At 71.6% G+C, this 57,671-nt stretch carries 50 protein-coding genes, 1 tRNA gene and 1 pseudogene (1 of these 52 only partly in view); 22 read left to right on the top strand and 30 right to left on the bottom strand.

The genetic code is table 11. The features are described from left to right. Together AB0B57_RS16280 and AB0B57_RS16275 are read left to right on the top strand one after the other, a co-directional pair. Positions 1-613: the 3' portion of a serine hydrolase gene (locus AB0B57_RS16280; RefSeq protein WP_357069756.1), read on the top strand. Its footprint begins 248 nt before the window's first position; only the last 613 of its 861 coding nucleotides appear in the window; the start codon falls outside the window, past its left edge; the stop codon is at positions 611-613. Positions 614-662: 49 nt separating this feature from the next. Next, positions 663-1,352 (top strand): lysoplasmalogenase, encoded by a 690-nt coding sequence (locus AB0B57_RS16275; protein ID WP_357069754.1) that lies wholly within the window; start codon positions 663-665, stop codon positions 1,350-1,352. Here AB0B57_RS16275 and AB0B57_RS16270 read toward each other — a convergent pair. Further along, on the bottom strand, positions 1,321-2,118 hold the full coding sequence (locus tag AB0B57_RS16270; RefSeq protein ID WP_357069752.1) for a tyrosine-protein phosphatase: 798 nt from the start codon (positions 2,116-2,118) through the stop codon (positions 1,321-1,323). The two genes, AB0B57_RS16275 and AB0B57_RS16270, sit on opposite strands and share 32 nt — an antisense overlap. 44 nt (positions 2,119-2,162) lie before the next feature. Between AB0B57_RS16270 and AB0B57_RS16265 the strand changes: the two genes are divergently transcribed. After that, entirely contained in the window at positions 2,163-3,260 is a 1,098-nt protein-coding gene (locus tag AB0B57_RS16265; protein ID WP_357069750.1) for a dipeptide epimerase, read from the top strand. Beyond that, positions 3,260-4,240, top strand: coding sequence for an NlpC/P60 family protein (locus AB0B57_RS16260; protein ID WP_357069748.1), 981 nt, complete (start codon positions 3,260-3,262; stop codon positions 4,238-4,240). The genes AB0B57_RS16265 and AB0B57_RS16260 overlap by 1 nt, the downstream gene beginning before the upstream one ends. Before the next feature lie 110 nt (positions 4,241-4,350). Here AB0B57_RS16260 and AB0B57_RS16255 read toward each other — a convergent pair whose 3' ends face one another. The 3 genes from AB0B57_RS16255 to pnuC all read right to left on the bottom strand — a co-directional run bounded on the left by AB0B57_RS16255 (position 4,351) and on the right by pnuC (position 7,567). After that, complete coding sequence (locus AB0B57_RS16255) at positions 4,351-5,349, bottom strand: TerC family protein (protein ID WP_357069746.1); 999 nt, start codon at positions 5,347-5,349, stop codon at positions 4,351-4,353. Positions 5,350-5,732: 383 nt separating this feature from the next. Continuing rightward, positions 5,733-6,806: an AAA family ATPase gene (locus AB0B57_RS16250; RefSeq protein WP_357069744.1), complete on the bottom strand. Its 1,074-nt coding sequence runs from the start codon at positions 6,804-6,806 to the stop codon at positions 5,733-5,735. A 104-nt stretch (positions 6,807-6,910) separates the two neighbouring features. Continuing rightward, positions 6,911-7,567 carry a nicotinamide riboside transporter PnuC gene (gene pnuC / locus AB0B57_RS16245; protein ID WP_357069742.1) on the bottom strand — a complete coding sequence of 219 codons (657 nt, stop codon included), beginning with the start codon at positions 7,565-7,567 and terminating at the stop codon, positions 6,911-6,913. 83 nt (positions 7,568-7,650) lie between these two features. On the opposite strand from pnuC, the gene AB0B57_RS16240 reads away from it, so the two are divergent. Then, entirely contained in the window at positions 7,651-7,944 is a 294-nt protein-coding gene (locus AB0B57_RS16240) for an antibiotic biosynthesis monooxygenase family protein (RefSeq protein ID WP_357069740.1), read from the top strand. A gap of 173 nt (positions 7,945-8,117) precedes the next feature. Here AB0B57_RS16240 and AB0B57_RS16235 read toward each other — a convergent pair whose 3' ends face one another. From AB0B57_RS16235 to uvrB, 4 genes are all read right to left on the bottom strand, one after another. Beyond that, complete coding sequence (locus AB0B57_RS16235) at positions 8,118-8,975, bottom strand: helix-turn-helix transcriptional regulator (RefSeq protein WP_357069738.1); 858 nt, start codon at positions 8,973-8,975, stop codon at positions 8,118-8,120. 106 nt (positions 8,976-9,081) lie between these two features. Then, positions 9,082-9,450: a VOC family protein gene (locus tag AB0B57_RS16230; protein ID WP_357069736.1), complete on the bottom strand. Its 369-nt coding sequence runs from the start codon at positions 9,448-9,450 to the stop codon at positions 9,082-9,084. A gap of 77 nt (positions 9,451-9,527) precedes the next feature. Continuing rightward, complete coding sequence (locus AB0B57_RS16225; RefSeq protein WP_357069734.1) at positions 9,528-10,544, bottom strand: helix-turn-helix domain-containing protein; 1,017 nt, start codon at positions 10,542-10,544, stop codon at positions 9,528-9,530. A gap of 66 nt (positions 10,545-10,610) precedes the next feature. After that, complete coding sequence (gene uvrB, locus AB0B57_RS16220) at positions 10,611-12,719, bottom strand: excinuclease ABC subunit UvrB (RefSeq protein WP_357069732.1); 2,109 nt, start codon at positions 12,717-12,719, stop codon at positions 10,611-10,613. 299 nt (positions 12,720-13,018) lie between these two features. Here uvrB and AB0B57_RS16215 point away from each other — a divergent pair, with 299 nt between their 5' ends. Continuing rightward, entirely contained in the window at positions 13,019-15,217 is a 2,199-nt protein-coding gene (locus tag AB0B57_RS16215) for a hypothetical protein (RefSeq protein WP_357069730.1), read from the top strand. Positions 15,218-15,228: 11 nt separating this feature from the next. Here AB0B57_RS16215 and coaE read toward each other — a convergent pair whose 3' ends face one another. Both coaE and rpsA read right to left on the bottom strand, forming a co-directional pair. Then, the gene (gene coaE / locus AB0B57_RS16210; protein ID WP_357069932.1) at positions 15,229-16,410 is read right to left on the bottom strand and encodes a dephospho-CoA kinase; all 1,182 of its coding nucleotides are present in this window, start codon (positions 16,408-16,410) and stop codon (positions 15,229-15,231) included. A 310-nt stretch (positions 16,411-16,720) separates the two neighbouring features. Next, complete coding sequence (rpsA, locus tag AB0B57_RS16205; protein ID WP_357069728.1) at positions 16,721-18,232, bottom strand: 30S ribosomal protein S1; 1,512 nt, start codon at positions 18,230-18,232, stop codon at positions 16,721-16,723. 479 nt (positions 18,233-18,711) lie between these two features. On the opposite strand from rpsA, the gene AB0B57_RS16200 reads away from it, so the two are divergent. The 4 genes and pseudogenes from AB0B57_RS16200 to AB0B57_RS16185 all read left to right on the top strand — a co-directional run. Then, the gene (locus tag AB0B57_RS16200) at positions 18,712-19,518 is read left to right on the top strand and encodes a class I SAM-dependent methyltransferase (protein WP_357069726.1); all 807 of its coding nucleotides are present in this window, start codon (positions 18,712-18,714) and stop codon (positions 19,516-19,518) included. 56 nt (positions 19,519-19,574) lie between these two features. Then, the gene (locus tag AB0B57_RS16195) at positions 19,575-20,177 is read left to right on the top strand and encodes a Uma2 family endonuclease (RefSeq protein ID WP_357069724.1); all 603 of its coding nucleotides are present in this window, start codon (positions 19,575-19,577) and stop codon (positions 20,175-20,177) included. A 52-nt stretch (positions 20,178-20,229) separates the two neighbouring features. Next, on the top strand, positions 20,230-20,448 hold the full coding sequence (locus AB0B57_RS16190; protein ID WP_357069722.1) for a DUF2945 domain-containing protein: 219 nt from the start codon (positions 20,230-20,232) through the stop codon (positions 20,446-20,448). Continuing rightward, a pseudogene (locus AB0B57_RS16185) lies at positions 20,435-20,776 on the top strand (DUF3140 domain-containing protein); the annotation flags it as partial. The gene AB0B57_RS16190 and the pseudogene AB0B57_RS16185, both read left to right, overlap by 14 nt. A gap of 370 nt (positions 20,777-21,146) precedes the next feature. On the opposite strand, the gene polA reads toward AB0B57_RS16185, so the two are convergent. The 8 genes from polA to AB0B57_RS16145 form a co-directional block, all read right to left on the bottom strand. After that, positions 21,147-23,849 carry a DNA polymerase I gene (polA, locus tag AB0B57_RS16180; protein ID WP_357069720.1) on the bottom strand — a complete coding sequence of 901 codons (2,703 nt, stop codon included), beginning with the start codon at positions 23,847-23,849 and terminating at the stop codon, positions 21,147-21,149. 135 nt (positions 23,850-23,984) lie between these two features. Continuing rightward, on the bottom strand, positions 23,985-24,698 hold the full coding sequence (locus AB0B57_RS16175; RefSeq protein ID WP_357069718.1) for an ABC transporter ATP-binding protein: 714 nt from the start codon (positions 24,696-24,698) through the stop codon (positions 23,985-23,987). After that, on the bottom strand, positions 24,685-25,626 hold the full coding sequence (locus AB0B57_RS16170; protein ID WP_357069716.1) for an ABC transporter ATP-binding protein: 942 nt from the start codon (positions 25,624-25,626) through the stop codon (positions 24,685-24,687). The genes AB0B57_RS16175 and AB0B57_RS16170 overlap by 14 nt, the downstream gene beginning before the upstream one ends. Beyond that, on the bottom strand, positions 25,619-26,776 hold the full coding sequence (locus AB0B57_RS16165; RefSeq protein ID WP_357069713.1) for a branched-chain amino acid ABC transporter permease: 1,158 nt from the start codon (positions 26,774-26,776) through the stop codon (positions 25,619-25,621). The genes AB0B57_RS16170 and AB0B57_RS16165 overlap by 8 nt, the downstream gene beginning before the upstream one ends. Further along, a complete protein-coding gene (locus AB0B57_RS16160; protein ID WP_357069711.1) occupies positions 26,773-27,756 on the bottom strand; it encodes a branched-chain amino acid ABC transporter permease in 984 nt (327 codons plus the stop codon). Before AB0B57_RS16160 ends, AB0B57_RS16165 begins: the two co-directional genes overlap by 4 nt. Before the next feature lie 66 nt (positions 27,757-27,822). After that, complete coding sequence (locus AB0B57_RS16155; protein ID WP_357069709.1) at positions 27,823-28,974, bottom strand: branched-chain amino acid ABC transporter substrate-binding protein; 1,152 nt, start codon at positions 28,972-28,974, stop codon at positions 27,823-27,825. 352 nt (positions 28,975-29,326) lie between these two features. Next, positions 29,327-30,514 (bottom strand): hypothetical protein, encoded by a 1,188-nt coding sequence (locus AB0B57_RS16150; RefSeq protein WP_357069707.1) that lies wholly within the window; start codon positions 30,512-30,514, stop codon positions 29,327-29,329. Between the two features lie 71 nt (positions 30,515-30,585). Next, positions 30,586-31,209 (bottom strand): response regulator, encoded by a 624-nt coding sequence (locus AB0B57_RS16145; RefSeq protein WP_357069930.1) that lies wholly within the window; start codon positions 31,207-31,209, stop codon positions 30,586-30,588. A 97-nt stretch (positions 31,210-31,306) separates the two neighbouring features. Here AB0B57_RS16145 and AB0B57_RS16140 point away from each other — a divergent pair. The 3 genes from AB0B57_RS16140 (at position 31,307) to AB0B57_RS16130 (ending at position 32,910) form a co-directional block, all read left to right on the top strand. Beyond that, positions 31,307-31,384, top strand: a tRNA-Leu gene (locus AB0B57_RS16140). A gap of 279 nt (positions 31,385-31,663) precedes the next feature. Continuing rightward, the gene (locus AB0B57_RS16135) at positions 31,664-32,167 is read left to right on the top strand and encodes a hypothetical protein (protein WP_357069705.1); all 504 of its coding nucleotides are present in this window, start codon (positions 31,664-31,666) and stop codon (positions 32,165-32,167) included. A gap of 92 nt (positions 32,168-32,259) precedes the next feature. Continuing rightward, on the top strand, positions 32,260-32,910 hold the full coding sequence (locus AB0B57_RS16130) for an NAD-dependent epimerase/dehydratase family protein (RefSeq protein ID WP_357069703.1): 651 nt from the start codon (positions 32,260-32,262) through the stop codon (positions 32,908-32,910). Here the strand turns inward: AB0B57_RS16130 and AB0B57_RS16125 are convergent, their stop codons facing one another. Next, the gene (locus AB0B57_RS16125) at positions 32,911-34,062 is read right to left on the bottom strand and encodes a PLP-dependent aspartate aminotransferase family protein (RefSeq protein WP_357069928.1); all 1,152 of its coding nucleotides are present in this window, start codon (positions 34,060-34,062) and stop codon (positions 32,911-32,913) included. Between the two features lie 111 nt (positions 34,063-34,173). On the opposite strand from AB0B57_RS16125, the gene AB0B57_RS16120 reads away from it, so the two are divergent. Together AB0B57_RS16120 and AB0B57_RS16115 are read left to right on the top strand one after the other, a co-directional pair. Beyond that, positions 34,174-34,653 carry an Lrp/AsnC family transcriptional regulator gene (locus AB0B57_RS16120; protein ID WP_357069701.1) on the top strand — a complete coding sequence of 160 codons (480 nt, stop codon included), beginning with the start codon at positions 34,174-34,176 and terminating at the stop codon, positions 34,651-34,653. 59 nt (positions 34,654-34,712) lie between these two features. After that, positions 34,713-35,708 (top strand): LLM class flavin-dependent oxidoreductase, encoded by a 996-nt coding sequence (locus AB0B57_RS16115; protein ID WP_357069699.1) that lies wholly within the window; start codon positions 34,713-34,715, stop codon positions 35,706-35,708. Between the two features lie 200 nt (positions 35,709-35,908). On the opposite strand, the gene AB0B57_RS16110 is transcribed toward AB0B57_RS16115, so the two are convergent. Next, positions 35,909-38,194 (bottom strand): cellulose binding domain-containing protein, encoded by a 2,286-nt coding sequence (locus AB0B57_RS16110; RefSeq protein ID WP_357069697.1) that lies wholly within the window; start codon positions 38,192-38,194, stop codon positions 35,909-35,911. A 237-nt stretch (positions 38,195-38,431) separates the two neighbouring features. Between AB0B57_RS16110 and AB0B57_RS16105 the strand changes: the two genes are divergently transcribed. After that, positions 38,432-39,871, top strand: coding sequence for a pyridoxal-dependent decarboxylase (locus AB0B57_RS16105; protein ID WP_357069695.1), 1,440 nt, complete (start codon positions 38,432-38,434; stop codon positions 39,869-39,871). Positions 39,872-40,443: 572 nt separating this feature from the next. On the opposite strand, the gene AB0B57_RS16100 is transcribed toward AB0B57_RS16105, so the two are convergent. After that, entirely contained in the window at positions 40,444-41,424 is a 981-nt protein-coding gene (locus tag AB0B57_RS16100; protein ID WP_357069693.1) for a sulfite exporter TauE/SafE family protein, read from the bottom strand. A gap of 296 nt (positions 41,425-41,720) precedes the next feature. Further along, entirely contained in the window at positions 41,721-42,185 is a 465-nt protein-coding gene (locus AB0B57_RS16095) for an Rrf2 family transcriptional regulator (protein WP_357011130.1), read from the bottom strand. Between the two features lie 255 nt (positions 42,186-42,440). Between AB0B57_RS16095 and AB0B57_RS16090 the strand changes: the two genes are divergently transcribed. Then, a complete protein-coding gene (locus AB0B57_RS16090; RefSeq protein ID WP_357069691.1) occupies positions 42,441-43,109 on the top strand; it encodes a YceI family protein in 669 nt (222 codons plus the stop codon). 45 nt (positions 43,110-43,154) lie between these two features. Here AB0B57_RS16090 and AB0B57_RS16085 read toward each other — a convergent pair whose 3' ends face one another. From AB0B57_RS16085 to AB0B57_RS16070, 4 genes are all read right to left on the bottom strand, one after another. After that, on the bottom strand, positions 43,155-44,039 hold the full coding sequence (locus tag AB0B57_RS16085) for an acyl-CoA thioesterase II (protein WP_357069689.1): 885 nt from the start codon (positions 44,037-44,039) through the stop codon (positions 43,155-43,157). After that, positions 44,036-45,484: a pyruvate kinase gene (gene pyk / locus AB0B57_RS16080; RefSeq protein ID WP_357069687.1), complete on the bottom strand. Its 1,449-nt coding sequence runs from the start codon at positions 45,482-45,484 to the stop codon at positions 44,036-44,038. The genes AB0B57_RS16085 and pyk overlap by 4 nt, the downstream gene beginning before the upstream one ends. Before the next feature lie 199 nt (positions 45,485-45,683). Next, entirely contained in the window at positions 45,684-47,066 is a 1,383-nt protein-coding gene (locus AB0B57_RS16075) for an FAD-binding oxidoreductase (protein ID WP_357069685.1), read from the bottom strand. 133 nt (positions 47,067-47,199) lie between these two features. Next, positions 47,200-47,562 carry a YciI family protein gene (locus AB0B57_RS16070; protein ID WP_357069683.1) on the bottom strand — a complete coding sequence of 121 codons (363 nt, stop codon included), beginning with the start codon at positions 47,560-47,562 and terminating at the stop codon, positions 47,200-47,202. Positions 47,563-47,734: 172 nt separating this feature from the next. Between AB0B57_RS16070 and AB0B57_RS16065 the strand changes: the two genes are divergently transcribed. After that, a complete protein-coding gene (locus AB0B57_RS16065; protein WP_357069681.1) occupies positions 47,735-48,607 on the top strand; it encodes an aldo/keto reductase in 873 nt (290 codons plus the stop codon). A 13-nt stretch (positions 48,608-48,620) separates the two neighbouring features. Here AB0B57_RS16065 and AB0B57_RS16060 read toward each other — a convergent pair whose 3' ends face one another. Both AB0B57_RS16060 and AB0B57_RS16055 read right to left on the bottom strand, forming a co-directional pair. Continuing rightward, positions 48,621-49,010, bottom strand: a complete 390-nt coding sequence (locus AB0B57_RS16060) for a hypothetical protein (RefSeq protein WP_357069679.1) — start codon at positions 49,008-49,010, stop codon at positions 48,621-48,623. Positions 49,011-49,022: 12 nt separating this feature from the next. Beyond that, positions 49,023-51,245 (bottom strand): M48 family metalloprotease, encoded by a 2,223-nt coding sequence (locus tag AB0B57_RS16055; RefSeq protein ID WP_357069677.1) that lies wholly within the window; start codon positions 51,243-51,245, stop codon positions 49,023-49,025. A 314-nt stretch (positions 51,246-51,559) separates the two neighbouring features. Here AB0B57_RS16055 and AB0B57_RS16050 point away from each other — a divergent pair, with 314 nt between their 5' ends. Next, positions 51,560-52,918 (top strand): pentapeptide repeat-containing protein, encoded by a 1,359-nt coding sequence (locus AB0B57_RS16050; RefSeq protein ID WP_357069675.1) that lies wholly within the window; start codon positions 51,560-51,562, stop codon positions 52,916-52,918. 6 nt (positions 52,919-52,924) lie between these two features. Here AB0B57_RS16050 and AB0B57_RS16045 read toward each other — a convergent pair whose 3' ends face one another. Continuing rightward, positions 52,925-53,500 carry a helix-turn-helix domain-containing protein gene (locus AB0B57_RS16045; RefSeq protein WP_357069673.1) on the bottom strand — a complete coding sequence of 192 codons (576 nt, stop codon included), beginning with the start codon at positions 53,498-53,500 and terminating at the stop codon, positions 52,925-52,927. A 204-nt stretch (positions 53,501-53,704) separates the two neighbouring features. On the opposite strand from AB0B57_RS16045, the gene AB0B57_RS16040 reads away from it, so the two are divergent. Further along, on the top strand, positions 53,705-55,171 hold the full coding sequence (locus AB0B57_RS16040; protein WP_357069671.1) for an MFS transporter: 1,467 nt from the start codon (positions 53,705-53,707) through the stop codon (positions 55,169-55,171). Between the two features lie 124 nt (positions 55,172-55,295). Further along, on the top strand, positions 55,296-56,282 hold the full coding sequence (locus AB0B57_RS16035; RefSeq protein ID WP_357069668.1) for an SEC-C metal-binding domain-containing protein: 987 nt from the start codon (positions 55,296-55,298) through the stop codon (positions 56,280-56,282). 150 nt (positions 56,283-56,432) lie between these two features. Here AB0B57_RS16035 and AB0B57_RS16030 read toward each other — a convergent pair whose 3' ends face one another. Beyond that, the gene (locus tag AB0B57_RS16030) at positions 56,433-56,699 is read right to left on the bottom strand and encodes a helix-turn-helix transcriptional regulator (protein ID WP_357069666.1); all 267 of its coding nucleotides are present in this window, start codon (positions 56,697-56,699) and stop codon (positions 56,433-56,435) included. Positions 56,700-56,799: 100 nt separating this feature from the next. On the opposite strand from AB0B57_RS16030, the gene map reads away from it, so the two are divergent. Further along, entirely contained in the window at positions 56,800-57,618 is an 819-nt protein-coding gene (map, locus tag AB0B57_RS16025) for a type I methionyl aminopeptidase (protein WP_357069664.1), read from the top strand. Positions 57,619-57,671: the final 53 nt, after the last annotated feature.

Raw genomic sequence — 57,671 nt, 5'->3', positions numbered from 1 at the left:
CTCCTGCGCCCAGCACTACGACAACGACGACGCGGTCTGGGACCGGCTGGGCGACACGGCACCGCTGCGTTGGCTGGCCGACCGGATGATCGTGCGATCCAGCAACCTGGCCACCAACCTGGTCATCGGGCACGTCGGGCTACCCGCGGTGGCCGAGGTGTGGGCGCTGGCCGGTGCCCGCACCAGCGTGACCGGCCGGGGCATCGAGGACTTCGCGGCCCGCGCGGCCGGCATCACCAACACGGTCACCGCCGCCGACCTGGCCGCGCTGCTCGGCGCGCTGGGCACCGGGGCCGGCACCCCGGGCCGACTCGCCGCGCCGGCCGCCTGCTCGGCCATGCTGGACGTCCTGCTCGCGCAGGAACACCGGGAGGACCTGGCCGCCGGCCTGCCCGAGGGCACCCGCATCGCGCACAAGAGCGGCTGGGTACGCGGTGTGCGCCACGGTGCCGGCCTGGTCCTGCCCGCCGACGCCCCGCCATACCTGATCGCCGTCTGCACCACCACCGACCCGACCGACGGCAACGCCAGCGGCGACGACACCGAGGACGACGCCTGCCTGCGGCTCGCGCACATCTCCGCGCAGGTCTGGGCCGCCCGCCACCAGCTCTGACCGGCCCGACTGCGGCTAGGCTGCTCGGACCCCCACCCCGGAGCCGCCGATGCCCCGCAGTCGCACCCTGCTGCTCGCCTTCCTCGTCGTGACGGCAGCGAACCTGCTGGCCAACGCCACCGGAGGCGGCGTGGCCTTCTTCCTCACCAAACCGCTGCTGATGCCGCTGCTCGCCGCGTACCTGTGGCGGGCCAGCACCGAACAGGCAGCCCGACCGGACCGGCTGGTCCTCGCCGGGCTGGCCTTCGCCACCGGCGGCGACATCGCCCTGATGATCGACGACACCGGCTGGTTCCTCGCCGGCATGGCCTGTTTCCTCGGCACGCACCTCTGCTACCTCGCGGCGTTCACCCGCCACCGCGCCGCGACCGCGCTGCGCCGTGCGCCGCTGGTCGCGGTCCCCCTGGGGTACGCGGTGCTGACCGTCGTCGCCCTGAGCTGGATGTGGGCGGGGCTGACCGACGCCGGCCTGGCCGGGCCGGTGGCCGGCTACGCGCTCGCCCTGGCCGCGATGGCCAGCACGGCAGCCACCCAGGGCTGGCGGGTCGGTCTCGGCGCCGCCCTGTTCCTCGGGTCCGACCTGCTGATCGCCGCCGGAGTGGCAGGCGTTGCCGAACCACCCGGCGCGCCGGTACTGGTCATGGCGAGCTACGCAGCCGGCCAGGCACTGATCGTCACCGGCCGCGCCGCCCGCGTCAGCACGCCGGTCATTCCAACAGTCGCGCCCGCAACGCACTGAGCGTCTCGTCGGTCAACCCCAACCCGTCGCGCAGGTACGCGTCGAACGAGCCGTGCACCCGGCGTACCTCGTGGTATCCGGCGTCGAGGTACTCGACGCGAACCTCCAACACCGGCAGCACCGCGTCGACGTCCAGCTCCGGCTGCCGCCGCCGCATCGCCTCGACGATCACCACGCGCAGGCTCTCGGTCAGCTCGTTGTTGCGCAGGTAGTCGGCGCGGATCGCCGCCTCGTCCACCCCGAGCGCCGTCAGCAGGATGACGGTGAGCCAACCGGTGCGGTCCTTGCCGGCGGAGCAGTGGTAGACCAACGGCAGGTTCTCCGGCTGGGCCGCCAGCCGCACTGCCTCGGCGAACCCGACCCGTGCCGACTCACCGGTGACGAACCACCGGTAGATGGCCGCCATCGCCCCCGCCGTGCCCTGCCGGGCCAGCTCCGCGTACGCGTCCAGGTCGTGGCCGAGCAGCACCGCCGAGACGTACGTGAAGACCGGGTGCTCCGGGTCGTGCACCGGCAGGCACACCACCCGTGGCTCACCGGCCAGCCGATCCGCCGGGGCGACCTCGATCTCCGCGGGGGCGCGCAGATCGACCACGCACGCCGGGCCGAGTTTCGCCAGCACCGGTAGGTCATCGTCGGTCAGCCGGCCCAGCGCCGGAGTGCGGATCAACTTGCCGACGCGCACCCGCCGCCCGCCCGCGCCGACGAGCCCACCCAGGTCACGCGCGTTCGGCGCACCCACCAGTTCCCAGCCCTGCCCGGTCATCCGGTCCCCCATCCCGCCGTGTGCCTGCGTATAGGGTGCCTGGCATGACGATCTCGGAGGTACGCACCCACCGGGTTTCCGCCCCCTTACACACCCCGTTCGTCACCGCGCTGCGTCGTACCACCACAGTGGACACCCTGGTCGTCGAGCTCGTCGACACCGACGGCCGGTCCGGCTTCGGCGAGGCGCCCCAGGTCTGGCAGGTCACCGGCGCGTCGGTCGCCGGCGCACGGGCGTGCGTACGCGAGGTGCTCGGTCCACGGTTGATCGGTCGCGATCCGGACGACCTGGTGACCCGGTGCACCGAGGTGCAGCGCGCCGTGGCGGGCAACGAGGCGGCGAAGGCGGCGGTGGACGTCGCCCTGCACGACCTCGCGGCCCGGCGGCTGGGCGTACCCCTGGTGCGGTTGCTCGGGGGCACCACGCTGCGGGTGCCGACGGACGTCACGCTGGCCGCGGGCGACGCGGTGGACCTGGCGGCGGCGGCGCGGCAGCGGCAGTCCGACGGCTTCGGCGTGCTCAAGGTGAAGGTCGGCACCGACGCGGCCGGCGACCTGGACCGGGTGCGGGCCGTGCGCGCGGCCGTCGGCCCCGGGGTGCGGATCCGGCTCGACGCCAACCAGGGCTGGACGCCCCGGGAGGCGGTCCGGGTGATTCGTGGCATCGAGGACGCCGGGCTCGACGTGGAGCTGGTCGAGCAGCCGGTGGCCCGCTGGGACCTGGACGGGCTGGCCTGGGTCAGCGACCGGGTGTCCGTGCCGATCCTCGCCGACGAGGCGGTCTTCGGGGTCCGTGACCTGGTGGAGGTGATCCGCCGTCGGGCCGCCGACCTGGTCAACGTCAAGCTGGCCAAGTGCGGCGGCCTGCACCCGGCCCGTACCCTCCTCGAGCTGGCCACCGCCCACGGGCTCGGCACGGTGGTCGGCTCGATGATGGAGAGCCAGGTCGGCGTCGGTGCGGCGGCGAGCCTGGTCGCCGCGTACGGCACCACCGCGGTCGCCGACCTGGACGCCGCCTGGTGGCTGGCCTGGTCGCCGGTGCAGGGCGGAATACGCTACGACGGGGCTTCCGTGGTGCTGCCGAACGCCCCTGGCCTGGGCATCTCCGGCCTGACTGAAGCAAAGGTGCAGGCTCGTGCTTGATGACCGTTGGTTTCTTTCATAGGGTTGCCCTGGACAACCAACTCGATCTGGGGGTTGACGTGGAGCTGCAACCGGGCCGCGAGGCCGTCGTCCGGGTCGCGGTGGCAACACTGTGGACCTCACCCGAGGCGGTCCGGCCGGCCGACCGACCGGCACTGAGCGCCGGAGCCGACATCCCCGCCTGGGTCTCCGGTCTCACCACCGACCAGCAGGTCGGCGACTGCGTGCTGAGCCAGCTCCTGCTCGGCGAGCGGGTCCTCGTCAGCGAGCTGCGCCCGGACGGCTGGGCCCGGGTCGTCGCCGTCGAGCAGCCAGCCGCCAAGCTGGACCCGCGCGGCTACCCCGGCTGGCTCCCCGCCGACCAACTGACCACTGTCGACCCGGCCACCGGCACCGACCACCCGCTGGTGGTGGACGCCACGGTCACCGGGCTGCGCGCCGCCCCGGGCGGCGCGATGGTGTTGCCCGGCGTCGTCGTCGGCACCCGCCTGGTCCCGGCCGGCCCCGCACGCGACGACTGGCGGCCGGTGTGCGTCCCCGGGCAGGCCACGCCGCTCTGGCTACCCGACAGCCACCTGGTCCCGGCACCGGCCGCGTCACCGCACGCCGAGCAGCCGCTCGCGGTGGCGCAGCGGCTGCTGGACGTGCTCTACATCTGGGGTGGGCTCTCCGCGCACGGCATCGACTGCTCGGGGCTGGTGCACCTGGCCTGGCGGCGGTTCGGGGTGCTACTCCCCCGCGACGCCGACGACCAGGCCGCGGCCACCACCCCGCTGCCGCTGGGCACGGAACGCCCCGGCGATCTCTACTTCTTCGCCCGACCCGGCCGCGGCATCCACCACATCGGCATCGTCACCGCCGCACCCGGGGACGACGGCGAGCGGCGGATGCTGCACGCCTGCTACCGGCGGCGGCGGGTCATCGAGGAGCCGCTGCCAGCCGAGCGGACCGCCACCCTGGTCGGCGCGCACCGGGTCTGACCGGCCGGGCGCGTCGAGCCTCAGCCGGCCGGGCGCCTCGGGCCTGAGCCGGCCGGATGCGTCGGACCCCAGACCGACCGGGCGCGTTGGGGCGCCCGGCCGGTGTGCGGTCAGCGGCGGGCGTCGGCCAACTCGCGGCGCCGGTCCCGGGAGGACTTGATCAGGCTGGCGGCGGTGGCGATGCCCAGGGTGCCGATGATCACCAACAGCGACAGCCAGATCGGGATGTGCGGCGCCCAGCCGACGTGCTCACCACCGTTGATGAACGGCAGGTTGTTGTCGGCCAACGCCTCCAACACCAACTTGACCCCGATGAAGCCGAGCACGACGGCCAGGCCGTAGCTCAGGTAGATCAGCCGGTCGAGCAGGCCACCGAGCAGGAAGTAGAGCTGACGCAGGCCCATCAGCGCGAAGACGTTCGCGGTGAAGACCAGGTACGGCTCCTGGGTGATGCCGAAGATCGCCGGGATCGAGTCCAGAGCGAAGATCAGGTCGGTGGTGCCGATCGCGATCATCACGATCAGCATCGGGGTGAACAGCCGCTTGCCGGTGGCGTGGGTGGTGAGCTTCGCGCCGTCGTAGTCCTTGGAGATCGGCAGCGCCTTGCGGCTCCACCGGATCAGCACGTTCTCGGAGAACTCGTCCTCGTCCGGCTCACCCTGTCGGGCCAGGTTGACGGCGGTGTAGATCAGGAACGCGCCGAAGATGTAGAAGACCCAGGAGAACTGCGAGATCAGCGCCGCACCGGCGGCGATGAACCCGCCGCGCATCACCAGGGCCAGCACGATGCCGACGAGCAGCACCTTCTGCTGGTACTGCCGGGGCACCCCGAAGCGGGCCATGATGATCACGAAGACGAAGAGGTTGTCCACCGAGAGGCTGTACTCGGTGAGCCAGCCGGTGTAGAACTGCCCCGCCGCGCTGGCGCCCGCGCTCAACCAGACCCCCGCCCCGAAGAGCAGGGCAAGCCCGACGTAGAAGGCGACCCAGAGGCTCGACTCCCGCACACTCGGCTCATGCGGGCGCCGACCAATGATCAACAGGTCGACGAGCAGGACCGCAGTCAGTGCGACAAGCGTCCCCGCCCACACCAATCCGGACACGTCCAACGTTCATTCCTCCGGCAGACACGCGGCGTCGGGCACACCGTACGCCCCCGCGGGGGCCGGCGTGCCGCTGTCGCTCACTCTGGTGACTGTCGGAGGTCTCTTCCGCCGCCGCCCTGCGAACAGGGCGACGACCCACGGGGCCGGGTCGCGTCGCCGTGGTTCCGGCGATCGACCGTGCTGACGACTCCGTCGCGGGGGAATACTCCCCTCCTCGGAGACCATTGTTGCCCACCACGCCCCGTGATCACACCCCGGGCAGCCGGTGGGGCCGAACGGGCCCTCGGGTGCGGTGATCGGCACGGGGTCCCACCGGGAACGGCGGCACGCCCGGAACGGGGGTCAACGGCAGCACGGCGGCACACCCTGCGGCGCTTCCTAGGAGGCTAGTGTAGGTCTGGTGCGGCCAGCGGGTCGGTGAGCGACCAGCCGGCGGCCAACAGGTCGTCGCAGGCGCGCACCGCGTGGGCCAGCCGCTCGGTGTGCGTACCGGTCAACTCCACCACCGGCACCCCGCACCCGGTCAGCTCACTCCGAAACCGCTCGGTCATCCAGGCCCGCAGGTGCTCGCCGTCGCGAAGGCCGTCGTCGGTGAAGGGCACGTCCCGGTGATCCGTCAACAGGTACAGGGCCGGCCGGCGGGCCGCCGCCCGTACCTCCGGCGACGTGCTGCCCAGATAACGCTCCTCCCACACCGCCGTGGCCCGCGCGTCGGTGTCGCAGACGAGCAGCGGTCCGCTCGTCCGGGCCGCCGCGTCCTCGGCCGACTGCTGCTCGCGCACCACCGTGCGGAAGTCGCTCCGGTCCCACGTGACGTCGAAGACGCTCGCCTCCGCGACGCGCTCGCGCAACCGGGCCAGCTTGCGGGCGGTCAACTCCCGGCCGTACTCCGGCACCCAGGTCGTGCCGTAGTGCGCCGCGAGCGCCGCGGCCATCGTGGTGGTGCCTGTCGACTCCGCGCCGACCACCACCACCCGCCGGACGAACCAGGCGCGCACCGGCGGGCTCAACCACCGCCAGTGACCGACCGGATCCGCGCGGACGGCCGTGCCGGACACCGGCACGGCCCGCCGGTCCGGATCCACCGACACGGGCACAGCGTCGAAGCGGCGAGCCAACTCCGCGCCGTACGCCTCGGACGAGACGACCACGTCCACCTTCCGCGGACCGACCGCGTCGCGGAACACCGCGCAGTGCGCGTCCCAGACGGTCGGGTCGTCGTAGTCGACCGGGTGGTCGTCGTAGCGGCCGACGAAGCGGACCCACGGGGTGTCCGCGTGCACCTCACGCAACCAGTCGAGCCGCAGCGTGAGCGGGATCGACTCCCGACGCGACGGTGCCACGACGACGGTGACCTCGGCACAGCGGGCCGCGGCGGCCGCGATCAACGCGTGGTGCCCGGCGTGCGGTGGGTAGAACTTGCCCACCACCAATCCGTGCCCGAACTCCGGGGCGCGCACCGGCCGGACGGCTGTCGGGGCAGGGCGCGGTGTCGGCACGCGACGGGGTGGTGTCGGGGTGCCATCCGCCGCTGGCGGACGAACCGGGGCCGGCGGGTCGGCGCTCACGGGGTGACCGGCGCCGGGCCGGGCGAGATCGTGGTCGGCCGGTCGACCCGACGCAGGTCCGCCCGCCAGGCACGCAGCCCGAGCACGCACAGGGCGAGGAAGACCAGGTAGAGGACGGCGGTCAGGTGCAGCCCCTTGTACGCGTACAACGGGATGTAGATCAGGTCGGCGGCGAGCCAGAGCCACCAGCTCTCCACCCGCTTGCGGGTCTGCCCGTACGTGGCCAGCAGGGACAGCGCCGTGGTCAACGCGTCCGGCAGCGGCACCGTCGAGTCGGTGGCCCGGTCCAGCAGCACCCACAGCCCGCCGGTGAGCAGCACCCCGACGACCGCCAGCGTGAGCCACTCCCGCCGCCCGGTCCGGCTCACCGTGAGTCGGCTCCGCCGCTCGCCACCGAACATCCACTGCCACCAGCCGTAGCAGCCGAGCGCGACGTAGACGACCTGGAGCCCCGCGTCGGCGTACAGTCCCGCGATCCAGAACACCAGCATGAGCAGCAGCACGTTGGCGATGCCGATCGGCCAGTTCGCGATCTTCTGCCGGGCCACCAACCACACGTTGAGCACACCTGTCGCGAACCCCAGCAGTTCCGCCCAGGTCGTGGCCGTGCCGGCCACCGAGAACGCGGTGCCGGTGAGCCAGTCAATGATCACGCTGCCACCATAGGGTCCGTGTCGACACCCGGAACAGACCCCGCGACGCCGCCGGTTCCGCCCGCCGTGGGAAACTTCCCGACATGGTGCTTGAGGTCGCGCTGATCGACGTACTGCCCGGACATGAGGACGCGTTCGCCGCCGCGTACGCCGAGGGTCACCCCGTGCTCGCCGGGGCAACCGGCTGCCGGTCCGTGCGGATGACCCGGGGAATCGAGTCGCCGACGCGCTTCGTGCTGCTCGTCGAATGGGACTCGGTCGAGGCGCACGAGGAGAACTTCCGGGCCACCGAGCGGTTCGACAGGTGGCGGGCGTTGATCGGGCCACACTTCGCCGGGCCGCCCGTGGTCGAGCACTTCCTCGACGTACCGGCCTGACGAGACGCACCCGCCTGTTGCGACGTACCGGCCTGATCTAGACGTACCGGCCTGATTCGACGCACCAGCCCGCGCGACACTGTCGTACCCGGCGATTACCGTGCCTGCGCACGCGCCGGCCGCCGGTCCCGACGGGCTCGGGGGCGCCGGGCCCGGTGGCCGCGCGGCGTGCCCTACTCCCCGGCGCGCCGGGCCAGCGCGGTGACCGTCTCCTCCGGCGACAGCGCGGCCTCCAGCAACGCCTCGGTCATCCGCTCGTAGCGGCCGACGTCGAGCACGGTGGCCAACCGGACGTCGGTGGTCAACGCCTCGATCATCACCGTCCGCGGGTCCGCCGGGTCGGGAAAGGCATAGCAGGAGTACGGCGTGAGCGGGTGCAGCCCGCCACCGGCCGCCCCACGGGGCAGCAGCCGCACCGTGACATGGGACAACCCGGTCACGGTGACCAGGTGCCGCAGCTGCTCACGCCAGACCGCCACCGGCAGGTCACCCGGATCGCAGACGGCCGCGGCGAGCACCGCCGTGTAACGCGGCGGATAGGCCCGCCGCAACACCTCCTGCCGCAGGGCGCGGGCGCGCACCTCGGCCTCCACGTCGATCTCCGGCGTGAGCTGGGCGCCGGCCTCCACCAACACCCGGGTGTACGCGGGTGTCTGGAGCAGCCCCGGCACGACCGTCGGCTGGTACTCGACGATGTCGGCCGCGCCCGCCTCCAACTCGGCGTAGGTGCGCTGCCGTTCGCTCATCTCGCCAAGCGTCTTCCACCAGCCTCGGCTGGTCGCCGCATCCCGGGCGATCACGATCAGCGCCTCCCGGGTCGGAGTGGGCACCTTGTAGATGTCCAGCAGATCGAGCACGTCGGCGAGGTCCGGCCGGCTCTGGCCCAGCTCGATGCGGGACAACTTCGACGTCGAGGCCCAACCCAGCCGGTCGCAGACCTGCTCCAGGGTCAGCGCCTCGCGCCGACGCAGCTGGCGCAGCTCTGCGCCCAGACGTGCACGTCGAATGACAGGACTCGTTGGCAGCGGCATCCCGGCCTCCCCATCGAGGGAGCGTACGCAGGACGATCACCCAGTGCAATAGCTCGCTCGCTCACCGCAATCAGGTCATTCGGCGCGGCCGGCCCGCCGGACCGTCTCAGGGTCGGTAGGTGCCGAACGCCCAGACCGTGCCCGCCAGGTCCCGGGCGGCGTAGTCGCGGGACCCGTAGTCGGTGTCGAACGGTTCTCTGGTGATCTCGGCCCCGGCCGCGCGGGCCTGGGCGCAGTGGGCGTCGACGTCCGGTACGGCCACGTACACCGACCAGTCGTCGTCGGCCGGCCTGGACGTCGCGTCGGCCCGACCGCCCAGCATGATCATGCCGCTGTCGAGGACGAGTTCGGCGTGCGCGACAGTACCGTCAGGTGCCTCGTGCACGGCGTGCACCTGGAAACCGAACGCGGAGCAGAGCCAGTCGATGGCGGCGCGGGGATCGGGGTAACGGAAGACGGGATAGATGGTTCGCATGACCCAATTCTGCGGCCGGCGGCTCCGCTCCGGATTGGACGAATGTGACCTCGGCGGGTCGCCGCCCGCCTGGGCGCCTAGCCGGCCGGTGTCGACCGGGCGGCGAGCAGCGCGGCCGGAGTCGCCCCCGCGAACTGGTGAAAGTCCCGGATCAGGTGGGACTGGTCGTAGTAGCCACAGCACGCCGCGACCGCGGCCCAGTCGACGACCCGTCCCGCACCGGACGGCTCCAGGCTGCCGGACGAGCCCAGGCCGGACGGCCCCAGGCCAGGCGGTCCCAGGTCAGACTGCGGCTGGCCAGGCGGGCCCAGGCCAGACGAGGGCTGGCCAGTCGGTCCCACATCGGGCGAGGGCTGGCCGGCGGCGGTTGGCGGCCTGGCATCCGGCCCGACCAGGGCGTTCGGCCCCACGTTGGTCAGCGCCGTGCACGCCTGCTGGAAGCGCAGAAGCCGGGCGACCATCTTGGGTGGCAGCCCGATCTCCTGGCGGAACCGGGCCGCGAGGTGCCGCCGGCTCCAGCCCAACTCGTCGGCGAGCACGCCGACGCCCTCCCGCCCGCCGCTGGCGACCAGCCACCGCCACGCCCAGTCGAGCCGGGCGTCGACGGGTGGCGACGCCGCCAGCCGGCCGGCGAGCGCACTGTCGAGAAGGGCGAACCGCTGCGGCCAACCGGGCGTCTCGGCGAGCCGGCCGCGCAGCCGATCCAGCCACCGGCCCGGCAGTTGCCCGACGCCGACGGCCCGGTTGGTGAGCTCGTTCAGCGGCAGGCCGAGGAGCCGACGGGCGGTCAGTGGGGTGAGCAGCAGCTCGACGCCCTCCCCCACACCCGTCGTACGTGTGGTGCACCAGCCGTCGAAGGTGCCGGCCACGAAGGAGTCGACACCGCTGGCCCCGCGCTCCGCGCTGCGCGGGTCGGTCACGTCCAGCGGAGCGCCCCAGCCCAGGATCAGCACCACGAAGACGCCTGCCGACTCGCGGCGGACCAGCGGCAGGTCCGCCCGTTCCCGGTAGCCGACGTACCGGTCGACGAACGGACGCAGGCTGACCTCGGGCAGCCCGAGGACCATCTCCCCCACCGGTGCCACCGTCGTCACCCGCGCCCGCCCTCCGTACGCCGACGGCGACCCAGCGGCTCGCTGGTCACGCCCGGCGGCTGGTCGTCACTTCACGCCGGCGGCGTCCATGCCGCGCAGTTCCTTCTTCAGGTCGGAGACCTCGTCGCGGATCCGGGCCGCCAGCTCGAACTGCAACTCGCGGGCCGCGGCCAGCATCTGGTCGTTGAGCTCCTGGATGAGCTGGGCGAGGTCGGCGCGGGCCATCCCCTCCCGCGAGGTGGTGGTGGCGGCGCCCCGGCTTCGGCTGCGGGTCTCCTTGACCGGTGCCTTGCCTCGGGAGAGCTGGCGCACCGCGCCGCCGACCCGGGAGTTTTCGGTGTCCTCCGCCTCGCGGTAGATGTCGTCCAGGATGTCGTGGATCTTCTTACGCAACGGCTCCGGGCTGATCCCGTGCGCCTCGTTGTGCGCGATCTGCTTGGCCCGACGCCGATCGGTCTCGTCGATCGCCGCCGCCATCGACGGAGTGATCTTGTCGGCGTACATGTGCACCTGACCGGAGACGTTACGGGCGGCCCGCCCGATGGTCTGGATCAGCGACCGGCCACTGCGCAGGAAGCCCTCCTTGTCGGCGTCGAGGATCGCCACCAGCGACACTTCGGGCAGGTCCAGACCTTCGCGGAGCAGGTTGATGCCGACCAACACGTCGTAGTCGCCCTTGCGCAGCTCGCGCAGCAGCTCCACCCGGCGCAACGTGTCGACCTCCGAGTGCAGGTAACGCACCCGGATGCCGTTTTCCAGGAGGTAGTCGGACAGGTCCTCGGCCATCTTCTTGGTCAGCGTGGTGACCAACACCCGCTCGTCCCGGTCGGTCCGCAGCTTGATCTCGTGCATCAGGTCGTCGATCTGACCCTTGGTCGGCTTGATCACGACCTGCGGGTCGACCAGGCCGGTGGGCCGGATGACCTGCTCGACGAACTCGCCCTGTGCCTGCTCCATCTCCCACGTGCCGGGGGTGGCGGACAGGTAGACCATCTGGCCGACCCGTTCCAGGAACTCGTCGAAGCGCAGCGGCCGGTTGTCGGCCGCGCTGGGCAGCCGGAAACCGTGGTCGATGAGCATCCGCTTGCGGGACGCGTCACCCTCGTACATGCCGCCGATCTGCGGGATGGTCACGTGCGACTCGTCGACCACGGTGAGGAAGTCGTCGGGGAAGTAGTCGAGCAGGGCGTGCGGCGGGCTGCCTGGCAGCCGCCCGTCCATGTGCATCGAGTAGTTCTCGATGCCCGAGCAGAAGCCCACCTGCCGCATCATCTCGATGTCGTAGGTGGTGCGCATGCGCAGCCGCTGCGCCTCCAGCAGCTTGCCCTGCCGCTCCAGCTCGGCGAGCCGCTCGGCCAACTCCACCTCGATGTCACGGATCGCCCGTTCCATCCGCTCCGGGCCGGCCGCGTAGTGGGTGGCCGGGAAGATCACCAGCTGGTCGACCTCGCGGACGACGTCACCGGTCAGCGGGTTGAGGTAGTAGAGCTTCTCCACCTCGTCACCGAACAGCTCGATCCGGATCGCCAGCTCCTCGTACGCCGGAATGATCTCCAGCGTGTCGCCGCGGACCCGGAAGGTGCCCCGCTGGAAGGCCATGTCGTTGCGGGTGTACTGGATGTCGACAAGCCGGCGCAGCAACTGGTCGCGGTCGAGCTCATGCCCGACCTGCACCTTCACCGCCCGGTTGAGGTATTCCTCCGGGGTGCCCAGGCCGTAGATCGCCGAGACGGTCGCCACCACGATCACGTCGCGGCGGGTGAGCAGCGACATCGTCGCCGAGTGCCGCAGCCGCTCCACCTCCTCGTTGATCGAGGAGTCCTTCTCGATGTAGGTGTCGGTCTGCGGAATGTACGCCTCGGGCTGGTAGTAGTCGTAGTACGAGACGAAGTATTCGACCGCGTTGTGCGGCAGCAGCTCGCTGAACTCCTTGGCCAGCTGGGCGCAGAGCGTCTTGTTCGGGGCGAGCACCAGGGTCGGGCGCTGCAACCGCTCGATCAGCCACGCCGTGGTGGCGCTCTTGCCGGTGCCGGTCGCGCCGAGCAGCACCGTGTTGCGGTCGCCACGCCGAACCCGGCGCGCAAGATCGTCGATGGCTGCCGGTTGGTCACCGGCCGGCTGAAACTCACTGACGACCTGGAAGCGGCTGTCCAGCCGGGGAATGTCGAGCGCCATGCCGTCAACGGTACGCCGGAGGTCCGACAGGAAAGGCCGTCACGCCAGGTACGTGATCGGCTTCAATATTCCCATTGTGTGGCCGATGTCACCCGGACTACCCTCTCCATGTAGGCCGCTCGCGGCGGCCGACCGGGCCGGTGGCCAGGCCAACATCACGGCCGGCCACCCCCGGCACTGCGGTCGCAGCACCCGGCTCGTCCGGCGTGCGCACCCGTGTGGTCGCGCTCGAGGCGCAGACCGGCCGCCGCGAGCGCCCCTGCTCGTCACCCCGGCGCCTCCCGCCCGTTTCACCTCCCGTGGACACCTCTGCGACCCCGCCGCCCGACACCACCACCCCCACGGGCACGCCCCCGCCGGACAGCACCCACCGGCGGAGCGCTTCCGCGGCGGGTAAGCCCGGCACTCCGGCCGCCGGCCGGCGCCGCGCCGGCCGGCACCGCACCGGCTCGGCCGACGCCAACGCGGCCAACCGGCCCACCGGGAGCCGGAGCGGGTCCACCGCCAGCCGGACCGACACCGAACGGCCCACCGAGACCAGACAGCCGAAAGACACCGGTCGGCCCAAAGGCACCGGAGGTCCCAAGGACACCGGCGGACCAACCCACACCGGACAAACCAGCGACACCGACCAGCCCACCACCACCGCCGCCGGACCGACCGGCAACGACCGGCCCGCCACCGACCCACCTGCCGCCACATCCCAGCCCACCACCGGCCGATCCGCCGCGCCCCAGCGCGGCGCCACCAAACCCACCACCCGAGCCACCACCCGGTCCGCCGACTCCAAGCCCACCACCCGGTCCGCCGCCACCAAGGCCACCACCGGCCAAGCCGCCACCAAGCCCACCACCGGCCAAGCCGCCACCAAGGCCACCACCACCAAGGCCCCCACCACCAAACCCACCACCACCCGGTCCGCCGCTACCGAGCCCACCACCGCCCAGCCCGCCGGCACCCGCCGGACGGCCACCGGCCGGGGCGCCGGCAGGACCCCGGCGACCAGCCGCGCCGACGACACCGCCGACCCAGCCGTCGACACCGCCGGTCCGGTCTCGGCCAGCCGCCGCAGACGTACCGTGCTGTTCGTACTCGGTCTGACCGCTGTGACGTCCGCGACGGCGTTGGTGTTCGGGCTGTTGAGCTGGGCGCCGGACCCGCCCGAGCCCGCCCGGCCACTGACTTCCGCGGAGGGTGAGCGGCTGGCCGCCGTGCGGGTCACCAACCTGCGGGACCTGCGCGCCGGGGTCCGCGTCACCGCCGGCGTCGACGCGGCGCGGATCGAGCTGGTCGGCTGGGTGGACTGGTCGCGGTCGCTGCTCTACCTCGACGTGGGCGGGCCCGGCGCGGGTGCTGAGCGCGGGCTGGTGCAGCGGGCCGGCCCGGTGCTGGTGATCCGGCCCGACGCGGCGGCGGTGCCCACCCCCGCCGCACCTCCGCTGGTGCCTCCGGCAGACCGTTGGCGGCTGCACCGCCTGCCGTCCGGGGCGAGCCTGGCAGCGGTGCTCGACCTGCTCCTCGGCCTGGCCGCCGACCGCCCGGACGCGACCCCGACGGTGCCGGGCGACGCCGCGCGCTGGATCGCCCGGGACACCGTGGCGGGCGGCCCGGTGGACGTCCTCCAGGCACCGCTGCTCGCCAGGACACCACCCGCGGGCAGCACCGCGGCACCCACGCCGCAGGTCGAGCCGACGGAGGCCGGGCCGGACGGGCAGACCCGGTACTGGCTCGACCAGGACGCTCGACTGCACAAGCTCGTCACCCGGCTGCCCGGTGTCGGGCCGGTCACGGTGACCCTGCACCGGGCGGACCGTCCGACACTCCGGCCAGTGGACGCCCTCGGCGGCCGGCCCGGTCTGCCCCGCGCACTGACCGACGCCGAGCAGCGTCGACTGGATCGGCTGCCGGCCCGGCTACGCGCCCAGGGCGGCGCGGCGGTCACGCTGACCGCGCCGACGGGTACGGACACCAACCTGCGGGGCGCCGGCTGGTTGAGCTGGACCGCGCGTACCGCGTACCTCACGGTTGCCGACCTGGCCGTTCCGGATCGGCGGACCCTGCTGCGCCGCGACATAGCTGGTCAGGCCCGGGCGGACCTGCCGGCGGCTGCCGCTGGCGGCGGCACGGCGGAGGCGCCGGGCCGGCCACCCCTGCCGCCCCCGGCCGGAGCGTGGCGGGTCTCCCGATCCGCCGGGGACGACGTGAGCCTGCTCGTCGACGCCGCGGTGGCGGCCGGGTCGGTCGGGCCACGCGGCGCGGCCGTGCGGGTACGCGAGGACGTCACCGCCGGACGGACCGTGGACGTCGTCGAGGTGGGCCCGGCGGCCGCACGGCTGCGCTACTGGATCGACCGCGACGGGTCGCTGCGGCGGCTGGAGCTGCGCACCCACGGCAACGCGTGGGCCCAACTGGATCTCCACCGCGCCGTGGTGCCGCGACTGGCCCCGGTGCCCCGACCGGCTGCCAAGCCTCGCCCCCCGGCCCCTCGACCCCGCTGACCCCGTGTCCCTCAGGGCCGCCAGCCGGTCTGCGTGGCCCACTGCTCGGCCCGCAGGTACTCCTCGTCGAACCACGGGTCCCGGGCCGTGCCGGAGTTGCCGGCGGCCGGAGCCGCATCGACCAGATCTCGCTTGAGCTGCAGGTACGCGGCTCGGTGATCCGGGTCGGCACGCAGGTGGTCGCGCATCAGCAACGCGTACCGCCAGCCCGGCGACCCCTCCAACCGCACGTGCAGGCGCAGCGGACGAGCCGGGTCGGCGCTGCCGTGCAGCCGCTTCTCCCACCGACCACGGCCGGCCGGGCGCGGATCGTCCCACCACTGCCCCGGCACCCGCGGGAACCCGGCGTTCGCCAGCCGGTCGGCCAGCGCCCCGTCGGCGTCGGCGAGGCTGGGCACGGCCACCTGCACGTCGATGACGTCCTGGGCGGTGAGGCCGGGCACCGCGGTCGAGCCGATGTGGTCGATGCGTAGGGCGTCCGAGGCCAGCGTGTGCCGGATCCGGGCGGCCAGCCGCGCGTACTGCTCGGGCCATGTCGCGTCGGACCCCACCGGGTCGCCGTCACCCGGCGGGACCACCCGCCGCTGACGCAGGTTGTCCTCGTAGGGCAGCAGCCGCTGCGACCAGAGCGCGTCGACGGCGTCGTGCAACGCCGCCAGGCTCCCGTCGTTGCCGAGCACCACGTCGGCAGCCGCCCGGCGGTGCGCGTCGTCGGTCTGGGCGGCGATCCGCCGCTCGGCCTCCGCGCGACCCATTCCCCGGCGGCGCACCAGCCGTTCCAGTCGGGTCGTCACGGCCGTCTGCACCACGATCACCAGGTGGTACGTGGGCGCGAGACCCACCTCCACCAGCAGCGGTACGTCGTTGACGACGATCGCGTCGGGTGGTGCCGCGGCGGCCAACTCCGCGGTGCGGGCCCGAACCCGGGGGTGAGTGATCGACTCCAGCCGACGGCGGGCGGTCTCGTCGGCGAACACCACCGCGCCCAGCGCGGCACGGTCCAGGGCGCCATCGGCATCCAGCACCGTGTCGGAGAAGGCGGCAACGATCTCGGCCAGCCCAGCGCTCCCCGGGGCGACGACCTCGCGGGCCACCTGGTCGGCGTCGATGAGCACCGCGCCCCGCTCGACGAGCCGTGCCGCCACCGCGCTCTTGCCCGACCCGATCCCGCCGGTCAACCCCACTCTCAGCACCCGACCAGTCAACCGGATCACGAGCCCTGCCGCCAAACCCGCCACGATCGCGCGCCCCCGGCCCGCCGACCCACCGATCGGAGAGACCCGCCCCCGACCGACGCGATCTCCGGCGCCCGCGCCCGGCGCCCGGCAAGATCGTGCTCGATCCAGGTTGTCGTGGTGTCCTGGTCGTCCGAGGCCCCTATATCCAAGGTCGAGCACGATCTTGCGAGTCCGGCGGTCGCGAGGGGGGTACGGCGAAGGCCCCGCCCCCCACGATCCGGAGATCGCGGGGGCGGGGCCCGTCGTCGTTCAGTCGTTCAGCGGGTCACTTGCCGCCGGCGAGCTTCTCCCGCAGAGCGGCGAGCGCCTCGTCGGTGGCCAGCGTGCCGGCCGGCTCCTCGGCCTGCCGGCTCGGGGCCGGGCTGGACGAAGAGGTGGTGCCGCCGCCACCGGTGCCGCCAGCGGCCGGGACGACCGGAGTCGGGTTGGCGGCAGCCTCGGCGTCGGCAGCCCGAGAGGTCTGCACCTGCTTGGTGTGGGCCTCCCAACGCTGACGAGCCTCCGCGTACTGGTTCTCCCAGGTCTCGCGCTGCTTGTCGTACCCCTCGAGCCACTCGCCCGTCTCCGGGTCGAAGCCCTCCGGGTAGATGTAGTTGCCCTCGGTGTCGTACGTCGCGGCCATGCCGTAGAGGGTCGGGTCGAAGTGCTCCTCGCCCTCGACGAAGCCCTCGTTGGCCTGCTTGAGCGACAGCGAGATCCGGCGGCGCTCCAGGTCGATGTCGATGACCTTGACCATGACCTCGGAGCCGACCTGGACGACCTGCTCCGGGATCTCCACGTGGCGCTCGGCCAGCTCGGAGATGTGGACCAGGCCCTCGATGCCGTCGTCCACGCGGACGAACGCACCGAACGGCACCAGCTTGGTGACCTTACCCGGCACGATCTGCTGGATCGCGTGGGTGCGGGCGAACTGCCGCCACGGGTCCTCCTGGGTCGCCTTCAGCGACAGCGAGACCCGCTCGCGGTCCAGGTCGACGTCCAGGACCTCGACCTCGACCTCCTGGCCCACCTCGACGACCTCGGACGGGTGGTCGATGTGCTTCCAGGACAGCTCGGAGACGTGCACCAGACCGTCGACGCCACCGAGGTCCACGAACGCGCCGAAGTTGACGATCGAGGACACGACGCCCTTGCGGACCTGGCCCTTCTGCAGCTTGTTGAGGAACTCGGTGCGCACCTCGGACTGCGTCTGCTCCAGCCAGGCCCGGCGGGACAGAACCACGTTGTTGCGGTTCTTGTCCAGCTCGATGATCTTGGCCTCGAGCTCCCGCCCGACGTACGGCTGCAGGTCGCGCACACGACGCATCTCGACCAGGGACGCGGGCAGGAAGCCACGCAGCCCGATGTCGAGGATGAGGCCGCCCTTGACCACCTCGATGACCGAACCGCGGACGACGCCGTCCTCGTCCTTGATCTTCTCGATCGTGCCCCAGGCCCGCTCGTACTGTGCCCGCTTCTTGGAGAGGATCAGACGACCCTCCTTGTCCTCCTTCTGGAGGACCAGGGCCTCGATGTGGTCGCCAACCGTCACAACCTCGGCGGGGTCCACATCGTGCTTGATCGACAACTCACGAGAGGGGATGACGCCCTCGGTCTTGTAGCCGATGTCGAGCAGGACCTCGTCCCGATCGACCTTGACGACGGTGCCTTCGACAATGTCGCCGTCGTTGAAGTACTTGATGGTCTCGTCGATCGCGGCGAGGAATGCCTCCTCGGAACCGAGATCGTCGTGGGTGACCCGGGTGGCGCTCGAGGGGGCCTCGATGCTGCTCGTCATGTGGGCGGTTGCTCCGGTCGGTGGGTTGTCACAGCAGGCTGGTGTCGCAGTGACCTGTTCGCGCCAGCGGATCCGTCGCCGGGCACACCGAACGATCGCCTAGTGAGATCATGATGTGGCTCCGTCGACCGCGCACCTGCTCCCTGCCGAGGCAACGCGATCCGCGAGCGCATCGTCTAGCCTACCGTGCGCATTACCACAGCGTGCAAGCCCTCCCGGCTTCTCTGTGTGTGATGACCTGCGAAAGACGAACAATCGCCCGGAAAACACCACTGCTGTCTCGTGCGTCACAGCAGCCCCAATCGTCGCCCTCCGCCCCGCCTGATCGGCTCGGTTTCCTGGAAATCGGCGCGTCCCACCCGGCCGGACACCGTGACGTCACCGAAACCGAGTCGATCAGGCGGCGGCACACGCGAAGCCGCGCAGCTCGTGGACGCGCCGCCGCACCCAACCTGGCGGATGGGGCCTAGCGTGAGCGCGTGGATGACGACAGCCGGGTCACCCGGCGCCGGGTGGGTGACGCCGAGGCCCGGCGGGCCAACCGCGGCTGGTGGGACACCGACGCCGACGACTACCAGGCTGAGCACGGCGCGTTCCTCGGCGACGTGGACTTCGTCTGGTGCCCGGAGGGCCTGCGCGAGGCCGATGTCCGACTGCTCGGCGACCTGCCCGGTCGCCGGGTGCTGGAGGTCGGCTGCGGCGCGGCCTCCGCCGCCCGCTGGCTGGCCACCCAGGGTGCCCGGCCGGTCGCCTTCGACCTGTCCGCCGGCATGTTGCGGCACGCCGCCAAGGCCGCCGACCGCACCGGGGTACGCGTACCGCTGGTGCAGGCCGACGCGCTCGCCCTGCCGTTCGCCGACCGGTCGTTCGACCTCGCCTGCACCGCCTTCGGCGCGATTCCGTTCGTGGACGACTCGGCGGCGCTGCTCGCCGAGGTGCACCGGGTGCTGCGCCCCGGCGGGCGGTGGGTGTTCTCGGTGACCCACCCGATGCGGTGGATCTTCCTCGACGACCCCGGCGAGGGTGGGCTGACCGCCGTGCACTCGTACTTCGACCGCTCCCCCTACGTCGAGCAGGACGAGGCCGGCGTCGCCACGTACGTCGAGCAGCACCGCACCCTCGGCGACCGGATCCGGGAGCTGGTCGGTGCCGGCTTCCGGCTGCTGGACCTGGTGGAGCCGGAGTGGCCGCAGGGGCACGAGGGCATCTGGGGGCAGTGGAGCCCGTTGCGCGGCCGGCTCTTCCCCGGCACCGCCATCTTCGTCACCGAGAGGCCCACGGAGTGAGCGCGTCGCACCCGCAGTCCGCCCTGCGTCGCATCGAGCGCCGGTAGGCTCGTCCCATGAGCGCCGAGCCCATCCCGACATCACCTGGCCCCTGGTGTCCGGACCCGATGCGGCAGCAGCGTGCCGACTACACGCTGGAGGACCTGCTCACCCTGCCGGACGACGCCCCCCGCGTCGAACTCGTCGACGGAGTTATCCAGGTGACACCCTCCCCCACCCTGGGCCATCAAGACATCTCGTTACTGCTTGCGCACTGGCTGCTGCAACACGTGCCGGCTGACCTCCGGGTCGTTCAGGCCGTCGGAGTCGGGCTGAGTCCCAACACCAGCCGACAGCCGGACGTTCTCCTGCGGCGGGCCGGCGTGGCTTCCTCCCGATCCTCGCTGCGTCCGGCGGACGTGGTCCTCGCCGTGGAGATCGTCTCGCCCGGGACGCGCCGGATCGACAGGTTCGCGAAGCCCGGCGAGTACGCCGCCGCCGGCATCCCGTTCTACTGGCGCATCGAGCAGGACCCGGTGCACGTCTACGCGTACCGGATCGGCGACCGGGTGGGCCCCGGCGGTGAGCGGCAGTACGAGCTGGTCGCCGACGGCGCCGACGTGATCGAGCTGGCAGAGCCGTTCGACATCAAGCTGCCGGTCGCCGAGATCACCCCGTAGCGCGTCCCCGGACCTGCCGTTTCACCGCGCCGGTGTCGGGTAGCCGAGGAGCATGGCCGAACAGCGATTCCGCGCGGGCGACCAGGTTTCCTGGTCGGCCCACGGCAGCCGCGCGTACGGCGTGGTGCAGGAGACGATCACCAAGCGGACGCGGATCCGCGGACGGGCCGTGAACGCGGCCCCCGACGACCCGCAGTACCGGGTTCTCAGTGACGGAACGGGCCGCGACGTGGCCCACCGACCCGAGGCGCTGCGTCATGAGCAAGGCTGACGACCAGGGCCGGGACACCTACCGGGACTTCACCGAGGCGGTGAACATGAAGCCCGGCGAGCTGTCCACCTGGCTGGAGACCGACGAGTCGAAGCAGGTTGGCTGGCACAAGGGCGGCCGCTCCGGTGGCGGCGAGTCCGTCGGACACGAATCCGGCCGGAAGATCATCAACCTGCTCCGGCGCAAACGTGGCGACCTGTCCGAGGGCGACTACAAGCACATGCGCAAGGTCGTCGGGTACGTACGACGGCACATGGCGCAGCGCCCCTCCGGCAACGTCCGCGACACGAGGTGGCGCTGGTCCCTCATGAACTGGGGCCACGACCCCATGAAGTAGCTGGTCATCCGCCGCAAGATCTGCGCAACCTCGGTGACGTTGGTGCCTCACAACACCACAACCCAGCACGTTCCCCGAAGTTGCGCGGATCTTGGGAATGGCACACCGGGCCGGCACCCAGCAGTCAGCACCCGGCAGTCGCTGTACGGCGGGCCGGCACGGGGGGGCGAGGCGGACGCGGCGGTCCGGACACGCTTGACCTGGCCCGCGCCCATGACCCAACGGCCGCGACCAGGACGACCTGGTCAGGGGTTTCGGGGCAGCCCGACCCACGCAGGGCTCAAGCCTGACCGCCCGGAGTGGGTCGGGCTGCCCCGAAACCCCCACACCGCAACCACCAAAGCCGCGACCCAAACGAGGATCAGTGATCCGCGCTGTTCCAGTCGCGCCCGTCGCCGACCGACACCGACAACGGCACCGACAGCGGGTACGCCTCGCCCATCTCCCGCCGGACCAGTGCCTCCAACGCCTCCCGCTCACCGGGGGCGACCTCGAAGACCAGCTCGTCGTGCACCTGCAACAGCATCCGCGAGCGCAGCCCGGCCTCGCCCAGCGCGGTGTCGACGTGCAGCATCGCCACCTTGATGATGTCGGCAGCGGAGCCCTGGATCGGGGCGTTGAGGGCCATCCGTTCGGCGATGTCGCGGCGTTGCCGGTTGTCGCTGACCAGGTCGGGCAGGTAGCGACGGCGACCGAGGATGGTGGAGGTGTAGCCGTCCTGGCGGGCCTTGGCGACGACCTGGTGCAGGTAGTCGCGCACCCCGCCGAAGCCGGCGAAGTAGTTTTCCATCAGCCCGCGCGCCTCTTCGGTGCTGATGGTGAGCTGCTGGGACAGGCCGAACGCGCTCAGCCCGTACGCCAGGCCGTAGTTCATCGCCTTGATCTTGCGGCGCTGGTCGGCGCTGACCTCGTCCAGGGGCACCCCGAAGACCGACGAGGCGGTGGCGGCGTGGAAGTCGGCGCCGGAGTTGAACGCCTCGATCAGCGCGTCGTCCGAGGACAGGTGCGCCATGATGCGCATCTCGATCTGGCTGTAGTCGGCGGTGAGCAGGCACTCGTACCCCTCACCCACCACGAAGGCCCGCCGGATCCGCCGGCCCTCCTCGGTGCGGATCGGGATGTTCTGCAGGTTGGGCTCGGTGGAGGAGAGCCGACCGGTGGCCGCCACGGTCTGGTTGAAGGTGGTGTGGATGCGGCCGTCGTCGGAGACCGACTTGAGCAGCCCGTCGACTGTCGACTTGAGCTTGGCCACGTCCCGGTGGCGCAGCAGGTGGGCCAGCACCGGGTGCGGCTGCTGCGCGTAGAGCCACTGCAGGGCGTCGGCGTCGGTGGTGTAACCCGTCTTGATCTTCTTGGTCTTGGGCAGGCCCAGCTCGGTGAAGAGGATCTCCTGCAACTGCTTGGGCGAGCCGAGGTTGAACTCCCGACCCACCGCCTCGTACGCACCCTGCGCGGCGGCCTTCACCTCGGCGGCAAAGTGCGCCTCCAACTCGGACAGGTAGTGCGTGTCGGCGGCGATGCCGGTGCTCTCCATGGCGGCCAGCACCCGCATCAGCGGCAGCTCCACGCCGGCCATCAGCCGGGCGGACTGCTCGCCGTCGCGGGACAGCTCGGCGTCGATCGCGTCGGCCAGGTCCAGGGTGGCCCGGGCCTGGAGCATCAGGTTCTGCTCGATGACGCCCTCGTCGCCGAGCCCGTCGAGGGTCAGCTGACCGGACTCCGGGACGTCCACCCGCAGCTCCCGGTGCAGGTAGCGCAGCGCCAGGTCGGTCAGGTCGTAGGACCGCTGGTCGGGGCGGGCCAGGTACGCGGCGATCTGGGTGTCGCGGACGATGCCGGCGAGCTGCCAGCCGTGCGCGGCGCAGGCCAGCACGGCCGGTTTGCTGTCGTGCAGCACCTTGGGCCGCTGCGCGTCGGCCAACCAGCCGGCCAGGGCGCCCTCGTCGGTGGCGTCGAGCCGCGTGGGGTCGACCCAGGCCGCCGCCGCACCGCCGGCGGTGGCCAGCGCCAGCCCGAGGATGGAGGCGGTGTGCCGGCGGTTGGGACCGGTGTCGAGCTTGACCGCCAACCCGACCGGGGTGCCGGTCGGGGCGTGCGTGGTCAGCCACTCCGCGAGCGCGCCCGGCTCGGTGAGCACCTCGCCGGCGAGGTCGAAGCCCGACTCGGCCTCCGGCTCGACCGCCTCCAGGTATTGGTAGAGACGGTCGCGCAGGATGCGGAACTCCAGGGTGTCGAAGACCTGGTGCACCGCCTCCCGGTCCCAACCGGCCCAGCGGGTGTCCTCCGGGCGCAGCGGCAGCTCCAGGTCGGAGACGAGCCGGTTGATCTCGTAGTTGCGGATCACGTCGGCGAGCCGCTCCCGCAGACTGTCGCCGGCCTTGCCCTTGATCTCGTCGGCGCGGGCGATCACGCCCTCCACCCCGCCGTACGTGGTGATCCATTTGGCCGCGGTCTTCGGGCCGACGCCGGGGATGCCGGGCAGGTTGTCGCTGGTCTCGCCGACCAGCGCGGCGAGGTCCCGGTACTGCTGGGGCCCGACGCCGTACTTCGCCTCGATCGCCGCCGGGTCCATCCGGGCCAGGTCGGAGACGCCCTTGCGCGGGTAGAGAACGGTGATCTGGTCGTCGACCAGCTGGAACGCGTCGCGGTCACCGCTGCTGATGAGCACCGACATGCCCTGGTCGCGGGCCTGGCAGGCGAGCGTGGCGATGACGTCGTCGGCCTCGTAGCCCTCCATCTCCACCACCGGGATCTGGAGCGCGGCCAGGACCTCCTTAACCAGGCTGACCTGGCCCTTGAAGTCGGTCGGGGTCTCGCTGCGGCCGGCCTTGTACTCCGCGTACTTCTCGGTGCGGAAGGAGCGGCGGGAGACGTCGAAGGCCACGACGATGTGGGTGGGCTGCTCGTCGCGCAGCACGTTGATCAGCATTGAGGTGAAGCCGTACACCGCGTTGGTCGGCTGACCCGTCGTGGTGGAGAAGTTTTCCACAGGCAGGGCGAAGAAAGCCCGGTATGCCAGGGAATGTCCGTCGACGAGGAGCAGGCGCGGCGTCGTAGCTGTCACGGCAGCGACTCTAGTCCGTCGCACCGACATCCCTGGCCGGCGGCACCGGGTGACCCGACGCGAAAACGGCCGCCGGCCCGAACGCCGGCGGCCGGCCATCCCCCGCGGGGGATGGCCGGCCGCCGCTCGGATGGCTCAGGCCACGCCGAGGTACGCCTCCTTGACCGACGGATCGTGCAGCAGGTCCTGACCGGACCCCTCCTTCACGATCTGACCGGTCTCCAGCACGTAGCCGCGGTGTGCCCGCGACAACGCCTGCTGGGCGTTCTGTTCCACCAGCAGGATCGTCATGCCCTGCTGGTTGATCTCCGTGATGATGTCGAAGATCTGCCGGATCACCAACGGGGCCAGACCCATCGACGGCTCATCGAGCAGCAGCAGCTTCGGCCGGCTCATCAGCGCCCGCCCGACCGCGAGCATCTGCTGCTCGCCGCCGGAGAGGGTGCCACCGGCCTGCTTGCGCCGCTCGGCCAGCCGCGGGAAGAGGGTCAACACCCGGTCCAGGTCGGAGGCGATGCCGGCGGAGTCCCGCCGGGTGTACGCCCCCATGTCCAGGTTCTCCATGACCGTCATACCCGGGAAGATCTGCCGTCCCTCGGGCGACTGACACAGCCCCCGGACCACCCGCAGGTCGGCCCGGAGCTTGCTGATGTCCTCGCCGTTGAACGTGATCTTCCCGTCGGCCAGTGACCTGGTCCCGGAGATGGCCCGCATGGTGGTGGTCTTTCCGGCACCGTTCGCGCCGATCAGAGCCACCACCTCACCCTCGTTGACGGTGAGGTTGATCCCGTGCAGCGCCTCGATCCGTCCGTACGCGACGGCGACGTTCTCCAGCTCAAGCAGCGTCATCGGCGGGCTCCCCCAGGTACGCGGCGATCACCTTCGGATCGCGGCTGACCTCCGCGGGCGCACCCTCGGCGATCTTGCGGCCGAACTCCAGCACCACGATCCGGTCGGTGACACCCATGACCAGCCGCATGTCGTGCTCGATGAGCAGGACGGTCAGGCCCTTGTCACGGATCTGGCGAATCAGGGTGAGGAGCTCCTCCTTCTCCGCCGGGTTGAAGCCGGCGGCCGGCTCGTCCAGGCAGATCAGCTTCGGCTCGGTGGCCAACGCGCGGGCGATCTCCAGTCGGCGCTGGTAGCCGTACGGCAGGTTGCGCGCCTCGTCGTTGGCCCGGTCGGCGATCCCGACGAAGCGCAACAACTCGAGCGCCTTGGCCTCGGCCGCCCGCTCCTCCAGGATGTGCCGGGACAGACCGAAGATCTTCGCGGCCGACAGGCGCACCTGCTGCCAGGTCCGGGCGATCCCGGACGCGGCGGTGACCTGCGGCAACTCCTCCGGCTTCGGTCGCACCCGGTAGAGCCGGAACAGCGCCCCGGGCACGCTCGTCTTGTGCCGGGAATCGGTGCCGACCATCACGTTCTCGAGTGCGGTCATCTCCGGGAAGAGCCGGATGTTCTGGAACGTCCGGGAGATGCCCAACTGGCTGATCTGGTGCGGCTTGCGGCCGGTCACGCGCTGACCGCGGAACCGGACCGCCCCCGAGGTCGGCTTGTAGACCCCGGTCATCACGTTGAAGCTGGTGGTCTTGCCGGCGCCATTCGGCCCGATGAGGCCGAGGATCTCGCCCTCGTAGATCTGGAAATTGATCTTGTCGAGGGCGACCACGCCGCCGAAGCGGAGCGTGACGTCGTCGACTTCGAGCAACACCGACCGAGGCCCCGCCTGAGTCGGGATCTTCGGCGTCGCGGTGCTGGTGGTCGGATCAGACACGAGCGGGCACCTCCTCTGCATCCGCCGCGCGGTCTTTCAACTCGCGGGCACGCCGCCGACTCGGGACCAGGCCCTGCGGACGCAGGATCATCACCAGGACCATGGCCAGACCGAAGACCAGCCACCGGTAGTCGGCGAAGTCGCGGAACCGCTCCGGCAGGTACGCCAGCAGCACCGCGCCGAGCGAGACGCCGATCATGTTGCCGGAACCACCGACCACGACCATGGCGACGAACAGGATGGACAGGTTCGCGTTGAACTGGGTCGGGTCGATGAACGCGTTCCGGCTGCCGAACAGGAAGCCAGACAGGCCGCCGAGCGCCGCACCGATGGCGAACGCCCACAGCTTGAACTTGAACGGGTACACACCCATCACCGCGGCGGCGTCCTCGTCCTCGCGGACGGCCAACCACGCCCGGCCGACCCTGCTGTGCTCCAGTCGACGAACCAGGAACACCATGACCAGCACGAAGGTGATCGCCAACCAGTACCAGGGCTTCGCGTCGATCAGACCGAAGACCTTGTTGTCCGCCGACGGCGCACCCTCCGGGCCGGGGATGGCCGAGATACCGACCGGGCCGTTGGTCAGCCCGGTGGCGTTGCGGGCGACGATCCGGATGATCTCGCCGAAGCCCAGCGTCACGATGGCCAGGTAGTCACCGCGCAACCGCAGCGTCGGCCAGCCCAGCAGCACCCCGGAGATCATCGTCAGCACGATCGCGATGAACAGGCAGATCGCCCAGGTCACCGCCCAGGTCGGCGGCAGGTTGAACTCCTGCTGGATCCACTTGACCACCGGCGAGTTCACCGAACCGAACAGCGCCACGCTGTACGCCCCGATGGCGAAGAAGCCGATGTAGCCCAGGTCGAGCAGGCCGGCGAGGCCGACCACCACGTTCAGCCCGATCGCGACAAGCACGTAGATGGCACAGATGAAGAGCACGCCGGCCCAGTTGTTGCCGCCCTCGATCGAGTCGGTACGCAACCAGGTCAGACCCGGGATGCCGAGCAGCGGCAGATAGTAGAGGATCGCCACGAAGGCGGCCAGGCCGATGGCCTGCTGCCACTTCGGCAGCGCCCGCCAGCGGTCGCCGACCGAGGTCAGTACGCCGACCCGGCGACGGTCTGCGGAGCGAATCTTGTCGATCATGCGCGGGCCCTCCCGAGCGACTCACCCAACAGGCCGGTGGGCCGGAACATCAGCACCACGATCAGCACCACGAAGGCGATGACGTCCTCCCAGTTGGACGCGAAGAGCGTGGCGCCGTACACCTCGACGATGCCGAGGAAGAGGCCACCCAGCAGCGCGCCGCGCAGGTTGCCGATGCCGCCGAGCACCGCGGCGGTGAACGCCTTCAGACCCAGCACGAAGCCGATGCTGTTCTGCGTGAAGCCGAACCGCATGCTCCACAACAGCGCGGCCGCGCCGGCCATGATGCCGCCCAGCACGAAGATCAGCATGATCACGCGTTCCTGGTTGACGCCCATCAGCGCGGCGGTCTCCGGGTTCTGGGCCACCGCCCGCACACCCCGGCCGTAGCGGGTGCGGTTGATGAACCAGTCCAGCACGGCCATCATCGCCACCGCCGCGACGAAGACGATCAGCTGGATGTTCGTGATCGCCGTGTTGCCGATGGTGAACAGGGTCTCCTGCTGGATGATCGTCGGCATACCGACGATCTGCCGGGGCCGACCGAACGCTTCCGGCAACACGCCGCCGAGCAGCTTCGGCAGCACCTGCCCGAAGAGTTCCACGAAGACCAGCGACAGACCGATCGCGGTGATCAGGAAGATCAGCGGCGGCGCGTTCTTGCGCCGCAACGGCCGGTACGCGATCCGCTCGAGCGCGAGAGCGGTGCCACCCGAGGCGACCGCCGCGACGATCAGACCGAGCACCAGGAACAGGATCGCCTGGCCGACAGGCGGGTTATTTTGCACCCCGAGCTGGGTCCACAGGATCAGCACCGCGAAGGTACCGACCATGAACACCTCGGAGTGCGCAAAGTTGATCAGACGAAGGACGCCATAGACGAGGGTGTAGCCAAGGGCGATCAGGGCGTAGATGGCGCCCTTGGACAGGCCGTCGACCGTGTGCTGGCCGAGATGGCCGATCAGTTCATCGAAATGCACCGGGGGTCTCCTTGAATCGAGTGCGGCCGGGGTGAGACACCCCGGCCGCACTCCATTGCGTGGGCGTCAGCTGAGCTTGAGCTCCTGCAGCGCCTCGATGGCAGTGCCCTTGATCTGGTAGGCCCAGATGACGACCTTCGACTTGTCCACGTCACCGTTGGCGTCGAACTTGATGTACTTCGACACACCCTGCTTGTCGTACGACTTGACGAACTCCAGGATCTCGGCCCGGGTCTTCTTGCCAGCCTTGAAGGCGTCCAGGTAGATCGTCGCGCCGTCGAAGCCCTCGGCACCGTAGGAGCCCGGCGGGATGCCGTACTTCTTCTGGTAGTCGGCCGAGAAGGTGCCGCCGGCCTTGTCAGCCGGGAGGCACGGGCAGGTGATGATCGCGCCCTCGGCACCGCCGGAGGCACCCGCCGGGAACGCCGGGTCGTACAGACCGTCCGGGCCGACGAACTTGGCCTGGACACCGGCGGCACGCATCTGCTTCACCAGCGGAGCGGCCTCACGGGTGTAACCGCCGTAGAAGACGAAGTCCGCCTGCGCGGCCTTGATCTTGGAGATGGTGGCGTCGAACTGCGCCTGCCGCTCCTGGATCTTGTCCTTGTTCACGACCAGCGGGCCGAGCTGCTTGCCCAGCTCCTCGGTGATGCCCGCGCCGTACGCGCTGGCGTCATCGACGAGGAAGACCTTCTGCGCGCTCTGCGTCTTCAGGTAGCTCGCCACCGCGCCGGCCTGCGTGCCGTCGTTGCCGACCACCCGGTAGAAGGACTTGTTGCCCTTCTGGGTCAGGTCCGTCCGGGTCGCCGACGGGCTGACCATCGCCAGGCCAGCGGCCTGGTAGATCGGCATCGTCGCGTCCGACTCACCGGAGAAGTGACCACCGATGACACCGAGGAACGAGTTGTCCGACGCGATCTGGTTCGCGAACGGGGTCGCCACCGCAGGGTCACCCTGGGTGTCGAACCGCTGCATGGTGACCTTGCAGTTCGGGTTCGCCGCGTTGAACTGCTCCAGGGCGAGCTCCGCGCCGTTGAGCGACGGAATCACCAGACCCGCGTTGTCACCCGTGAACGCGCCGAAGATCGCGATCTTGCCACCGCAACTACCGGACGCGGCCTTATCGTCGCCACCACCGGAATCCTGGCAACCAGCCGCGACCACCAGGGTCGCGGCGAGCGCAACGGTACCCAGCGCCCGTACATAGCTTCGCCTCACGGCTACTGACCTCCTCCAGATGCGGACGCGACTGACCCGTTGCGACGGCGACAGCAGCAGACCGCAATTCCACCCACCCCGCAGGGACTCCCCCTGCGTTACGGCTCGTGATGGCGGAGCGTACCGACACGACATACCGTCCCGGAAGGCCTGAAGGCGGGGTCTGCGAAACCGTTACGAAGACGTGGGCAATCATGTCGATGCCCGTAACAGGCGAATCCGCCAGTTGGTCCTTAAGCCCGGGGCGGGGCAGCCTCCGGTCACGCTCACGAGGGCCACCACAACCCGACAGAACCCACCTTGAACAGCGAAAACAGCCAGACGAAGCACAGCGGGGGCGGAGCGTCGACTTTCAGACTCCCGGACCGGACGCCCACCACAGCCCGGCCCGCGAGCCGTCGTCCGCCGCCAACCACCACCGGTCGCCCACCGCCACCAGCGTCACGTCCCGATCAACGCCCGCCGACACATCGAGCGGCATCGCGACCTCCCGCCACGACCCACCCAGATCCGTCGACACCCACACCGAGTGCCGTGCGCCGTCGGTCACCGCGGCGAACAGGCGATCCCCGGACGACACCAGCGACGCCACCGCCTGCACCCCGGCCCCGGCCCACCGCCCGAACGTCCCACCGGCCACCCAGCCCCCGGCCTCCTGCCGCCACGCGCCGAACGTCGCCCCGCGCAGCCCGACCGCCACCGGCACCCCGCCGACAAGCGTCACCCGCTGCAACTCCTCGTACTCCGAACCGCCCGGCAACACCGTGCGCCGCCATGAGCGCCCGTCCGGCGACGACCACACCGCCGGGTCACGATCGATCCGGCCAGCCGGCAGCAAACCACCCACCGCCAGCCAACCTGGCGGCGTCGCCACCGCGTCGAACGCCCAGGTCACCCCCACCGGGTCACTGGCCAACTCCGGTGCACCCTCGACGAGCGCGAACTCCGCCGCGTCCGGTGCCGACACCCAGGAGGCCGCACCCGCCGAACGGTTACCCACGATCAACCAGCCCGGCGCACCCGCCGTCAGCCGGGACACGTTCACCGCCGTCGGCCCGCCGTACGTCTCGAACTTCGCCTGCACCTCGACCAGCGCACCATCGGCCACCTGCCGCCACGTACTCACCCGCGGATAGCCGTGCGCGCCGCCGACCTTGGCGCCGATCAACGCCGCCCTACCCTCGCGGCAGGCCACCGACAGGAACACGTTCTGCCGGCCGTAGAAGGAATCCGCCCGCACCGGTTGGACCGTCCACGTCGCACCGTCCACGCTGGTCCAGGCCGCCGGACGGGTGCCGCCCTGTGCGTCGAGCACGCCACCGACCAGGAACCACCGACCCGCGCACGACGTCGCGTCGCGAAGCAGAAGACGGCCCGCACCACCCGGCGGCGCCGGCAGCGCCAGGGGTTGCCAACCCGGCCGCAGCGCCGGCGCGACGGCCGGCGTCGACCCGGCGCGGCCCGGCGCCCTCGGCCCGTCGCAGCCGGCTAGCAGCAGCGCGAAGAGGCCGAACACCGCGATCACCCGTCGGACGGACACCCGTCGATGCTAACCACCGGCGCTCGCGCGCGGTGGCCCCAGCGCGGCCCGGATCGCACGGGATCGGGGACTCAGACAGTCGGTTGCTGGGACACCTCGCCGCCGGCGGTCTCCGCGAGGATCCGCTCGGCAACCTCCTTCATGGTCATCCGGTGGTCCATCGCCGTGCGCTGGATCCACTTGAACGCCTGCGGCTCGGTCATCCCGTACGTCGTCATCAGCGCACCCTTGGCGCGCTCCACCGCCTTGCGGATCTCCAGGCGGTCGGTCAGGCTCGCGACCTCCGCCTCCAGGGCCGCGACCTCCGAGTAGCGCGACAGCGCGATCTCCACCGCCGGGACCAGGTCGCTCTTCTGGAAAGGCTTCACGAGGTACGCCATCGCGCCCGCCGCCCGCGCCCGCTCCACCAGGTCACGCTGGCTGAACGCGGTCAGGATGATCACCGGGGCGATCCGGGCACCGGCGATCCGCTCGGCGGCGGCCAGCCCATCCATGATCGGCATCTTGATGTCGAGGATGACCAGGTCGGGCTTCAACTCCTCGGCGAGGCGGACGGCTGTCTCACCGTCACCGGCCTCCCCCACCACCTCGTAGCCCTCTTCGACAAGCATCTCGGCGAGGTCCAGCCGGATCAGCGCCTCATCCTCGGCGATCAGTACGCGCCTACGCTCGGCATCCGTCGGCGTCTCAGCCACCAGCCCTACCCCCACCAGTTCGAACGTGACACCCGCCCAGCCGGGTGTCACCGCCCTCAGCGTAGTGGGTATCCTGTCAGTGCTGAATCAGGGAAGCGCCCTCGTAGCCCAACTGGCAGCAGGCAATGGTCTCAAACTCCATACAGTGTGGGTTCGAATCCCACCGAGGGCACCAAAATTTGTCGTACGGGTGTTCGAGAATCTTCTCGTGCATCCACCCGAGATACGTGCCCGTGCGCGACAGCTCTTCCTCGCTGGCGGCACGGTCGCCGACACCGCTCGTGCGGTCGGCCTGCCTTATCGGACTGTCTGGCACTGGTGCAACGACCGTCCAGAGACGAAGTTTCAGGGCACGCAGCACCGATGTTTTCGCTGTCGTGAGGGTGTCGACAGTCCGACAGACCCGAAGGCCTACGCCTACCTGCTCGGCCTCTACCTCGGCGATGGCCACCTGGTGACGACCGCACGCGTGCCGGTGTTGCGCATCTACTGCTCCGACGCATGGCCCGACCTGATCGAGGCGTGCGACATCGCCATGCGTGCCGTGCTCGCGTCGAAGGTGCAACGCGTCCAGAAACAGGGTTGCGTGGGGGTGCAGAGCTACGGCGTCCACTGGCCATGCCTGCTCCCCCAGCACGGCCCCGGCAAGAAGCACGAGCGACCGATCGTGCTGGCCGACTGGCAGCGACCGATCCTCGAACGACACCCCGGCGACTTCCTGCGTGGGCTGTTCCACTCCGACGGCTGCCGCGTCGCCAACCGGGTCACCGTGCGCGGCAGGGCGTACGTCTACCCGCGCTACATGTTCGTCAACGAGTCGACCGACATCATGGCGCTGTGCCAGTGGAGTCTCGACCTGCTCGGCGTCGCCTGGCGGATGAACCGGCGCAACTCGCTCTCGGTGGCGCGGCGGGCCGCTGTCGCCACCCTGGACCGGCACGTCGGCCCGAAATCCTGACCGTCTGTCGCGGGGATCACGTCGATCGTGGGAGCCTGACCGACGCGCGGGCGGATGGCCGGTTGCCGGGTCGACGACAGGGGTGCAAACCGATGCGGGTTGTTGTTTTCGGCGCGACGGGCATGGTCGGCCAGGGCGTGTTGCGGGAGTGTCTGCTCGCCGACGACGTGCGGGAGGTGGTGACGGTGGGTCGCCGGCCGACCGGGCGGCAGGATCCGAAGCTGCGGGAGTTGACCGTCGCGGACGTGGGCGAGTTGGACCCGGTGCGGGCCGACCTGACCGGTGTGGACGCCTGTTTCTACTGCCTGGGGGTGTCCTCGTTGGGTCTGGACGAGGCGGCGTACACGCGGGTCAGCTACGACTATCCGCTCGCGGCGGCGCGCCTGTTGGCGGAGGTCAGCCCGCAGGTCACGTTCGTTTACGTGTCGGGTCAGGGGACCGACTCGTCGGGTCGGGGCCGGGTGATGTGGGCGCGGGTCAAGGGTCGCGCCGAGAACGCGATCATCGAGCTGCTGCCCAACGGCTACGCGGCGCGACCGGGGTTCATCCAGCCGACATACGGGGCGGTGTCGAAGACCCGGTGGTACCGGCTGGGGTATTCGGTCACGCGTCCGCTGTTTCCGGTGCTGCGTCGGCTGTTCCCGCACCAGGTCACCACCACCGACGGGATCGGTCGGGCGATGCTGCGGGTGGCCCGGGAGGGCTCGCCGACCCGGGTGTTGGGCAACCGCGAGCTGCGCTGATCAGGCGATCGTGTCGAGAGCGGCGGCGAGGTCGGCGCGCAGGTCCTCGGGGTCTTCCAGGCCGACCGAGAGGCGCAGCAGGCCGGCGGCGGGTTTCGCGTCGCCCTCGACGGGGCGGTGGGTGAGTGAGGCGGGGTGCTGGATCAGGGTGTCGACGCCGCCGAGGGACACCGCGTGGGTGATGAGCTGGCAGGCGCCGGCGACGGCGGCCGCGGCGGGTGCGCCGCCGCGTACCTCGAAGGCGAGCAGGCTGCCGGGTCCGGACATCTGGCGGCCGACCAGCGCCGCCGGGTCGTGCGTCGAGGGGTGGTGCACCCGGTGTACGGCGGAGTGGCCGGCGAGCCAGCCGGCGAGTTTCTCGGCGGTGGCCTGCTGGGCGCGCACGCGCAGCGGCAGGGTTTGCAGGCCGCGGTGCAGCAGGTAGCCGCCCAGCGGGTGCAGGATCGCGCCGGTGACGGCGCGGACCTGGCGTAGTCGCACGGCCCAGTTGTCGTCGCAGGCGACGACGCCGGCGAGTACGTCGCCGTGCCCACCGATGCTCTTGGTGGCGCTGTGCAGGACGAGGGTGGCGCCGTGTCGGGCGGGTTGTTGCAGGACGGGGGTGGCGACGGTGTTGTCGACGAGCAGCGGGATGTCGCCGGCGGCGGTGGCGAGGGCGGCGATGTCGACCAGGTCGAGGGTGGGGTTGGCGGGTGTCTCGGCGATGACGAGTGCGGTGTCGGGGCGGATGGCGGCGGCGACCTCGTCGGGGCGGGCCCAGGTGACGGTGGTGCCGAGCAGGCCGGTGGCGAGGACGTGGTCGGTTCCGCCGTAGAGGGGTCGGACGGCGACGACGTGCCGGCGGTCGTCGCGGGCGGCGGCGAGCAGGGTGGCGGTGAGGGCGGCCATGCCGCTGGCGAAGGCGACGGCCTGGGCGGTGCCTTCCAGCTCGGCGAGGGCGGTTTCGAAGCGGGCGACTGTGGGGTTCCAGAGCCGTTGGTAGACGGCGCCGCCGTCGGTGGGGAGGGTGCCGCCGGTGGCGAGTTGTTCGTAGGCGGCGCCGCCGTCGTCGACCGAGGGCAGTGGGTTGGTGGTGGACAGGTCGATGGGCGGTACGTGCACGCCGAGGGTGCGCAGGTCGTCGCGACCGGCGTGTACGGCCCGGGTGTCCATCGTTGTCATGCCGGGTAGCGTCGAACATCCACCTGCCCGGAGGCAATGGGTCGGCAGATGATTCTGGTGAGCCCACTGGTTTCGTTCGTGGATTCGGGCGAGGATGGCTGGATGTCTTCTGCGCCGAACGATGTGCGGCCGTTTCCGGCCCTGGACGAGGTGGACCGCGCGATTCTGACCGAGTTGGCCGCGGACGGGCGTCTGCCCAACAATGCGCTCGCCGAGCGGGTGGGGGTGGCGCCGTCGACGTGCCTGACCCGGACGCGGGCGCTGCGGGACCGGGGCGCGATCCGCGGTTTCCACGCCGAGGTGGACCCGGCCGCGCTCGGTCTGCCGTTGCAGGCGTTGGTGTCGGTGCGGTTGACCGCGCACGAGCGGGCGGCGGTGGACGCCTTCCGGGCCCGGTCGGTGCGGTTGCCGGGGGTGGTGTCGGTGTTCCACGTGGCGGGTGCGGAGGATTACGTGCTGCACGTGCGGGCGGCGTCCGGTGACGCGTTGCGCGACTTCGTGCTGGACCACCTGGCGGTGGACCCGGTGGTGCAGCACACCCAGACCAGTCTGATCTTCGAACAGGCACGTGGGGTGGGGTGAGCGGCGGTGGAATGAACGGGCGGGCCGGGGAGTTGGCACTGCGTGTGATCACCGTACCGATGTCTGTTCTTGATCTTGCACCGGTCGCCAAGGGCACCACCGCCGGCGCGGCCCTGGAGGCCACCACCGAGCTGGCCCGCCGCACCGAGGAGTTGGGCTACCACCGGTTCTGGGTGGCCGAGCACCACAACATGCCGGCGATCGCCAGCTCCGCCCCCGCGGTGTTGCTGGCGCACCTGGCGGCGAACACGTCGACGATCCGCCTCGGGTCGGGCGGAGTGATGCTGCCCAACCACGCGCCGCTGGTGGTCGCCGAGCAGTTCGGCACCCTGGAGGCGCTGCACCCCGGTCGGATCGACCTGGGCATCGGCCGGGCGCCGGGCACCGACCAGGTGACCGCACTGGCGTTGCGGCGCACCATGGAGGGCCTGTCCGCGGAGGGTTTCCCGCGCGAGTTGGCCGACCTGATGAACTACTTCAGCGGCGAGAAGCCGGGGCAGATCATCGCCACGCCGGGTCGCGGTGAGCAGCCGGCCGTGTGGCTGCTGGGCTCCAGCGGTTTCAGCGCCCAACTCGCCGGCCTGCTGGGTCTGCCGTTCTCCTTCGCGCACCACTTCAGCTCGGCGAACACCCTGCCGGCGCTGGCCCTGTACCGGCAGAACTTCCGGCCGTCGCAGTGGTTGGACAAGCCGTACGCGATGGTGGCGGTCAACGCGGTGTGCGCGGAGACCGACGAGCGGGCCGAGTGGCTGGCGGGGCCGAGCGCGCTGTCGTTTCTGAAGTTGCGCTCCGGCCGGCCGGAGCCGTTGTCGACGCCGGACGAGGCGGCCGCGTACCCGTACTCCGAGATCGAGCGGGAGTTCATCCTGCAGCGCCGCGACGGTCAGGCGATGGGTTCGCCGGAGACGGTGCGCCGGCAGCTCGCCGAGCTGGTGGAACGCACCGGCGCGGACGAGCTGATGCTGACCACTCTGGTGTACGACGTCGCCGACCGGGTGCGGTCCTACGAGTTGATCGCCGAGCAGGTGGCGGGCGGTCTGCACCGGGACGCATGAAACACGATCTTCACGTCAGCGTCACCCCGCCGACCCCGACGCTGCCTAATGTTGGTTTCGGTGGTGGTACGGCATCCCCGGTCGGGACGGGTCGGGAATGCCGCGGTGTGGCGCACCGGGCCGGAGCTGAGCGGATTCCGCGGCTGCGGCCCGGTGCCTGCCACCCTAGGCGACCCCGTTCGGGACCGCTAGGGGTTAGATCAACGTAGGTAGATGTTCGGGGTGGGTGGGCTGGCCATCTGGTCGCCGATGAAGAACCCCGGGTGTGGCGGCTGGTTGTAGGCGGTGTTCTGCCACGCGATCGCCACCCGATACTGCGGGTCGTGCATCAGGGTGTGGATCCGGGTGCTGGTCGGCGTGGGCGTGCTGTAGATGCGCAGGGCCCGGCTGTCGGTGGTTCGCCAGATCACCTCCTCCCGCCAGTCACCGAGGATGTCACCGGAGAGCGCCGGGGTGGACTTGGTGCCGTTGTTCGACGCCACCCCGCTGCCATCGAGCAGTCGGGTCTCGCCACCGGTGCCGTACTTGTCGATCTTCGTGCCGTCGAGCAGTTCGCGTACCGGATCGCCGTCCCACCAGGCGAGGAAGTTCGTCGACGACGGCTTGCGGCCGATGTTCTGCCCCCTGGTGTTGGCCAGCCCGCCGACGGCCGACGACCACGACTCCGCGCCGGGGCTGCCGGCCCAGATGTCCGCGGAGACGCCCCGGCCGTTGTCGCCGGAGGCCGGCGTGGACCAGAGGATCTGACCGGTACGCGCGTCGGCGAACCAGGAGCTGGGCTTGCTGGCGTCCTCGTCGACCTTGAAGACCTCCAGGCCGGTGCGGCCCGGGTCGAGGTCACCGACGTGCATGGCGTCGCCGTGCCCGTTGCCGGTCGAGTAGAGCAGCCGGCCGTTGTCGTCGATGGTGGCGGCACCGTAGACGATCTCCTGACGGCCGTCGGCGTCGACGTCGGCGACGGAGAGTTGGTGGTTGCCCTGACCGGCGGCGGCGCCGTTGCCGGCGGAGTTCGAGTCGAACGTCCAGCGCTTGGTCAGCGTGCCGTTGCGGAAGTCCCAGGCGGCGACGACCGCGCGGGTGTAGTAGCCCCGGGCCATGATCAGCGACGGGCGCTGCCCGTCCAGGTACGCGGTGCCGGCGAGGAACCGGTCCACCCGGTTGCCGTACGAGTCGCCCCAGGACGACACGGTGCCGCGCGGCGGGTCGTAGCTGACGGTGGAAAGGATCGCGCCGGTCTGGCCGTTGAACATGGTCAGGTACTCCGGACCGGCCAGCACGTAGCCGCTGGAGTTGCGGTGGTCCGCCGACGACGAGCCGATGAGCTGGCCGGTGCCGGAACGGGTGCCGTCGGCGGTCTTCATGGCCACCTCCGCGCGGCCGTCACCGTCGTAGTCGTACACCTGGAACTGGGTGTAGTGGGCGCCGGCCCGGATGTTGCGGCCCAGGTCGATCCGCCACAGCCGGGTGCCGGTCAGGGTGTACGCGTCGACGTAGACGTTGCCGGTGTAGCCGGACTGGGAGTTGTCCTTGGCGTTCGACGGGTCCCACTTGAGCACGATCTCGTAGGTGCCGTCGCCGTTGAGGTCCCCGACCGAGGCATCGTTGGCGCTGTAGGTGTAGTTCTCCCCGCTGGGGGTGGTGCCACCGGCCGGGACCTGCAACGGCACGTCCAGGTAGCCGTTGGCGAACTGCAGCGCCGGTGCCGACGCCGCCTGCTCGGCGCCGCCGACCACGGCCCGCACGGTGTACGCCGAGCCGGCCGCCGCGCCGCTGTCCAGGTAGGTGGTGGCGCCGGTGATCGGGCTGGCGTTGACCCTGGTCGACCCCCGGTACAGGTTGAACGCCACCCCGGAGGTCTCGGTGCCGAGCAGTCGCCAGGACACCAGGTTGCCGCTGCCGGAGCGGACGCTGATCAACCCCCGGTCCAGGTTCTCCAGCTGTTTCGCCCCGGCCGGCGGAGTGGTGGGTGGCGGGGTCGTCGGGGGCGGCGTCGTGGGTGGTGGGGTGGTCGGCGGTGGGGTCGTGGGTGGTGGCGTGGTCGGCGGTGGGGTGGTCGGCCCGTCGGTGGCCGGGGTGCCGGTGCAGGTGGTGCCGTTGAGCGCGAAGCTGGTCGGCACCGGATTGCTGCCGGTCCACGAACCGTTGAAGCCGAACGCGGCGGTGCCGTTGGTGGCGATGCCGGCGTTGTGGTCGACGTTGCGGGCGGTGACCTGGGCACCGGACTGGGTGACGACGGCGTTCCACGCCTGGGTGACCTGTTGCCCGGCCGCGTACGACCAGGTGAGGGCCCACCCGTTGACCGGGTCGCCGAGGTTGGTGACTGTGACGTTGGCGCCGAAGCCGCCCTGCCACTGGTTGGTTACTTGATAGTCGACCCGGCAGCCGACGGCGGCGGCCGAGGCGACCACCGTGCCGAGGGTGCCGGCCACGACGGCGGCCGCCGTCGTGCCGGCGAGCAGGATCAGCCGATGTCTGGACGGGTGCATGGACTGCCTCCGAGGATCCGCGGATGATCGCGGCGGCCCACCCGCCCGGCCCGGGACGCGCGGTGGACCCGTCGCGCCGCCACGGCGGCGGACGGCGATCTGATCGGGGGTGAACGCCCTGGAACTCGCGGATCCGACTCACCGCGCATCGTAGGGCAAGCGCTTTCCGCCACGCAACATCGATGACCGTTGCTGGCTGCCTTGCCTCCACCATCGCTGGCTGATCAACTCGTACGGATGAGCACCCCCCACATGGACCCCGCCGAGTTCCGTCGCGCCGGCCACGCGGTCGTCGACTGGATCGCCGACTACTGGACGACGCTGGCGCAACGACCGGTCACCTCGGCCGACCCGCCCGGCACGGTGGCCGCCGCCCTCCCCACCGCACCGCCCACCGCCGGCGGCGAACCGGTCGAGGCCGTCCTCGCCGACCTGGACTCGATCGTCCTGCCGGGGCTGACCCACTGGCAGCACCCGGGCTTCTTCGGCTACTTCCCCGCCAACACCTCGGGCCCGAGCGTGCTCGGTGACCTGGTCAGCTCCGGGCTCGGCGTCCAGGGCATGCTCTGGGCCACCAGCCCCGCCTGCACCGAGGTGGAGACGGTGCTGATGGACTGGCTGGCCCAACTGATGGACCTGCCGCACCGGTTCCGCTCCACCGGTGCCGGCGGTGGGGTCATCCAGGACTCGGCGTCCTCGGCGACGCTGGTGGCCACCCTGACCGCGCTGCACCGGGCCAGCGGAGGCCGCTGGCGCGACACCGGCATCGGCCGGCGCTACCGCGCGTACACCTCCGTGCACGGGCACTCCTCCATCGAGAAGGCCGCCCGGATCGCCGGACTGGGCACCGACGGCATCCGGCCGATCGACGTCGACCCGGACAGCCAGGCGCTGCTGCCGGGCGCGCTCCGCGCGGCGATCGAGGCCGACCTGGCCGCCGGGGACGTACCCGCCATCGTGGTGGCAACAATCGGCACCACCTCCACCACCGCGATCGACCCGCTGCCGGAGATCGGTGCCATCTGCGCCGAGTACGGCATCTGGCTGCACGTGGACGCCGCGTACGCGGGCGCCGCCGCCGTCTGCCCCGAACTGCGGTGGTCGCACGCCGGCCTGGAGTACGCCGACTCGTACTGCTTCGACCCGCACAAGTGGCTGCTCACCGGGTTCGACTGCGACGCGTTCTGGGTCGCCGACCGCGCCGAACTGATCGACGCGCTGACCGTACTGCCGGAGTTCCTGCGCAACGCGGCCTCCGAGTCCGGCGCGGTGATCGACTACCGGGACTGGCAGGTGCCGCTGGGCCGACGGTTCCGCGCCCTGAAACTGTGGTTCGTCATCCGCTGGTACGGCGCCGAAGGGCTGCGGGCACACATCCGCTCCGGCGTGGCGCTGGCCGACCGGTTCGCCCAGCGGGTCCGCGCCGACGACCGGTTCGAGGTGACGGCGGCGCACCCCTTCTCGCTCGTCTGCTTCCGGCTGCGCGCCGACGACGACGCCAACGCGGCACTGCTGGCCGCGGTCAACGCCACCGGACGGGTGCACCTGACGCACACCCGCGTCGCCGGCCGCTACACGCTACGGCTGGCCGTCGGCTCGCCCCAGACCACCGAAGCGCACGTCGACGAGGCCTGGACACTGCTCGCCGAGACGGCCGACAACCTGCTCTCTCCCTAACTGCCGCCGCCTCCACCTCCCGCCCCCGGCCTCCCGCACCCCCGCACCCCGCACCCTGCGCCCTGCGCCCTGCGCCCTGCGCCCTGCGCCCTGCGCCCTGCGCCAAGATCGTCACAACATCGGGGATGTCGCTGCCTCAGGCACGCGTGAGACAGCAACATCCCCGACGTTGCGCGGATCTTGACGACGAATACCGCCCCCGACAGACCCGGAGCGGAGTTTGGGGCGCCCACGCCGCCAAGGTCATGCTCGAACAAGGATGTGGTGGCCACGAAGCGCCGGGAAACCACTACATCCTGGACAACGCCGTTGCGTTAGGCGGAACGGCTGTTCGTCGACCAGCGCCGCCTCGCCGATCATGGAGTTGTGGTGGGTAACAGAACGCCCGTAAACCCCCAAAGTCGGCACCACAACTCCATGATCGCCAAGCCGGGCCTAACCCGCTCCCCGAACCGCCGGCCGTGAACGCGGTGCTTGCTGTCGGGCGAGCGGGCAGGTTGGCAGCGGGTCGGGGCGCGCGCCCGGAATCGGGCGAGGCCGAGGGCGGGACGAGGCCGGAGGGCAGGCGGGGTTCAGCGTGGCGTGGGCGTGGCTGTGGAGGCCAGATCCGCTTCGACCGCACCGGCGGCAGCAAGCTCGGGCAGCTTGGCGGGAACGTTCGCGGCGGCGGGAGCGCTCGCGGCTTCGGCGCGGGCGCGTCGGGTGCGGCGAAGTGCCCGCACGGCCAGCACCAGGGCGGTCAGCCAGCCGGCGGCCAACAGGGCGTACATGACCGGGCGGATCGGGCCGTCGAGTTCGGCGGAGCGGATCAGCGTGCGGGCGTTGGTCAGCACGATCACGCCGCCGATCGTCGCGCCGAGCAGTTGGGCGGGCACGATGCGCACCAGCCAGGCGGCCAGCGGGGCGGCGATGAGCCCGCCGATCAGCAGCGCGGCGACGGTGGGGAGCAGGAACCCTTCGGAGCCCAGCCCGATCAGGAAGCCGACACTCGCCGCACCGGCCACGACGAACTCGGCGGTGTCCACCGAGCCGATCACCTTGCGGGGCTCCAGGCGGCCGGAGACCAGCAGCGCCGGGGTGGCCACCGGACCCCACCCGCCGCCACCGGTGGCGTCGACGAAGCCGGCGACCAGGCCCAGGGGGCCGAGGAAACGTCCACGTAGTCGCCCGCCGACCCGATCGGTGCGCAGCGGTCGGGCGAAGCGGATCAGCAGGTACGCGCCGAGGGTGAAGAGGATGCCGGCCATCCACGGCGCGGCCGCCTCGGTGGAGATCGAGCTGAGCAGGGTGGCACCGGCGAAGGCACCGATGGCGCCGGGCAGGGCGATGCGGGTGACCACCCGCCAGTCGACGTTGCCGAAGCGCCAGTGCGCGACCCCGGCGGCGAGGGTGGTGCCGATCTCGGCCAGGTGCACCGAGGCCGAGGCGGCGGCCGGGGCGACCCCGGCGACCAGCAGCAGAGTGGACGAGGTCAGCCCGTACGCCATGCCGAGCGAGCCGTCGATCAGCTGCGCGACGAGCCCGACCAGAGCGAGTACCAGCAGCTTGCGCACGAGCGCCCCCTGACTTTTCGGTATCTCCTATCGACTTGGTCGACAATGCGGCACGGGGCGGCCGGGGTCAAGCCTCTGATCGGTGGATGGGACGCCCACCGTGCGACGCACCGCGGTCGATGCCGCCCGGCAACCAGCGCGGGCGGAGGATCGGCGTGGCGGGCGCGACCGGCGAGGGGCGGGTGGCGCGGGGCGACCGGCGCGGGACGGGTAGCGCGGGGCGACCGGCGCGGGACGGGTAGCGCGGGGCGACCGGCGCGGGACGGGTAGCGCGGGGCCCGGGACCGGGCCGGCGCTCAGATCCAGGCGCGCGGGTCGGCCACCAGTTCGGTGATGCGCGGGGGCAGGGTGCCCGCGGCCACGTCGGCGACGCTGACCAGCTCCAGGATCTCGCGTTCGCTTGCCCGCAGCGCGATCCAGACCTCCTGGAGCGCACGGGCCGGGCCGTGGTAGCCGAGTTGCTCGGGGCGTTGCCCGCGGACGTGGGCCAGCGGCCCGTCGATCACCCGGATCACCTCGGCGAGCGAGATCTCCTCGGCGGGGCGGGCCAGCCAGTAGCCACCCTCCGGGCCGCGCTGGGCGTGCACGATGCCGCCCCGGCGCAGTTGCAGCAGGATGCTCTCCAGGAACTTCGGCGGGATTTCCTGGGCACGGGCGATCTGGTCGGCCGTGACGGGCCGGCCGCGCCCAGGACCACTGGCCGTCGCGGCAAGCTCGGCGGCCGCGCGGAGGGCGTAGTCGACCCGGGCGGAGAGGCGCATGTCGGCAAGGTTAGCCCCCGGTCAACCGGCCGGGCGGGCGACCCTCGGCCGATCGGACACGCATCGATGGAATTCGCGTCATTCGCGCCCGTTCCGGGTGTCGTCGAGGACCGGTCAAAGCACGCCATGATCCACCGTGAGGTGGGGGCCGAAATGCCGGTATGGAGCGTCCTTATGCTGGGCGGGGGTACGACCGTCGGACCGTTGCGGCGGTGCCGGTCCGCAGATTGATAAACATCGGGGGAAGGCAACACGATGACCGATATCGCCACACGCACCTGGGATGGCATGACCATCCCGGTCGCCGGCACCTATCTTCTCGATCAGGCGCACAAGCGGATCGGTTTCCTGTCCCGGCACATGATGGTGAGCCCGGTGCGCGGTGAGTTCGCCGAGGCGACCGCGCAGATCTTCGTGGCGGAGGACCCGCTGCTCTCCTCGGTGACGGCGACCATCGCGTCGGCCAGCATCACCACCGGCAGCAGCGACCGGGACACGCATCTGAAGAGTGCCGACTTCCTCGACGTGGAACGCTATCCGACGCTCGAATATCGAAGCACCGGCATCAAGTGGCAGGGCAACGAGGACCCCATCTTCCAATGGGCCCGGCTGCGCAGCCATCGGCTCGGCGGACGGGGCCGGAGTCCGATTGTTCCACCGCAGTCCGACGGCGCACCGGGGCGATTCGTGCTGACCGGTGAGTTGACCGTGAAAGGAATCACCCGGGCTGTCGACCTGGAGGTGAATTTCGGCGGCGCCCGTCGTGATCCGTACGGGCAGAACATCTTCGGGTTCAGCGCGACGGCCGAGATCAACCGCGAGGATTATGGCCTGCTCTGGAATGTCATGCTGGAGAGCGGCGGGGTCCTGGTCGGCAGGACGGTGCAGATCGAGATCGCGGGCGAGGCGATCCACCAGGCCTGACCGAGGCCATCCCCGCCAGGTCCTGGCGGGGATGTGTCGAGAGCGTCAGGCGCCGACGCGGCGCAGGAGGCCCTCCTGGACGGCGCTGGCGATCTGCTGGCCGTCCGTGGTGAACATCCGGCCGGTGGCCAGCCCACGCGCGCCGGACGCCGACGGGCTCAGACAGTCGTAGAGGAACCACTCGTCGGCGCGGAACGGCCGGTGGAACCACAGCGCGTGGTCCAGGCTCGCGCCGACCAGCCCGCCCGGCCCCCACACCTCGCCGTGCACGGAGAGCACCGAGTCCAGCAGGGTGAGGTCCGAGGCGTAGGTGAGCGCACAGGCGTGCAGCAGCGGATCGTCGGGCAGTTTGCCGTCGATGCGCATCCAGACGCGCTGGTGCGGGTCGGCCGGCCGGTCGCCGGGCCGGACCCAGCCGGGCTCGCCGACGTAGCGCACGTCGATCGGCCGCGGGATCTGCCCCCACATGCCGAGCCGCTCCGGGTACCGGGAGAGCCTGTCGCTCATCGTCGGGACGTCCTGCGGCGGCGGCACGTCCAGCGGAGTCGGGGCCTGGTGGTCCAGACCCTCCTCGGCCCGTTGGAACGACGCCGACATGAAGAAGATCGGCTTGTCGTGCTGGAGCGCGACCGCGCGGCGGACCGAGAAGGACCGGCCGTCGCGGATGTTCTCCACCTGGAAGGCGATCGGCTCGACCGGGTCGCCGGGGCGGACGAAGTAACCGTGCAGCGAGTGCACGAACCGCTCCGGGTCGACGGTGCGGCCGGCGGCGACCAGCGCCTGACCGGCGACCTGGCCGCCGTACACCCGTTGTGGGCCGACCGGGGGGCTCATCCCCCGGAAGGCCATCTCCCCGGTCGGGTCGAGGTCCAGCACTTCCAGCAGCTGGTCAACAGCCGCCTGGCCGACCGCGACCCGACCGTCGCTCACTGCAGCGCCCGCGCCGACGCCGCGTCGACCAGCGAGCCGAGCTGGTGTACGCGCAGCGTGTTGGTCGAGCCGGGGGTGCCGGGCGGGCTGCCCGCCACGATCACCACGTAGTCGCCGGGGTTGGCCCGGTCGAGGCCGAGCAGCGCCTGGTCGACCTGGCGGAACATGTCGTCGGTGTGCTGCACGAACGGCATCAGGAAGGTCTCCACGCCCCAGGTGAGGGCGAGCTGGTCGCGCACCTCGGGGACCGGCGTGAAGGCCAGCAGCGGCAGGTCGCAGTGCAGGCGGGACAGCCGTCGGACGGTGTCACCGGTCTGCGAGAAGGCGACCAGGGCCTTGGCGTTGATGGCCCGGGCGATCGACGAGGCGGCGACGGTGAGCGCGCCCCCGTGGGTACGCGGGTCGTGCTGCAACCGCGGCACCCCGATCGAGCCGGCCTCGGTGGTCGTCACGATCTTGGCCATGGTGCTGACGGTCAGCACCGGGTACTTGCCGACGCTGGTCTCGCCGGAGAGCATCACCGCGTCCGCGCCGTCGAGCACCGCGTTGGCGACGTCGGAGGCCTCCGCCCGGGTGGGGCGGGAGTTTTCGATCATGGAGTCGAGCATCTGGGTGGCGACGATGACCGGCTTGGCGTTCTCCCGGCAGAGCTGCACGGCGCGCTTCTGCACCAGCGGGACCTGGTCCAGTGGCATCTCGACGCCGAGGTCACCGCGGGCGACCATGACGCCGTCGAAGGCCAGCACGATGGCCTCGAGGTGCTCCACCGCCTCCGGCTTCTCGACCTTGGCCAGCACCGGGCGGAAGACGCCCTCCTCGGCCATGATGTTGTGGACGAGCTTGATGTCCTCGGCCGAGCGCACGAAGGACAGCGCGACCAGGTCGACGCCGAGACCCAGCGAGAAGCGCAGGTCCTCGGCGTCCTTCTCGGACATGGCGGGCACGCTGACCGCCACGTTGGGCAGCGAGACGCCCTTGTTGTTGGAGACCGGGCCACCCTCGGTGACCAGGCAGCGGATGTCGTTGCCGGTGACGTCGGTGACCTCGACCGCGACCCGACCGTCGTCGATCAGCAGGCGGTCACCGGGCTTCACCTCGTGCGGCAGCTTGGTGTAGGTGCAGGAGACCCGCTCCTTGGTGCCCAGGATGTCGTCGCCGGTGATCACGACCGAGTCGCCGGTGCGCCACTCGTGCGGGCCGTCGGCGAACTTACCGAGCCGGATCTTGGGGCCCTGCAGGTCGGCGAGGACCGCCACCGGCTTACCTGCCGCCTCGGACGCCTCCCGGACGAGTCGATAGACCGACTCGTGGTCGGCGTGGCTGCCGTGGCTGAAGTTGAGCCTCGCCACGTTCATGCCGGCCTCGACGAGACCCCGGATGCGCTCCGGGGACGAGGTGGCGGGACCAAGGGTGCAGACGATCTTCACGCGGCGTGTCACGCCCATCAGGCTAGTCTCTCCTTCAGGTCGGACTCGGGGCCGACCCATTGCAGGCAGCGGAACATGTGTCGAACGACGCGCGGTGCGCGTCGGGCCGGCGGGCGGAACCGCACCGGGAACGTTGTGGCGACGGGCAACGGCGACCGCGCGCCGGGAATCGTACGCCTCCGTCGGTGTGCGCTGTCGGGGTGCTCCCGAGGAAGGCTCACCGTGGGTGCGCCGACGGGGGCAGGGTGGGCACCGCGGTCAGCAGGTCACGGGGGTCGTAGCGGCGCTTGGCCCGGCGCAGTCGCGCCCAGTTCGCGCCGTAGGCGAGCCGGACCCGGTCGGTCTCCTCCGGGGCGAGCAAATTGGGGTAGCCGCCGGGCAGGGCGTGCCCGGCGAGCGCCGTCGAGGTGCGCTCGGCCCACGCCCGGTGCGGCCCGGCCTGCTCGCCGGGCGCCCAGACCGCGATGATCTCGGTCAGCAGGTGGTCGCGGCGCAGACCGAAGGCCGTGTCGGCGAGCCGGACCCGGGTGGCCGCACCGTGGAAGTGGTGCACGGCCAGCGCCGAGAACGGCGAGCTGACCTGCCGGGCCGCGTCGACGAGCGCGTCCGCCACGCCGTCGGTGAGCGCGGGCAGCCAGCGGGTACGCAGCAGGTAGTGGTTGCCGTCGACCATCCCGCCGTCGAACATCCGCAGCGCGTCCGCGTACGGCATCGGGGCGATCTGGTCGACGAGCGGGGTGCCCAGCGCGCGCAGTCGGTCCATCCACGGCAGCCCGGCGTCCAGGTCCGGCCCGCTGTAGAACGGGCAGACGAAGACCATCGGCTCGCCGGCCGGGCCGGGCAGGAAGCCGGTCATCACGGTCAGCTCGTCCGGGGCCTCGGCGATGAGCGCGCCGTAGCCGCGCAGCACGGCGGGCGCCTCGGCCAACGCGAACATGATCATGCCGGCCAGCACGCCGGGCAGCCGGTGCGCGCGCAGGCGCAGCTCGGTGACCACGCCGAGGTTGCCCCCGCCGCCGCGCAGCGCCCAGTACAGCTCGGCGTCGTGGTGGGGATCGGCGGTGACCCGACGGCCGTCGGCGAGGACCACCTCCGCACCGAGCAGGTTGTCCAGGGTCAGACCGAACCGGCCGCACAGCGGGCCGTACCCGCCGGCGAGGGTGAGCCCGGCCACGCCCACGTCACCGACCACGCCGGTGGGCACCACCAGGTCGTACGGCCGGGTGGCGGCGAGCAACTCGGCCGTCGTGGCGCCACCGCCGACGGTCACCGCGCACGCGTCCGGGTCGACCCGGACGGCACGCAGACCGGTCAGGTCGAGCACCAGGCCGCCGTCGCGCAGTGCCCGGCCGGCCCAGTCGTGCCCGCCGGAGCGGACCGACAGGGGCAGGTGGCACCGGGCGGCGATGCGTACCGCGCCGGCCACCTCGTCGGTGTCCCGGCAGCTGGCGACCAGGATGGGCGCGCGGTCCACGGCGCCGTTCCAGAGCCTTGTGGTGGTGACGAAACCGGGATCGCCCGGCTCGTGCAGCCGGTCACCGAGCAGGGCCCGCAGCCGGGCGGTGGCCGTCGCGACATCGGGGGTGGCGGCGGAGAGCATGGCGACTCCTCGACCGGGCCGACCCCACGCTTCCGGGTGTGCCCCGGCGGCGGCCCGCACTGGGCGCGACCGTAGCACCGACACTGCGCCGAGCGCCGTCGCCATCACGACAGCGCCTCGACTGACCGACAGCTCAGCTCTCGGTCTTGACCAGTGGGAACTCCAGGGACCCGGCCGGGCAGAGGAAGGTCAGCACGTCCACCCGGTAGAGCCCGGCCTGCACCGCCGGGTCGGCCTCCAGCACGCTGCGGACGTCGTCGACGCTGCCGGTGCGGGCCAGGCCGAAGCCGATCGGCGGCTCCGGCTCGCGGGCCGGCCCGTCGACCGAGCCGGCGACCAGGATGATGCCGCCGCGCTGCAACGCCTGCATGTGCTCGGCGTGCTCCGACTGCAACCGCTGCACGGTCTCGGCGGGCAGGGCCCGACCGGCCGCGCCGGGATAGATCACGATGCACTCGTACGTGTCGAGCGCGAAGTTGACCTGCGGCACTCCCATGGGTGCTCCCTCCGCCGTCGCGCCGGTCGGCACGGGCACCGCCAGCGTCGCACGGACACGCCGGTCGTACCGGGCGCTTCCCGGCAATCGCCTCGAACCGCACAGGGCGTTTCCACGCACACAGTCGGCCGACGAGCGGCATGCCTGTCGGCTTCCGGGGGATGATCTACCCATGGCGACAAACATCAGTGAGCAGCCCGCGAAGGCGTCCGGCACGTACCGGATCGGCGGGGACGTCACCGTCAACCGACTCGGTTACGGGGCGATGCAGATCACCGGCCCCGGGGTCTGGGGCGACCCGAAGGACCCGGCGGAGGCGGTCCGGGTGCTGCGCCGGGCCGTGGAGCTGGGCGTGACGTTCATCGACACCGCCGACTCGTACGGGCCGTTCGTCTCGGAGCTGCTGATCCGCGAGGCCCTGCACCCGTACGCCGACGACCTGGTCATCGCGACCAAGGCCGGGCTGACCCGCTCCGGCCCGGGCGACTGGCGTGCAGTGGGCCGCCCGGAGTATCTGCGCCAGCAGTGTGAGCTGAGCCTGCGCCACCTCGGCCTGGACAGCATCCCGCTGTACCAGTTGCACCGGATCGACCCGAAGGTGCCGCTCGCCGACCAGTTGGGCGAGCTGGCGCTGCTGCGGCAGGAGGGCAAGATCCGGCACATCGGGCTGTCCGAGGTGAGCGTCGCGCAGATCGAGGAGTCCCGCGCGATCACCACGATCGCCTCCGTACAGAACCTGTACAACCTCGCCAACCGCAGCGCCGAGGACGTGCTGGAGTACTGCGAGCGCAACGACCTCGCGTTCATCCCGTGGTTCCCGATCGCCACCGGCGAGCTGGCCCGCCCGGGCGGGCCGTTGGACGCGATCTCCACGGCGCACGGCGCGTCGCCCGCGCAGCTCGCGCTGGCCTGGCTGCTGCGCCGCTCGCCGGTGATGCTGCCGATCCCCGGCACGTCCTCGGTGGCGCACCTGGAGGAGAACGTGGACGCGGCCGACGTGCGGCTGACCGACGACGAGTTCGAGTCGCTGGCCAAGGCGAGCTAGGACGCCGCCGGTCTCAGTCGGCGGCGTCCGGGCCGGTCTCCCGGGCGGCCCGCAGCGCCTCGGTCGCCTGGGCCAGCAGGCGAGCCGAATCGGTGCGGCCGCTCACCTGTAACTCCACCTCGGTGTCCCCGGCCTGGATCCGGATGCTGGCCTCGGTGCGCTGCTGGTCGACCCAGGACTGCAACAGGTTGAACAGCCCGGGGAGCAGCCCCTGGGCCAGCACCGCGATGATCACCGCGTCGCTGAAGCCCGCCCGTCCCCCGCCGCCGGCCTGGCGGACCACCGGCCGGTACTGCGGGTTGCGGTGGATCCAGTCGAGCAGGGCGACAGGTGGCGCCTGCCGGTGCCGCGGACTGATGGTCAGCCGGACGGGCAGTCGCGCGGCGGTGTCACTGTCGGTCACGGTTGCTCCCGGTCAGTTGGCGGCGGGGCGGAAGTCGACGGTGTCCCCGTCGGCGGTGGCGACGCCCGCCACGGTCAACGTGTCCTCGTCGGTGAACGGCGAGTTGGTGCCGAAGTACGTGCTGGTGCCACTGACCTGCACCCTGCCCCGGGTCTCGGACGGCGTGGTGACCTGCGCGCTGGACGGGCCGGTCAGTTCGACGGCGATCTTCGGGTATTCCAGGATCTTCCAGGTGACCTTCTGCGCGGAGCCGCCGTAGTAGCGGAACGGGCAGCCCGGCGGTGCGGCGACCGTCTGCTTGGCGCACTCGTCCAACCAGGCGCGGACGCGGGCCTCGACGGCCTCGCCGGCCGCCGGCTTGAGCACCGGGGCCAGTAGCAGGGTGGCGGTGCTCTGCCCCGGGCCGACCGCCACGATCTCGCTCGGCGTCTCGCTGAGCACGCTGGACGGGCCGGTCGCCGTGTACTCACCGGGCAGCAGCACCAGCGCGGGACCCTCGGCGGCACCCGGCAGCGCCACCTCGTTGAGCTGCACGCCGGGCCCGGCGATCGGGGTGTCGAGCGGGGTCAGCCCGCCGCTCAACCGCCAGCCGTGGAAGAGCCCGGCGGTGGCCTCGTCGTCACGGCGCAGGGCAACCTGCGCGGTACGCCGCTCGCCGGCCAACCGGTACGCCACGGTGGCGGTGGCGCTGTCGCCGTCACGGTCCAGTTCGGTGATCTCGACGTCGGTCGGCGGCCGGTAGCCCTTGCCGCGCAGCAGCTGGGCGAGCAGCTTGCGGTCGGTGACACCGCTCTGGTCGCTCAGGAAGTCGAGCGCGGCGTCGCTGTCCCGGTCGGCGAGCGCGGAGAAGTATCCGTCGACAGTCGCCTGTGGTCGGAAGAACGCCCACTGCACCACGCCGAGCCCGCCGGTGCCGACGCAGGCCGCGAGCATGAGGGCGCCGACCAGCAGCCAGGTGCGGCGGGTGCCGACCGGGCCGGAGTGGCCGAACAGCCGCTCGGCGGTGACGGGCTCGTCCGTCTCGGCGGGCACACCGGCTCCGGCGGGCACACCGGCGACCGACGCCCGCTCCAGCGCGTCGAGCCGCAGCTCGTGCGGCGGGTGGGTGGCGCAGACCGCCTCGTCCCAGCCGCTGCGGCCGGTCTCGAAGGACAGCCGCCGCTCCAGGACGCGTCGCATCCCGTCGACGTGCCCGGTGAGCACGGCGCCGAGGTCGGCCCGGTACTCGGCCGCCCGCACGTCGCGGGCGTGCAGCGGCAGCACCACGTAGCGCATGGTGAGCAGCACCGGCCAGAAGAACAGGAAGACCACGAAGTTGGTGCCCGGGTGCGGGAACGTCCGCATCAGCCAGGTCGGCAGCGCGTGCGCGAGGGTCAGCGGCAGGCCCACACCGCGGACGAAGGCACTGGTGATCTCGTCTCCGGTGCGCCAGTGCACCAGCTCGTGGCTGAGCAGCGCGGCGACCTCGTCGTCCGGCTCGGTCAGCAGGGCGGTGGTGACCACCACGTGCCGGGCGTACGTGCGGGCGTTGCTCAGGACCGGGTCGTCCTCCATCAGCAGCCGGGGCACGCTGTCCAGGCCGAGCCGCCGGGCGCACTCGTCCAGCACGGGGCGCAGCCGCGCGGACTCCCGGCGGCTGGGCTGGCGGGCACCGGAGACCACCAGCAGGCGTGGTTCCAGCAGCACTCGGTAGAGGGTGTAGAGCACCCCGATCAGCGCCGCCGCGGCCACGGTGCCGACCAGGCCGGTGACCAGCGGGATGGGGCCGTCGGTGGTGCCCAGCCAGGGCACCACCAGCACGGCGAGGAAGCCGATCAGGGAACCGACGACGAAGCCGGTCACGCCGCCGAGCACCCCGCCGGAGCGGGTCAGGAACGCCTCCAGCAGGGAGCCGATCAGCGGGGCGTCGCGCAGCGCCTGGGGCACCTGGTCATCGGCGCCCAACGCGCCGGCGAAGAGCCCGGTGACGGCGAGGATGAGACCGCCCGAGACCGCCAGGAGCAGCGCGATCGGCAGGTAGAACCAGGTGGCGACGAACGCGCCGAGCACGCCGCGCCAGTCCCGCAGGATCCCGGCGCGCAGCCAGACCAGCGCACTCGGATAGCCGGGTGGCCGGTCGGCGAACCCGCCGGTGGGTGGCGGGGCTTCGGCGGTCGGTGGCTCGGCCGCCCGGACGTCGAGCTGCGGCACGGTCGGCGGGGTGCCCTCCGGCGGCACGGTGTGCGGCTCGGTCATGCGCGCTGCTCCTCTGAGACGTCACGTCTGTCGCGATTGGACAGCGGCTGCAGGCTATCGAGCGCATCCGATGGCGCACACCCCCTTTCCCGGGAACGTCGTCCACCCGACATTTCGCCGTCGCGCATCCGTGCGGACGGCCCGTCCGGGACCGCCCGCGGACGCAGCGCGCGAGGCGGTCGGGTCGCACCGGGCCGCCCACCACGGCACCGCGCACGATGGTGTACGAAGCCGGCAATTCGGCCCCGCTCCACACCAGACCCGCGGCCCGGTGCGTACCCCCGGGCGGTGACCGCGAATGGCATGCTGTGGCCGTGGCCGCCGACGAACCTCCCGAGCGCCAGTTGCGGGTGATGCCCTGGTGGCTGGTGCTGGTCGGCCTGGTGGTCGCCGCCGCGCTGGGCTGGCTGGTGCTGGGCCTGCTGCTCGCCGAGGCCGACCGGGCTGGCCAGCCGGACACCCGCGCCACACTGCGCATCGACGCGATCCGCACCGGCCTGACCGTGGTCGCCGGCACCGGCGGAGGGCTGGCCCTGCTGCTGGCCGCCCGCCGTCAGTGGATCACCGAGCGCGCCCAGCGGCATCAGGAGAGCGTCGCCGCCCGGGACCAGGCGCACCGGGACCGGGTGCAGGCGCACGCCGAGGCGGTGGCCGAGGCCGCCCAGCGCCACCAGGACCGGCAGTCCGGAGCCGCCGAGCACGACGCGGCGGAGCGCCGGCTGACCGAGCTGTACACCCGGGCGGTCGAGCTGCTCGGCAACGACAGCGCGGCGGTACGCCTCGGCGGCCTGCACGCGCTGGAGCGCCTCGGTCAGGACAATCCGCGGCAGCGCGCGACGATCGCGGCGGTGCTCTGCGCGTACCTGCGGATGCCGGCGCCGGACGGCGAGCCGCGCGAGACGGAGGTCCGGCGCACCGCGCAGCGCGTGCTCACCCGGCACCTGCGCGCGGACGACGCGACCCACTGGCCGGAGCTGACGCTCGACCTGACCGGTGCGGCGCTCGTCGACTTCGACGCCGCGGGCTGCACGCTCGTCGACGCGACCTTCACCGGGGCGACGTTCACCGGCTCGACCACCTTCGCGGGTGCGACGACCCGGGGGCGACTCCTGCTCGGGGCGGCCACCTTCGGCGACGTGAGCTTCGAGGGTCTCGGGGCCGACGGTGCGGTCCTGCTGGACGGCGTGCGCGTCGGCGGTCTGGCCAGCTTCGACGGGGCCACGTTCGCCGGTGAACTGTCCTGCCGGCGATCCAGCTTCGCCGGCCTGACCTCGTTTCGCCGAGCGACCTTCGGTGAGCCGAGCAGCTTCGACGCGACCCGCTTCGAGGACGCCGCCACGTTCCGGGAGGCCGTCTTCGACGCCGCCCTGTCCATGGAGCACACCGAGTTCGGTGGCTCGGTCAACTTCCACTCCGTCCGTTTCCGGCACATGGCGCTGTTCCGCTGGACGCTGTTCGGCGCGGAGGCGTTGTTCGACCGGGCCCGCTTCACCGACGCCGCGAACTTCGGCCGGGCCCGGTTCCACAGCATGGCCAGTTTCCGCGACGCACAGTTCAGCCGGCCGCCGCAGGTCGACCAGGCCCGGGCGATGGTCGATCTCGGTCACCGCTGGCCGGCGGGCACGGTGGTGGAACGGTTCGACGACGAGTGGCTGCTGCTTGTCGACCGCTGACGCGGGTCAGCGGGTGGGAGCGCGCAGGCCGTCCAGGGCCACGCCGAGCACCCGGTCGCGTTGCTCCGGTGACGGAAACTGGGCCATGGTGAGGCCGCTGATCAGGCGGATCACGTCGTCGAAGCTGACGTCGGCACGGACCGCGCCGGCACCCTGGGCGCGGCGCATCAGCGGCTCGCCGGCGGCGTAGATCTCCGTCCGGCAGCTCGTGAAGATCTCCGAGTCGTGCAGCAGCTGCTCGGCGAGCGCCCGCTTGGTGGCGACGTACGCGACGAACCGGTGCAGCCAGGCGACGAGCGCGTCCCACGGGGGCAGCTCGGCCAGGTCCTCGGCGGAGCGGCTCAGTGCCCGGACCTCCTCGACGTAGACGGCCTCGAACAGGTGCCGCCGACTGGGGAAGTTGCGGTAGAGGGTGCCGATGCCCACCCCGGCCCGCCGAGCCACGTCCTCCAGCGAGGCGGCGGCGCCGTTCTCGGCGAACGCCTCGCGCGCCGCCACGATCAGGGCGTCGTAGTTACGCCGTGCGTCGGCCCGCCTGGGCCGCTGGGCGAAGACCTCGGGCACCTGCCCCGCGCTGGTCATGACGTGCGTCACCTCACCCTGGTTGCATCCGGAGGCAACCCTCCGCTAGCTTAGTGGAGGCACCCCTCCGGAATCCCGGAGGCCTGCCTCCGGTTAGCTTACCTCGGTACCCGCCCGATCGCCGCCTGGCCACCCGATCGCCCGGACCCGACAGCCCTGCCCGTCGCAGACGGGCTCAGTACGTAATCAGGGGAGCCTTCTCTCGTGGCAGTAACCTCCCGACGCAGCTCGCGCCGGCTCACCTTCACCGTGCTCGCGGCCGGTGCCGGGTTCTTCGCGATGCTCCAGTCGCTGATCACCCCCGTGCTACCGACCATCCAGCAGGATCTGCACACCTCCCAGAACACCGTGACCTGGGTCCTGACCGCCTACCTGCTCTCCGCGTCGATCTTCACGCCGATCCTCGGCCGGGTCGGCGACATGGTCGGCAAGGAACGGATGCTCGTCGTCTCGCTCGCCGCGCTCGCGCTCGGCTGCCTGCTGGCCGCCATCGCGCCGAACATCGGCGTCCTCATCCTCGCCCGGGTCGTGCAGGGCATCGGCGGGGCGGTCTTCCCCCTGTCGTTCGGCATCATCCGCGACGAGTTCCCGGCCGCGCGGGTCTCCACCGCCGTGGCCGCCATCTCGGCGATCGTCGCCGTCGGCGGCGGCCTGGGCATCGTGCTGGCCGGCCCGATCGTCACCACGCTGGACTACCGCTGGCTGTTCTGGATCCCGATGGTCGTGGTCGGGCTGACCGCCGTGGCCGCCCACCTGTTCGTGCCCGAGTCGCCGGTCCGTACCCCCGGGCGCATCGACTGGCGCGCCACCCTGCTGCTCTCCGGCTGGCTGGTGGCGCTGCTGCTGCCGATCAGCCAGGGCGCGGCCTGGGGCTGGACCTCCACCCGGGTGCTCGCTCTGCTGGCGCTCGCCGTGGTGCTGCTGGTCGGCTGGCTGGTCGCCGAACTGCGCTCCAGCAACCCACTCATCGACATGCGGATGATGCGCCTGCCCGGCGTCTGGACCACCAACCTGGTCGCCCTGCTCTACGGCGCGTCGATGTTCTCCGTGTACGCGTTCCTCCCGCAGTTCGTGCAGACCCCGACCGCCGCCGGTTACGGCTTCGGGGCGAGCATCAGCCAGGCCGGGCTGCTCATGCTGCCGATGCTCGTCGCGATGTTCGTCGCCGGTCTCGTCGCCGGCCGACTCCAGGCCGTCTTCAGCGCCAAGGCGCAGCTCGCCACCGGCGCCGCGTTCAACGTGGCCGCCTCCGCGATGCTCACCGCCGCCCACGACACCCGCTGGGAGGTCGGCATCGCCGGCGGCCTGGTCGGCCTCGGCATCGGCCTGGCCTTCGCGGCGATGGCCAACCTGATCGTCGCCAGCGTGCCGGCCAGCCAGACCGGCGTGGCGACCGGCATGAACGCCAACATCCGCACCATCGGAGGCGCGATCGGCGCCGCCGTGGTCAGCGGCGTGATCACCGCCCACCCGCAGGCCAACGGCTTGCCCCGGGAGGCCGGCTTCACGACCGGGTTTCTCGTCCTCACGGCGATCGCCCTGGCCGCCGCGCTCGCGGCCCTCGCCGTCCCGTCCGCCCGGCGGAAGGCGACCGGTCGCCGGCCGTCCACCGCGACGATCGTCGAGTCGGAGCTAGCCGGCGAGTTCGCCACCATGCCCGCGACCCGCTGAGGGCCCGCGACCCGCTGAGGGAACGTGGCGCAGCCTGGGCGGTTCGCCGCCCGGGCTGAGCCAGGTCCGGGAGTACGCTGGCCGCTCCCCCACCCACCGCTCGTCGTCTTTTCAGGATGCGCCCATGTCCGAGTTGCTGACCGCCGACCGCATTGAAGAGATCGGCGCACTGGGCCCCAAGAGCCCGGACCCGGCCGCGCTCGTCGCCGAGCTGGTGAGCGCCGTCGACGAGGGGCGGGTCGCTGACCCCGACGACACCGGCTACGCCCTGCTGGTGGCCGCGGACATCCTGGAGCAGGCGGGCGACCTGGCCGACGCACTCGCGCTGGCCACCCGCGCCATCGCCGAGCAACCCGACGAGGACGTGTACGCCCGGTCGGTGCGCGCCGGCCTGCTGCTGCGCCTCGGCCGCTCCGACGAGGGCATCGCCGAGCTGACCGCCCTGCGCCCGCTGCTGGAGACCAACCCCAACGCCACGTACGTGGTCGACGAGCTGGCCGAATCCGGCCACACCGACCTGGCGCTGGAATGGCTCACCACCGCGCTGGACGCGATCCTGGAACGCACCCGCACCCAGCAGCACGACTCCGAGGACGCCCAGGACGAGGCCGCGGCCATGATCTACGGCCTGACCCAGCGGCGGCACAACCTGCGCGAGGAGATGGGCCTACCCCACGACGAGTACGACAACCTCGCCGACCGGCTGCGCGCCGCGAGCGACCACGCGCTCGACGCCCTCGACGACGGCCCGGCGACGCTGCTGTTCTGGCCGCAGGCGGAGTTCACCGCGCTGCTGCTGCGCTGGCCCGCACTCGCCGACAGCTACCCCGCGACCTGGGACGAACACCGCGCCCAGATCGAACGAGCCCTCGTCGAGGCGTCCGGGCTGGGCGGCGCCGACCTGGGCGTGGTCGTCGGCTCCGTCGCCGGGCTGGCGGCCTTCGCCGAACGCGAGGGCAGCGACCCCACCGACGAGGAGACCCAGGACGACTACGCCGACTCCCTCACCGGGCCCGACCTGCGGGCCTGGCCGCCCGGCCGCAACGACGCCTGCTGGTGCGAATCGGGTACGAAGTACAAGAAATGCTGCCTGCCGCGCTCGCGCGGCTGACGGTGTGCTCGCCGCTCGCGCGGCTGGCCGGTGTGCTTCGCCGCTCGCGCGGCTGCCGGTAGGTTCGCCGCTCGCGGCGGCGGACCGACTGCCCGCCCGGGTGTCGCTGGCGCGGTTGGCCGGAGCGGGTCGTGCTCGCGCGGTTGGTCCTCAGGACGCTTCGCGGACGCGCAGGTCGGCCAGCCACACCTCGGCGAGGTCGCTGAGCGCGACGCCGAGGACCTCACTGAGGCAGACCACAGTGCCGAACGCGGGTGCCGGGAGCCGGCCCACCTCGATCTTGCGGAGGGTCTCCGGCGAGATGCCGGCCGCCAGGGCCACCTCGACGAGGGGGCGGCGACCTCGCGCGACCCGAAGCGCCGCACCGAGACGTTGACCCGCGGCGATCTGCGCGGGTGTGAGCGGTGGGCGAACCATGTGAGCAGGATAGATCTGCCTCGGCGGAGCAGCAACGCCATCCGGGCGGACGCGCCGAGGCGTGGTATAAATATACCGCTACGGACAGGGAGGGTTGGTCGTGATCGAGCTTAAGTCCCCCGAGGAAATCCAACGGATGGCCGTGACCGGCCAGTTCGTCGGCGAGCTGCTGGCGGAGCTGCGGGAGGTCGCCGCCGTCGGGGTCAACCTGATGGACCTCGAACACCACGCCCGCGGTCGGATCAAGGAGCGTGGCGCCGAGTCGTGCTACTGGGACTACGCGCCGTCGTTCGGCCGCGGCCCGTTCCGCAACGTCCTGTGCCTCTCGGTCAACGACGCCGTGCTGCACGGCCTGCCGCACGACTACGTCCTGCGCGACGGTGACCTGCTGAGCATCGACATGGCGGTCGGGATCGACGGCTGGGTCGCCGACTCCGCGCTGTCGGTCATCGTCGGCACCCCCGCCCCGGAAGACCTGAAGCTGATCGAGGCCACCGAGGTCGCGCTGACCGCCGCAATCGACGCCGCGCAGCCGGGCAACCAGCTCGGCGACGTCTCCGCCGCCATCGGCGAGGTCGCCCACCGCTACGGCTACCAGGTCAACAACGAGTTCGGCGGGCACGGCATCGGCCGCACCATGCACGAGGCCCCGCACGTCGCCAACAGCGGCCGGTCCGGCCGAGGCATGAAGCTCAAGCCCGGCCTGACGATCGCGATCGAGCCGTGGTTCTGCCGCAGCACCGACAAGATCAAGTTTGACAAGGACGGGTGGACGATCCGATCCGCCGACGGCTCACGCACCGCCCACTCCGAGCACACCGTCGCGATCACCGAGGCCGGCCCGCAGGTGCTGACCACCCGCCCCGGGCAGGGCACCCGACCGGCCGACCGCAGTGGACAGTCCACCGCCACGTCCTGACCGGCCCGGCTTCGGCGGCGAACGCACGGTCGGCGAGGCGACCGGCGGTCCGG

The organism is Micromonospora sp. NPDC049101 (genome assembly GCF_040648675.1).
Classification (GTDB): Bacteria; Actinomycetota; Actinomycetes; order Mycobacteriales; family Micromonosporaceae; genus Micromonospora.
The sequence above is the reverse complement of the archived record's forward strand: the minus strand, read 5'-3'. Positions and strand labels throughout refer to the sequence as shown.

Bases quoted from the DNA above. Each gene is read 5' to 3' on its own strand.
- AB0B57_RS16065 (WP_357069681.1), top strand. From the start codon at position 47,735: ATGGCGACAAACATCAGTGAGCAGCCCGCGAAGGCGTCCGGCACGTAC.
- AB0B57_RS16090 (WP_357069691.1), top strand. From the start codon at position 42,441: ATGACCGATATCGCCACACGCACCTGGGATGGCATGACCATCCCGGTC.
- AB0B57_RS16030 (WP_357069666.1), bottom strand. From the start codon at position 56,699: ATGGTTCGCCCACCGCTCACACCCGCGCAGATCGCCGCGGGTCAACGT.
- AB0B57_RS16195 (WP_357069724.1), top strand. From the start codon at position 19,575: ATGAGCGCCGAGCCCATCCCGACATCACCTGGCCCCTGGTGTCCGGAC.
- AB0B57_RS16115 (WP_357069699.1), top strand. From the start codon at position 34,713: ATGTCTGTTCTTGATCTTGCACCGGTCGCCAAGGGCACCACCGCCGGC.
- AB0B57_RS16165 (WP_357069713.1), bottom strand. From the start codon at position 26,776: ATGATCGACAAGATTCGCTCCGCAGACCGTCGCCGGGTCGGCGTACTG.
- pyk (WP_357069687.1), bottom strand. From the start codon at position 45,484: ATGGGCGTGACACGCCGCGTGAAGATCGTCTGCACCCTTGGTCCCGCC.
- AB0B57_RS16120 (WP_357069701.1), top strand. From the start codon at position 34,174: ATGTCTTCTGCGCCGAACGATGTGCGGCCGTTTCCGGCCCTGGACGAG.
- AB0B57_RS16055 (WP_357069677.1), bottom strand. From the start codon at position 51,245: ATGACCGAGCCGCACACCGTGCCGCCGGAGGGCACCCCGCCGACCGTG.
- AB0B57_RS16110 (WP_357069697.1), bottom strand. From the start codon at position 38,194: ATGCACCCGTCCAGACATCGGCTGATCCTGCTCGCCGGCACGACGGCG.
- AB0B57_RS16125 (WP_357069928.1), bottom strand. From the start codon at position 34,062: ATGGACACCCGGGCCGTACACGCCGGTCGCGACGACCTGCGCACCCTC.
- uvrB (WP_357069732.1), bottom strand. From the start codon at position 12,719: ATGGCGCTCGACATTCCCCGGCTGGACAGCCGCTTCCAGGTCGTCAGT.
- AB0B57_RS16190 (WP_357069722.1), top strand. From the start codon at position 20,230: ATGGCCGAACAGCGATTCCGCGCGGGCGACCAGGTTTCCTGGTCGGCC.
- AB0B57_RS16045 (WP_357069673.1), bottom strand. From the start codon at position 53,500: ATGACCAGCGCGGGGCAGGTGCCCGAGGTCTTCGCCCAGCGGCCCAGG.
- AB0B57_RS16275 (WP_357069754.1), top strand. From the start codon at position 663: ATGCCCCGCAGTCGCACCCTGCTGCTCGCCTTCCTCGTCGTGACGGCA.
- AB0B57_RS16265 (WP_357069750.1), top strand. From the start codon at position 2,163: ATGACGATCTCGGAGGTACGCACCCACCGGGTTTCCGCCCCCTTACAC.
- AB0B57_RS16230 (WP_357069736.1), bottom strand. From the start codon at position 9,450: ATGCGAACCATCTATCCCGTCTTCCGTTACCCCGATCCCCGCGCCGCC.
- AB0B57_RS16095 (WP_357011130.1), bottom strand. From the start codon at position 42,185: ATGCGCCTCTCCGCCCGGGTCGACTACGCCCTCCGCGCGGCCGCCGAG.
- rpsA (WP_357069728.1), bottom strand. From the start codon at position 18,232: ATGACGAGCAGCATCGAGGCCCCCTCGAGCGCCACCCGGGTCACCCAC.
- AB0B57_RS16260 (WP_357069748.1), top strand. From the start codon at position 3,260: ATGACCGTTGGTTTCTTTCATAGGGTTGCCCTGGACAACCAACTCGAT.
- AB0B57_RS16240 (WP_357069740.1), top strand. From the start codon at position 7,651: ATGGTGCTTGAGGTCGCGCTGATCGACGTACTGCCCGGACATGAGGAC.
- AB0B57_RS16070 (WP_357069683.1), bottom strand. From the start codon at position 47,562: ATGGGAGTGCCGCAGGTCAACTTCGCGCTCGACACGTACGAGTGCATC.
- AB0B57_RS16270 (WP_357069752.1), bottom strand. From the start codon at position 2,118: ATGACCGGGCAGGGCTGGGAACTGGTGGGTGCGCCGAACGCGCGTGAC.
- AB0B57_RS16175 (WP_357069718.1), bottom strand. From the start codon at position 24,698: ATGACGCTGCTTGAGCTGGAGAACGTCGCCGTCGCGTACGGACGGATC.
- AB0B57_RS16075 (WP_357069685.1), bottom strand. From the start codon at position 47,066: ATGCTCTCCGCCGCCACCCCCGATGTCGCGACGGCCACCGCCCGGCTG.
- AB0B57_RS16035 (WP_357069668.1), top strand. From the start codon at position 55,296: ATGTCCGAGTTGCTGACCGCCGACCGCATTGAAGAGATCGGCGCACTG.
- AB0B57_RS16130 (WP_357069703.1), top strand. From the start codon at position 32,260: ATGCGGGTTGTTGTTTTCGGCGCGACGGGCATGGTCGGCCAGGGCGTG.
- AB0B57_RS16105 (WP_357069695.1), top strand. From the start codon at position 38,432: ATGAGCACCCCCCACATGGACCCCGCCGAGTTCCGTCGCGCCGGCCAC.
- AB0B57_RS16235 (WP_357069738.1), bottom strand. From the start codon at position 8,975: ATGCCGCTGCCAACGAGTCCTGTCATTCGACGTGCACGTCTGGGCGCA.